This window comes from Microbulbifer sp. JSM ZJ756 (assembly GCF_044383805.1).
Taxonomy (GTDB): domain Bacteria; phylum Pseudomonadota; class Gammaproteobacteria; order Pseudomonadales; family Cellvibrionaceae; genus Microbulbifer; species Microbulbifer zhoushanensis.
In genome coordinates this window covers 173,015-230,685 of record NZ_JBISER010000005.1, presented here as the reverse complement: position 1 = coordinate 230,685, position 57,671 = coordinate 173,015, and the positions used below count along the sequence as shown (strand labels likewise).

General features: G+C 61.5%; 47 protein-coding genes and 2 tRNA genes (2 of these 49 running past the window's edge). 30 read left to right on the top strand and 19 right to left on the bottom strand.

Features of this window, described 5'->3' with window-relative positions; genetic code table 11:
• From ACH6CX_RS10430 to ACH6CX_RS10405, 6 genes are all read left to right on the top strand, one after another.
• Positions 1–333, top strand: partial view of a hypothetical protein gene (locus ACH6CX_RS10430; protein WP_237064037.1) — the 3' end only. It extends 390 nt beyond the left edge of the window; only the last 333 of its 723 coding nucleotides appear in the window; its start codon lies off the left edge, out of view; the stop codon is at positions 331–333.
• Positions 334–629: 296 nt separating this feature from the next.
• A complete protein-coding gene (locus tag ACH6CX_RS10425; protein ID WP_237064035.1) occupies positions 630–1,460 on the top strand; it encodes a phospholipase A in 831 nt (276 codons plus the stop codon).
• A gap of 213 nt (positions 1,461–1,673) precedes the next feature.
• Positions 1,674–2,861, top strand: a complete 1,188-nt coding sequence (locus tag ACH6CX_RS10420; protein ID WP_237064032.1) for a phospholipase A — start codon at positions 1,674–1,676, stop codon at positions 2,859–2,861.
• 99 nt (positions 2,862–2,960) lie between these two features.
• Positions 2,961–3,365 carry an NUDIX hydrolase gene (locus tag ACH6CX_RS10415; protein ID WP_233006027.1) on the top strand — a complete coding sequence of 135 codons (405 nt, stop codon included), beginning with the start codon at positions 2,961–2,963 and terminating at the stop codon, positions 3,363–3,365.
• 156 nt (positions 3,366–3,521) lie between these two features.
• Positions 3,522–5,495, top strand: coding sequence for an aminotransferase class I/II-fold pyridoxal phosphate-dependent enzyme (locus ACH6CX_RS10410; protein WP_237064030.1), 1,974 nt, complete (start codon positions 3,522–3,524; stop codon positions 5,493–5,495).
• 63 nt (positions 5,496–5,558) lie between these two features.
• Positions 5,559–6,302, top strand: coding sequence for an SDR family oxidoreductase (locus ACH6CX_RS10405; RefSeq protein WP_237064028.1), 744 nt, complete (start codon positions 5,559–5,561; stop codon positions 6,300–6,302).
• Between the two features lie 32 nt (positions 6,303–6,334).
• On the opposite strand, the gene ACH6CX_RS10400 is transcribed toward ACH6CX_RS10405, so the two are convergent.
• The 5 genes from ACH6CX_RS10400 to leuS form a co-directional block, all read right to left on the bottom strand.
• Positions 6,335–8,005, bottom strand: a complete 1,671-nt coding sequence (locus tag ACH6CX_RS10400) for an acyl-CoA dehydrogenase family protein (protein WP_233006024.1) — start codon at positions 8,003–8,005, stop codon at positions 6,335–6,337.
• A 182-nt stretch (positions 8,006–8,187) separates the two neighbouring features.
• A complete protein-coding gene (holA, locus tag ACH6CX_RS10395) occupies positions 8,188–9,189 on the bottom strand; it encodes a DNA polymerase III subunit delta (RefSeq protein WP_233006023.1) in 1,002 nt (333 codons plus the stop codon).
• A 17-nt stretch (positions 9,190–9,206) separates the two neighbouring features.
• Positions 9,207–9,734, bottom strand: coding sequence for an LPS assembly lipoprotein LptE (lptE, locus tag ACH6CX_RS10390; RefSeq protein WP_233006022.1), 528 nt, complete (start codon positions 9,732–9,734; stop codon positions 9,207–9,209).
• Positions 9,731–10,219, bottom strand: coding sequence for a hypothetical protein (locus ACH6CX_RS10385; protein WP_233006021.1), 489 nt, complete (start codon positions 10,217–10,219; stop codon positions 9,731–9,733). The genes lptE and ACH6CX_RS10385 overlap by 4 nt, the downstream gene beginning before the upstream one ends.
• A 91-nt stretch (positions 10,220–10,310) precedes the next feature.
• The gene (leuS, locus tag ACH6CX_RS10380; RefSeq protein ID WP_396675384.1) at positions 10,311–12,908 is read right to left on the bottom strand and encodes a leucine--tRNA ligase; all 2,598 of its coding nucleotides are present in this window, start codon (positions 12,906–12,908) and stop codon (positions 10,311–10,313) included.
• Between the two features lie 91 nt (positions 12,909–12,999).
• Between leuS and ACH6CX_RS10375 the strand changes: the two genes are divergently transcribed.
• The 3 genes from ACH6CX_RS10375 to ACH6CX_RS10365 all read left to right on the top strand — a co-directional run bounded on the left by ACH6CX_RS10375 (position 13,000) and on the right by ACH6CX_RS10365 (position 14,923).
• Entirely contained in the window at positions 13,000–13,449 is a 450-nt protein-coding gene (locus tag ACH6CX_RS10375) for a zinc ribbon-containing protein (RefSeq protein WP_233006019.1), read from the top strand.
• Positions 13,449–14,228 carry a YdcF family protein gene (locus ACH6CX_RS10370; protein ID WP_233006018.1) on the top strand — a complete coding sequence of 260 codons (780 nt, stop codon included), beginning with the start codon at positions 13,449–13,451 and terminating at the stop codon, positions 14,226–14,228. The genes ACH6CX_RS10375 and ACH6CX_RS10370 overlap by 1 nt, the downstream gene beginning before the upstream one ends.
• A 326-nt stretch (positions 14,229–14,554) precedes the next feature.
• Positions 14,555–14,923: a hypothetical protein gene (locus ACH6CX_RS10365; RefSeq protein WP_233006017.1), complete on the top strand. Its 369-nt coding sequence runs from the start codon at positions 14,555–14,557 to the stop codon at positions 14,921–14,923.
• Between the two features lie 52 nt (positions 14,924–14,975).
• On the opposite strand, the gene ACH6CX_RS10360 is transcribed toward ACH6CX_RS10365, so the two are convergent.
• The 6 genes from ACH6CX_RS10360 to miaB form a co-directional block, all read right to left on the bottom strand.
• Positions 14,976–15,890: a TIGR01777 family oxidoreductase gene (locus ACH6CX_RS10360; protein WP_233006016.1), complete on the bottom strand. Its 915-nt coding sequence runs from the start codon at positions 15,888–15,890 to the stop codon at positions 14,976–14,978.
• Positions 15,891–16,033: 143 nt separating this feature from the next.
• Entirely contained in the window at positions 16,034–17,593 is a 1,560-nt protein-coding gene (gene lnt, locus ACH6CX_RS10355) for an apolipoprotein N-acyltransferase (RefSeq protein WP_233006015.1), read from the bottom strand.
• Between the two features lie 31 nt (positions 17,594–17,624).
• The gene (locus tag ACH6CX_RS10350) at positions 17,625–18,521 is read right to left on the bottom strand and encodes an HlyC/CorC family transporter (RefSeq protein ID WP_370636787.1); all 897 of its coding nucleotides are present in this window, start codon (positions 18,519–18,521) and stop codon (positions 17,625–17,627) included.
• 88 nt (positions 18,522–18,609) lie between these two features.
• Positions 18,610–19,107, bottom strand: a complete 498-nt coding sequence (gene ybeY / locus ACH6CX_RS10345) for an rRNA maturation RNase YbeY (protein ID WP_334079084.1) — start codon at positions 19,105–19,107, stop codon at positions 18,610–18,612.
• A gap of 20 nt (positions 19,108–19,127) precedes the next feature.
• Positions 19,128–20,162: a PhoH family protein gene (locus ACH6CX_RS10340; protein WP_233006013.1), complete on the bottom strand. Its 1,035-nt coding sequence runs from the start codon at positions 20,160–20,162 to the stop codon at positions 19,128–19,130.
• A gap of 177 nt (positions 20,163–20,339) precedes the next feature.
• Complete coding sequence (gene miaB / locus ACH6CX_RS10335; RefSeq protein WP_237064022.1) at positions 20,340–21,719, bottom strand: tRNA (N6-isopentenyl adenosine(37)-C2)-methylthiotransferase MiaB; 1,380 nt, start codon at positions 21,717–21,719, stop codon at positions 20,340–20,342.
• Between the two features lie 315 nt (positions 21,720–22,034).
• Between miaB and ACH6CX_RS10330 the strand changes: the two genes are divergently transcribed.
• From ACH6CX_RS10330 to ACH6CX_RS10310, 5 genes are all read left to right on the top strand, one after another.
• Entirely contained in the window at positions 22,035–22,367 is a 333-nt protein-coding gene (locus ACH6CX_RS10330; protein ID WP_233006011.1) for a DUF1820 family protein, read from the top strand.
• Between the two features lie 274 nt (positions 22,368–22,641).
• Positions 22,642–24,015 (top strand): hypothetical protein, encoded by a 1,374-nt coding sequence (locus tag ACH6CX_RS10325; protein ID WP_233006010.1) that lies wholly within the window; start codon positions 22,642–22,644, stop codon positions 24,013–24,015.
• Entirely contained in the window at positions 24,015–24,800 is a 786-nt protein-coding gene (locus ACH6CX_RS10320) for a hypothetical protein (protein WP_233006009.1), read from the top strand. Before ACH6CX_RS10325 ends, ACH6CX_RS10320 begins: the two co-directional genes overlap by 1 nt.
• Positions 24,801–24,931: 131 nt before the next feature.
• Positions 24,932–25,723: a UDP-2,3-diacylglucosamine diphosphatase gene (locus ACH6CX_RS10315; protein WP_237064020.1), complete on the top strand. Its 792-nt coding sequence runs from the start codon at positions 24,932–24,934 to the stop codon at positions 25,721–25,723.
• On the top strand, positions 25,720–27,393 hold the full coding sequence (locus ACH6CX_RS10310) for a lysophospholipid acyltransferase family protein (RefSeq protein WP_233006007.1): 1,674 nt from the start codon (positions 25,720–25,722) through the stop codon (positions 27,391–27,393). The genes ACH6CX_RS10315 and ACH6CX_RS10310 overlap by 4 nt, the downstream gene beginning before the upstream one ends.
• Positions 27,394–27,503: 110 nt before the next feature.
• Here the strand turns inward: ACH6CX_RS10310 and ACH6CX_RS10305 are convergent, their stop codons facing one another.
• From ACH6CX_RS10305 to ACH6CX_RS10295, 3 genes are all read right to left on the bottom strand, one after another.
• Positions 27,504–28,778: an aminotransferase class I/II-fold pyridoxal phosphate-dependent enzyme gene (locus tag ACH6CX_RS10305; RefSeq protein ID WP_237064018.1), complete on the bottom strand. Its 1,275-nt coding sequence runs from the start codon at positions 28,776–28,778 to the stop codon at positions 27,504–27,506.
• Positions 28,779–28,879: 101 nt separating this feature from the next.
• On the bottom strand, positions 28,880–29,773 hold the full coding sequence (locus ACH6CX_RS10300; protein WP_237064016.1) for a DUF6279 family lipoprotein: 894 nt from the start codon (positions 29,771–29,773) through the stop codon (positions 28,880–28,882).
• A 207-nt stretch (positions 29,774–29,980) separates the two neighbouring features.
• Complete coding sequence (locus tag ACH6CX_RS10295) at positions 29,981–31,294, bottom strand: substrate-binding domain-containing protein (RefSeq protein WP_233006004.1); 1,314 nt, start codon at positions 31,292–31,294, stop codon at positions 29,981–29,983.
• A 345-nt stretch (positions 31,295–31,639) separates the two neighbouring features.
• Between ACH6CX_RS10295 and nagK the strand changes: the two genes are divergently transcribed.
• From nagK to ACH6CX_RS10275, 4 genes are read left to right on the top strand one after another with little or no spacing between them, the layout of a single operon-like run.
• Positions 31,640–32,584, top strand: coding sequence for an N-acetylglucosamine kinase (gene nagK / locus ACH6CX_RS10290; protein ID WP_233006003.1), 945 nt, complete (start codon positions 31,640–31,642; stop codon positions 32,582–32,584).
• A gap of 24 nt (positions 32,585–32,608) precedes the next feature.
• Positions 32,609–33,652, top strand: coding sequence for a glucosamine-6-phosphate deaminase NagB-II (gene nagB-II, locus ACH6CX_RS10285; RefSeq protein ID WP_233006002.1), 1,044 nt, complete (start codon positions 32,609–32,611; stop codon positions 33,650–33,652).
• A 34-nt stretch (positions 33,653–33,686) separates the two neighbouring features.
• On the top strand, positions 33,687–34,817 hold the full coding sequence (nagA, locus tag ACH6CX_RS10280) for an N-acetylglucosamine-6-phosphate deacetylase (protein WP_396675383.1): 1,131 nt from the start codon (positions 33,687–33,689) through the stop codon (positions 34,815–34,817).
• Positions 34,818–34,853: 36 nt separating this feature from the next.
• Complete coding sequence (locus ACH6CX_RS10275; RefSeq protein WP_396675382.1) at positions 34,854–36,170, top strand: sugar MFS transporter; 1,317 nt, start codon at positions 34,854–34,856, stop codon at positions 36,168–36,170.
• Between the two features lie 176 nt (positions 36,171–36,346).
• On the opposite strand, the gene ACH6CX_RS10270 is transcribed toward ACH6CX_RS10275, so the two are convergent.
• On the bottom strand, positions 36,347–37,396 hold the full coding sequence (locus tag ACH6CX_RS10270; RefSeq protein ID WP_233005999.1) for a LacI family DNA-binding transcriptional regulator: 1,050 nt from the start codon (positions 37,394–37,396) through the stop codon (positions 36,347–36,349).
• Positions 37,397–37,771: 375 nt separating this feature from the next.
• On the opposite strand from ACH6CX_RS10270, the gene pgi reads away from it, so the two are divergent.
• The 12 genes from pgi to ACH6CX_RS10210 all read left to right on the top strand — a co-directional run bounded on the left by pgi (position 37,772) and on the right by ACH6CX_RS10210 (position 54,859).
• Positions 37,772–39,436, top strand: coding sequence for a glucose-6-phosphate isomerase (pgi, locus tag ACH6CX_RS10265; protein ID WP_396675381.1), 1,665 nt, complete (start codon positions 37,772–37,774; stop codon positions 39,434–39,436).
• Between the two features lie 23 nt (positions 39,437–39,459).
• Complete coding sequence (gene edd / locus ACH6CX_RS10260) at positions 39,460–41,277, top strand: phosphogluconate dehydratase (protein ID WP_233005997.1); 1,818 nt, start codon at positions 39,460–39,462, stop codon at positions 41,275–41,277.
• Positions 41,278–41,349: 72 nt separating this feature from the next.
• Complete coding sequence (gene zwf / locus ACH6CX_RS10255) at positions 41,350–42,810, top strand: glucose-6-phosphate dehydrogenase (protein WP_233005996.1); 1,461 nt, start codon at positions 41,350–41,352, stop codon at positions 42,808–42,810.
• Positions 42,811–42,868: 58 nt separating this feature from the next.
• Entirely contained in the window at positions 42,869–43,582 is a 714-nt protein-coding gene (pgl, locus tag ACH6CX_RS10250) for a 6-phosphogluconolactonase (RefSeq protein ID WP_396675380.1), read from the top strand.
• A gap of 51 nt (positions 43,583–43,633) precedes the next feature.
• A complete protein-coding gene (locus ACH6CX_RS10245; protein ID WP_237064008.1) occupies positions 43,634–44,266 on the top strand; it encodes a bifunctional 4-hydroxy-2-oxoglutarate aldolase/2-dehydro-3-deoxy-phosphogluconate aldolase in 633 nt (210 codons plus the stop codon).
• Positions 44,267–44,336: 70 nt separating this feature from the next.
• Positions 44,337–45,371, top strand: coding sequence for a type I glyceraldehyde-3-phosphate dehydrogenase (gap, locus tag ACH6CX_RS10240; protein WP_233005994.1), 1,035 nt, complete (start codon positions 44,337–44,339; stop codon positions 45,369–45,371).
• Positions 45,372–45,436: 65 nt separating this feature from the next.
• Positions 45,437–46,873, top strand: coding sequence for a pyruvate kinase (gene pyk, locus ACH6CX_RS10235; RefSeq protein WP_396675379.1), 1,437 nt, complete (start codon positions 45,437–45,439; stop codon positions 46,871–46,873).
• Positions 46,874–47,266: 393 nt separating this feature from the next.
• Complete coding sequence (locus tag ACH6CX_RS10230; RefSeq protein ID WP_233005992.1) at positions 47,267–49,813, top strand: TonB-dependent receptor; 2,547 nt, start codon at positions 47,267–47,269, stop codon at positions 49,811–49,813.
• Between the two features lie 121 nt (positions 49,814–49,934).
• A complete protein-coding gene (locus ACH6CX_RS10225; RefSeq protein WP_233005991.1) occupies positions 49,935–50,651 on the top strand; it encodes a SapC family protein in 717 nt (238 codons plus the stop codon).
• Positions 50,652–50,708: 57 nt separating this feature from the next.
• Positions 50,709–52,238, top strand: coding sequence for a tryptophan halogenase family protein (locus ACH6CX_RS10220; protein ID WP_396675378.1), 1,530 nt, complete (start codon positions 50,709–50,711; stop codon positions 52,236–52,238).
• Positions 52,239–52,260: 22 nt separating this feature from the next.
• A complete protein-coding gene (locus tag ACH6CX_RS10215) occupies positions 52,261–53,787 on the top strand; it encodes a tryptophan halogenase family protein (protein ID WP_396675377.1) in 1,527 nt (508 codons plus the stop codon).
• Entirely contained in the window at positions 53,777–54,859 is a 1,083-nt protein-coding gene (locus ACH6CX_RS10210) for a sulfite exporter TauE/SafE family protein (protein ID WP_233005988.1), read from the top strand. The genes ACH6CX_RS10215 and ACH6CX_RS10210 overlap by 11 nt, the downstream gene beginning before the upstream one ends.
• Positions 54,860–55,289: 430 nt before the next feature.
• On the opposite strand, the gene ACH6CX_RS10205 is transcribed toward ACH6CX_RS10210, so the two are convergent.
• The 4 genes from ACH6CX_RS10205 to ychF all read right to left on the bottom strand — a co-directional run.
• Positions 55,290–55,364: transfer RNA gene (locus ACH6CX_RS10205), tRNA-Gln, on the bottom strand.
• Between the two features lie 37 nt (positions 55,365–55,401).
• Positions 55,402–55,478, bottom strand: a tRNA-Met gene (locus ACH6CX_RS10200).
• Between the two features lie 186 nt (positions 55,479–55,664).
• Positions 55,665–56,579: a DMT family transporter gene (locus ACH6CX_RS10195; protein ID WP_233005987.1), complete on the bottom strand. Its 915-nt coding sequence runs from the start codon at positions 56,577–56,579 to the stop codon at positions 55,665–55,667.
• 78 nt (positions 56,580–56,657) lie between these two features.
• Positions 56,658–57,671 carry the 3' portion of a redox-regulated ATPase YchF gene (ychF, locus tag ACH6CX_RS10190; RefSeq protein WP_237064002.1) on the bottom strand. It continues 78 nt past the right edge of the window, so only the last 1,014 of its 1,092 coding nucleotides appear in the window; its start codon lies off the right edge, out of view; the stop codon is at positions 56,658–56,660.

Below are 57,671 nucleotides of genomic sequence, written 5' to 3'. Positions count from 1 at the left end.
CTGCTCAAGCTGGAACAGTGCGAGCGGGGCCTGGAGGTGGTATCGCCGGACATTGTTGATCCCTCCCAGCGCGGTAAGCTGCTGGCACCGCGCGTTAGTCACAGGACGGCACGTGCGATGTCCAGTGTCGGCACCAACCAGGGCGCCCACGAGCTGGGGCCGGACGTAGTCGGCTATATCTACCAGGGTGATGAGGCGGAACGCGACGCCCACTGTTATGTCGATGAGCGCGGCCTGCTGGTGGGGTACGACTGGCCGTCGAGCACCGGGCGACTGTGGCAGGTCAGGTTGCGCGACCTGGAGTGGTCCGGGGCGCTGGGCGCATTGGTGTGACCAGTCCCGCAGCAGGGAGGGATCAAGCAGTTCGACCGTACCAGGTCTAGTCTTTGGGGGTGTTCGGGCTTTAACAGGGAGTCAAAGCCGTGTCGAATGCCCTCAGGGATTGGTGGGCTGCCCCAATCATCTTACTGCTTTGCTTGCAGCCCGGACAGGTTGCCGCAGAGAAGAGCCTGCCCGGGCCAGTGTCGCAAGATGCGCGCTGTGAGCCTTATCATGGCGGGGTGGGTGCCACTGCAGCGGAGATTCCGCCAAACGGGTCCAACTGTACCCCGGCAGAGATCGCCAGGGGCTTGGAAGTTCAGGATCTCCCTGAGCCCTCCACTGATGTTGCTGGACCGCCGGCACGCGCCCCCGCCAGCGATCGGGTGGAAGCTGTCCGGGAGGCCGCCCGCAACCGCTTCTCGCTGGCGTCGCACAAGGTCAATTACGTTCTCCCCGCTTCCTACAACGACGCCCTCAGTACTGAGCCGGGGCCTCGTGGGCAGGCCTACCGCGATCTGGAAATGCAATTCCAGCTCTCTGTCCAGGTGCCGCTCTGGAGCGGTTTCCTGGGCAAGTCGTCCTTCGTAAGTCTCGCCTACACCAACCGCAGTTTCTGGCAGGCATACAGCAGTTCGGCACCTTTCCGGGAGGTGAATCATGAGCCGGAGCTGATCATGACCTGGTTAAGTGATTGGGATTTCCTCGGGTTTCAGTGTGTGGCCAGCCAGCTGGGTGTCAGTCACCAGTCCAATGGGCGGGGGGATGAATTTTCCCGGGGATGGAATCGGGTATATACGAATTTCATGTTCGAGCGCGGCGACCTGTTCCTGAATTTCCAGCCCTGGTATCGCCTGCCCGAAGATGAAATTGGTGACGATAATCCCGATATCGAGTTTTATATCGGGAATTTCCAGTTGCACGGCGGATATCGTGCGGCCAGTCACAGTGCCTCGTTTGTGTTGCGTAACAACCTGCGTTCGGATAACCGCGGATCAGTCGAGTTACGCTGGAGCTTCCCGATCGGTGGGCGCGTGCACGGGTTCGTCCGTTATTTCAATGGCTACGGGGACACACTGCTGGATTACAATCGGGAGCAGGAGTCTCTCGGGCTGGGAATCGAGCTGGCGCGCGGGCTCTAGGCCTACGCATCAGTGGTCGCCAATACTTCCCCGGTAAAAGGATAGTTACCATGAATTTACTCACCCGGTGTATGGAATTCATTGGCCGAGAGGGTATCTCTCGGTAAGTATCAGTCGGATGCTGGCGCTTGGCGTTCCAGATCAGGGCAACCTGTGTATGATGCCGACTGGAACATATCCGGCGGTCGCCGGTTTTTGGTTGGGGAGGGAAATTTGTCGGAGCGTCAATTTTCGCTGGGCCTGCTAGTGCCCTTTTTGCTGGTTGGTGTTATGCCCGCTGCGGCGCAGCAGGCTGAAGCCACCGGTGCCGGCCCTTTGCCGGCAGGAGAAGCCACTGTTACCAATGTCTCTAGCGATGCCCCTGAGGGAGGGAACGCGGATGACGAAACCGTTTTTTCCCAAGAGCTGACCCTCGGGGAACGCGAGGAGGCCTGCTTGCGGGAGCAGCTGCTGGTGGCCCCTGCCAGCATCACACTCGAGGAAATGCGGCGCTTCTGCGCCCAGCGTGTGCGGGAAACGCCGGATGAGCGTGAGCCGCAGCCGGTGTTCGGTACGGTCACCGAGCCTCTGCCGGGCGAGACGGAGACCACCGTGGCGCCGGAGTCCAGCAAGGCTGCCCAGGCGATCCGCGACGCTGCCAACAACCCGTTCACGCTCGCGTCCCACAAGGTCAATTACCTGCTGCCGGTGGTTTACAACCCTTCACCGAATGAGGCCGGCCTGGAGGATTTCCAGGTCAATGGCGTAGATATCGACCTGGATGAAATCGAGGTACAGTTCCAGCTTTCGGTGCAGGTGCCCATCTGGCGGGGCTTCCTGGGCCAGGCCTCGTTTATGAGCCTGGCGTACACCAACAAGAGCTTCTGGCAGGCGTACAATTCGGACGATTCCTCGCCGTTTCGCGAGACCAACCACGAGCCGGAGCTGCTGATGACCTGGCTCAACGACTGGTCCCTGTTCGGTTTCCAGAATGTGGCCAACCAGTTGGCGATCAACCACCAGTCCAACGGTCGCAGTGAGCCATTGTCCCGCAGCTGGAACCGGGTCTATGCCAACTTCTTCTTCGAGCGCGAGAATATATTCATCAGTTTCAAGCCCTGGTATCGCATTCCGGAGGACCGCGATGACGATGATAACCCGGACATCGAGGCCTACCTGGGGCACTTTGAACTGGCGGGCACTTACAGTGGGGACAATGGCCACAGCGTGTCGCTGATGCTGCGTAACAACCTGCGCTCGGACAATCGCGGTGCGGTTGAGCTGCGCTGGGGCTTCCCGCTTGGTGGCCGCGTGCGGGGCTTCGTCAAGTACTTTGGTGGTTATGGGGAAAGCCTGATCGATTACGATGAGTCAGTGAATACTCTGGGTATCGGCTTTGAGCTGGCCCGCGGGGCGCAATAGGTGGTTGCCCTGATGGAGTAGCAACGCCCGGGCTTTTGGCGGATACTGGTCAGGGCCGCCTGGCCCGGCCTTCACAGGGCTCCAGTAGAAGGAGTGAGCATGGGATTTGAAGATACCTATCGCCTCAGTGCCCACGCCGTGATTACCAATGAACTGGGCGAGGTGCTGCAGCTCAGGGCCACCTATGCCGATCGCAACTGGGGCCTGCCGGGTGGGGCGCTGGATCCGGGCGAGACGATTCATGAAGCCCTGTTGCGCGAGTGCCGCGAGGAGCTGGGACGGGAAGTCCGGATCGATTACCTGAGCGGCGTGTATTACCACCGTGTTTACCGCTCGCATGTCTTTATCTTTCGCGCCCATTTTGCCGACCACGGCGCCATCTCCCTGTCCGACGAACATTCCGAGCTGGCATATTTTGCCCTGGACGACCTGTCGCCGGTGCAGCGACAGCGGGTGCTCGAATGCCTGGAGTTCGATGGCCGGGTGCGCAGCGACAAGTTTTGACCCGTTCCGGGGAAGCCTGTCGGCTGGCGTTTTTTTCTTTACGTTCCGGTTCGCTCCTGAACCCCTGAAAAATCAGTGAGTTAAGTTCCGGAGGGACACCCCGGCGCCACTGCAGCAGCTATGCTCAAGGGGTGAGTTACCCTTTGGGACCCAAGCATGCCTGACCTGGGCAATCTGACCGAACGCCGCCAGCCGCTGGAGTGCCGGGTTGTCCTGATCAGCTCGGACCCACAGCTGGCGGGCGACTGGGTCGAGGCGCTGAATATCACCGCAGCCCAGCATGAAAACCCTTTTGGCCTGCGTTTCGAGTCGGTGCCACTGCCGGGAGTCGACCGCCTGATGCGGGAGGAAACCCACCTGCAGGCGCTGATTGTCGATGCGGGTGCGGAGCCGGCCGGCCTCACCGCGGCGGAACAGCTGGTGGATCGGTTGCACGCGTTCCGGGCGCAGCTGGATATCTTCCTGGTGGCGCAGGATTGCTCGTTATCGGTTTCCGCACGCCAGCGTTTCGACGAACTGTTCGACCGGCGCGAAGGCAACTTCAACCAGATGTTCCGGCTGGTGCAGGCGTTTATCGCCCGTCGCGCTTCCACGCCCTTCGCCGATACCCTCAAGCAGTACGTATTCAGTGCCCGTGACGCCTGGCATACCCCGGGGCACTCTGGCGGTGACAGCCTGCGCAACAGTCCCTGGGTGAGTGATTTTTACCGCTTTATGGGCGAGCACATTTTCAATACCGACCTGTCGGTGTCGGTACAGGTGCTGGACAGCCTGCTGGAACCCCACTCGGTAATCCAGGAGGCGCAGGACCTGGCGGCGAAGACTTTTGGTGCCGAGCACACGTTTTTCCTCACCAACGGCACTTCCACCGCCAACAAGGTGGTAATCCAGCAGGTACTGGGCGGCGGGGGCAAGATCATCGTCGACCAGGCCTGTCACAAGTCAGTTCACCATGCGATTGTGATGAATCGCTGCGAACCGGTTTACCTCAAGTCCACGCTGCATCCGGAGTACGGGATTTACGGGCCGGTGCGCCGCGCGGACCTGGAGTGGGCGCTGGAGGAACATGGCGATGCCCGCCTGCTGGTGGTGACTTCCTGCACCTACGATGGGCTGCGCTATGACCTGCGGCCGATCATCGAACTCGCCCACCGCCAGGGCGTGAAGGTGCTGGTGGACGAGGCCTGGTATGCCCACGGCTACTTTCACCCGGAGTTGCGGCCCACCGCGCTGGAATGCGGTGCCGACTATGTCACCCAGAGCACCCACAAGATGCTGTCGGCATTCTCCCAGGCCAGCATGATCCATGTGCAAGACCCGGATTTCGACGAGTTCCGCTTTCGCGAAAACCTGAATATGCACGCTTCCACCAGTCCCCAGTACGCGATGATTGCGAGCCTCGACGTGGCGCGCAAGCAGATGGCGATGGAAGGTTACAGCTGCCTGCGGCGCTGCATGCTGATGGTGGAGAAACTGCGCCGGGCACTGGATGAAACCGGGGTTTTCCGGGCGCTGGAGCTGGAGGACCTGATTCCCGCCCCACTGGCCGGCGACAATATCCGGCTGGACCCCACCAAGGTGACCATCGATATTTCCGCCAGTGGCTACTCGGGCAAGGAGATGCAGATCCGGCTCTTTGACCAGTACGGTATCCAGGTGGAAAAGACCACTTACAACACCGTGAGTGTGCTGGTAACCCTGGGCAGCACCGAAAGCAAGCTGCTGCGCCTGATTCACGCATTCAAGCAACTGGCACAGCAATGTCGCCGTCGCCCCTATATCGGCAGCCCGAGACGGTTGCCGGAGTTCACGCGCCTCACCTGCCTGCCCGCGGACGCCTATTTCTCCGATGCGGAGGAGCTGCCGCTGATGGACAACGGCATCCAGGCCGAGCGACGCCTGGTGGGACGCACCAGCGCCGATGAGATAGTGCCTTACCCGCCGGGAATCCCGGTACTGGTGCCGGGCCAGGAAATCTCCGCGGAAATTGTCCAGTTCCTGCAGCAGTTATTGCAGGCCCAGACCGCAACCGAGATTCACGGGCTGATCTTCCGCTCCGATGAGCCGATGCTGCGGGTGGTACGTGAACGGCCCCCTGTTGAGGGTGACACCGACGGCACTGAACCATAGGCCGCGGAACCGCGTATTGCCGGCCACAGGCCCTGGTTGAATCAAACGGGAAGGGAGGAAGTCGTGGTCGATAAACCCCATGCCGAACCGGAATCCGTGTTGGTGGCCGGCGCCGGCGGCGGTATTGCCGATGCAATCCTGTCGGAGGTGGCAAGGCGCTGGCCGGACGCGCAATTGCTGACCATGAGTCGCGAGCGGGAGCTGGAAACCGATATTGCTCATGGACACTGCAGCCTGGAGCTTACAGAACCGGAGGCGGTAGAGACGGCACGGGAGTTTCTCCAGGAGCAGGGGGCGGCCCCGTCCTGGGTAGTGCACTGTTGTGGCATTCTCCACGACGACAACCACGGGCCGGAAAAATCCCTAGACCAGTGCCATGACGACTGGCTGCTGCAGTCCATGCGCATTAATGTCATCACGCACCTGCACCTGGCCCAGGCGCTGGCGCCGTTACTGAAAAAGCGCCGGCCATTGGTGTGGGCTTCCCTGTCGGCCAAGGTTGGCAGCATCGGGGATAATGGCCTTGGCGGGTGGTACAGCTATCGAATGAGCAAGGCCGCACTCAATATGCTGGTGCGCAACCTCTCGATTGAGTGGGGCCGCAAGGTGGATGATTGCTGTGTGGTCGCCATCCACCCGGGCACCACCGATACTGCGCTGTCCAGGCCGTTTCAGGAGAATATCAAAGACGATAGGCTCTACAGCCCCGCCACCAGTGCCGGGCGCATCATCGATGTGCTCGGGCAGCTCACCGGGGAGAAAAACGGCAAACTGCTGTTCTGGGACGGCGAGGTCCTGCCCTGGTAGCTGCCGGGTCGTGGCCGGGCAGCGGGCCAGTATCAGGAAACCAGTGGATTGCCCCGTTCGATGATTCTGCCGGTATCAAGCCCGGTGGGCAGGGTGCCGGTACTGTGGACGCCCTTGCTCGCCAGCCGGGAGGCGATAAACGCCTCGGCCACGGTACTGTCGCCGCCCTGTACCAGCAGGTGGGCCTGCATGGTGAGTGCCAGCTGGTCTACCAGGTGGCGCGCCCGGTATTCGAGCTGGTCCAGGTTGGCCATCTCGTTCTTGAGGCCGGTTACCGCCCGGTCCAGGTTGGCATCAGCCCCCGCGCTCCGCTCCAGTTCCTCGTACCAGGCCAGCAGTACCGCCGGGGTCTTGCCGATGGCGCGCAGTACGTCCAGCGCCTGGATATTGCCGGAGCCCTCCCAGATGGCGTTGATGGGGGCGTCGCGATACAGGCGCGCGGTGATAAAGTTTTCCACCACGCCATTGCCCCCCAGGCATTCCATGGCCTCGTAGGCGTGGTGGGGGGTGCGCTTGCAGATCCAGTATTTGCCCGCCGCCGTGCCCAGGCGCATCAGCAGTTGCTGTTGCTCATCGTCCAGGTGATCCAGTGCGCGAGCCATACGCATGGTGATGGCAATGGAACCCTCCACTTCCAGCTGCAGGTCTGCCAGGACATTCTGCATCAGGGGCTGGTCGAGCAGGGTTTTGCCAAAGGCCTTGCGGTGTGCGGCGTGATGGATGGCCTGCACCACCGCCTGCCGTTGTCCGGCTGACGAGCCGATCATGCAGTCGAAGCGGGTGGCGGAAACCATCTCGATTATGGCGTTCACTCCGCGCCCCTCTTCGCCAATCAGCCAGCCCAGCGCACCGCGCATTTCCACTTCGGAGGATGCGTTGGAAACATTGCCCGACTTGTCCTTCAGTCGCTGTACCTGCAGGGGGTTTTTGCTGCCGTCCGGACGCCAGCGTGGCACCAGGAAGCAGGACAGGCCACCGGGCGCCTGGGCCAGCATCAGGAAGGCGTCGCACATGGGGGCGGACATAAACCATTTGTGCCCCACCAGCTCGTAGGCGTTCAGGGTGTGGTCGCCGGTCAGCCGTGTGGCGCGGCTTGTATTGGCGCGCACGTCCGAGCCGCCCTGCTTCTCGGTCATGCCCATGCCAATGGTGAGCGCCGCTTTCTCGGTATAAGGCCGATTGCTGGAGTCATAGCTGCGGGCGGTGACCTTGGGCAGCCACTCGGCGGCCAGGTGCGGGTTGAGTTTCAGTGACGGCACGGAGGCGAAGGTCATGGTGATGGGACAGCCGTGACCCGACTCCAGCTGGCTGTGCAGGTAGTACTTGGCCGCGCGGGCTACGTGCGCGCCGGGTTTGGGATCAGTCCACGGCGCGCTGTGCAGGCCCTCGCTCAGTGCCAGCTGCATCAGCTGGTGGTAGGCCGGGTGATAGCGCACCAGGTCGATACGGTTGCCGGAGCGGTCGTGGCTCTCGAAGCGGGGCTTGTGCTCATTGGCGAGAAAACCGCGCTCGATCATCTCCGGCCGGCCACAGACTTCGCCATAGCGTTGCAGGTCGTCCTCGGCCCAGTGGCCACCATTGTGGTTGACGGCATCGCGCAATGCCGCGTCACCGGCAAACAGGTTGTGGCCTGCCAGCGGTGGGGCCTGGTTGGTGACTTCGTGGGTATATGCCGAGTCGGCACTGAATTCGGCTTCGCGCATGGCGGACCTCGCAGGGACTGGTTTTATTCTCCGCCGCCTGCGGTCAGGCAGCGTGGCAACCTACAATCTAGCCGTGGTGGAGTCCAAAGCAAACTGTAATTCCTGCCAACGCCGATGATCTTTCCGGTGCCTGATCGCGGGACAGGATTCGGTATGGCGCGTTGGAATGCAGGCGCGAAAGGTCAGAGGCTGCGCCGGCCGGACAGGTTGATGGTCAGCTCCAGCAGTCCGGCCCAGGGATCCTGGTCCCGGCCGCCCTTGATGGCGCCGTCCACTGCCCGTGCCCGCAACAGCAGGGCTTCCAGCTGGCGGGGATGCAGGCGCGACAGGGCGGATTGCACCAGTGGCTGGCGCTTCTGGATACGCACCAGGCGGCTGAGCGGCTGGCCCTGGTCGAGTTTTTCACCGATCTCCAGCAGGCTGCGGATTTCCCGCGCGATAGCCCAGAGTACCACCGGTGCCTCGACACCCTCGGCACGCAGCCCCTGCAGGGTGCGCACGGCATTCTCCGCGTCACCCGCCAGGGCCCGGTCGATCAGGCCGAAGACATCATAGCGCGCCGAGCTGGCGACAGCGTGGCGCATGGTGTCGGCAGTAATCAGGTTGTCGTCGCTTAACAGTTTGAGCTTGTCGATTTCCTGCCGTGCTGCCAGCAGGTTGCCCTCAACGCGCTCGGCGAGAATCTGTATTGCCTCGGGCTCCGCGTCCAGCCCCGCCGCGCGCAGGCGCTGGTGGATCCAGCGTGGCATTTCCTGTGTGTCCACCGGCCACACCTGCAGTATCACGCCGCGCTGGTCCAGCGCCTTGACCCACTTGCTGTTGAGCTGCGAGCGATCCAGTCGCGGCAACACCAGCAGCAGTAACAGGTCCTCACTGGCGAGCCGGGCGAACTCCTGCAGTGCCTTGCTGCCCTTGTCTCCGGGCTTGCCATTCGGCAGCCGCACCTCGATCACTTTTCGCTCGGCAAAAAGCGACATACTGCCCGCAGAGGCCAGCAGCTGGCCCCAGTCAAAATTGGCCTCGGCATGCAGCAGCTCCCGCTCACTGAATCCCTGCTGCCTGGCTGCGGCGCGAATGCTGTCGCAACATTCCTGCACCAGCAGCGGTTCGTCGCCGGATACCAGGTAAATGGGGGCCAGGCCCTGTTTCAGATTTTGCGGTAGCTGTCGGGGGTTGATGCGCATTACTGCTTTCCTGCCGATCAGTAAGAGCGGTCTGCGGGGCTGGCGTTCACATCGATCCGGCGCAGCCGGTCGATGATACGGCCGATCAGTTCGCGGCGCATTTCCTCGCGCAGCAGGAGTTCTTCCTCACCCTTGCTCACTACCTCGTTGTCATCCCACTCGAGAGTCCGGTAGACATCCGCCTGGGCGTTGTTGAGCAGCACCCGCCCGTTGGCGTCTCTCACGCTGTAAACCGCGCTGGTGATCAGTTCGTATTCCGATGCGCGTCCCTTGGCATCCACCGATACTGTGCGCTTGCGCTCAATCTCATCATGAATGACCAGCGTGTAGTCGGCGAGTTCGGGCGACTCCGCCATCGGCAGGCCGCTGCTCTGTAGCAGGCGCGTAAGCCGTGCGGCGATATCACTCTGGGTGTCCTGTGCAGTGATATAGAGCTGGCTGCCGGGAGGAAAATTCTTCGGGGCGCCGCGCAGGTGCCAGCCACAGCCGGTGGCGATGATGGCAATAAGGGCAATGGTCAGTGAACGTCGGAGAGTTTTTATCATTGTTTATGGGAGTAAAATTGCAGGTTGAGTTTTTGCGGGCGCGCGCCGCCGGTCACGGCGTGTAACGCCGGCGCATCACCAAAGACCAGGCGCCCGTCGACGATGGCGATAATCTGCTGGATCTGCTGGCCGGCCCCGGGCAGCTCCATCTGGCCGCTGCGCATTTCGGCAACATCGATATCGATTTCCCGCGCGGTTTTACCGCTGGCGAGAGCCAGCGGCTTGCCCAGGCGATAGCGCCCGGTGGAAACAATGTCCATGCTCATGGCGTTGGTGCAGCTGGCGTCCAGATAGAACCTGGAACGCGCCCGGTATCTGCCCGCATCGCTGAATTCGCTGGCGATCTGCACATACCTGCCGGACGTCTCCTTGCACTGGCTCAGCCATTTGCCCACCAGCTGCTGGTCGAGCGATTCCGTCCCGGTGTCTGCGTGTATGCCTGTGGCCAGCAGGGTTGCGGCCAGGGTAGCCAGGGTTCTGCTCATTGTCGTGTCCCCCTCGGGTAAGCGAGTCTGTAGATGGCGGCGGAACCGGGGCGCTGCCGCCGGACCGCCACGCGGGGCATCCGCAGGTCGCTTACTTGGCAACAACGTTGACCAGTTTACCCGGTACGACAATTACTTTGCGCACCATGGCATCGCCGATAAATTTCTGCACGTTGTCATTGGACAGCGCCAGCTTCTCCAGGGTTTCCTTATCGGCATCCGCGGGGACATCCAGCTTGGCCCGTACCTTGCCATTCACCTGTACTACCAGCGTAATGCTGGAGCGCACCAGGGCCTGCTCATCCACGGCGGGCCACTCGGCGTCCACCAGGGGGGTATCGTTACCCAGGGCCGCCCAGAGCTGGTGGCAGATGTGCGGGGTGACCGGGGCCAACAGCTGTACCGCGGCCTCCAGTGCCTCACGCTCCACTGCCAGGCCCTGGTCGCTGTCGCGCTGGGCGAGCTTGCCTACTTCGTTCAGCAACTCCATCACTGCGGCAACGGCCGTGTTAAAGGTCTGGCGGCGACCGTAATCGTCGCTGACCTTCTGGATGGTCTCATGGGTCTTGCGGCGCAACTGCTGTTGCTGGTCACCGAGGCTGCCGGGCTCGATGGCAACCTTGCTGCCGCCGGCGGCAATATGGCCATGCACAGTCTTCCACAGTTTGCGCAGGAAGCGGCTCGCGCCCTCCACGCCCGCATCGTGCCACTCCAGGGTCTGCTCGGGCGGGGCGGCGAACATGGTGAACAGGCGTACGGTATCGGCGCCATACTGCTCCACGGCCGCATGGGGGTCGATGCCGTTGTTCTTGGATTTGGACATCTTGACCACGCCGCCGGCAATCACTTCCTCGCCGGTGGCGCGCTCCACGGCTTTTACCGCCTTGCCCTTGTCATCCCGCTCGACGTCCACATCTGCCGGGTTGATCCAGGTCTTGTGGCCGTTCTCCTCCCGGTAAAAGGACTCGGCCAGTACCATGCCCTGGCACAGCAGCTGCTTGAATGGCTCGTCGCTGTTGACCAGGCCCTCGTCGCGCATCAGCTTGTGGAAGAAACGCGCATACAGCAGGTGCAGGATAGCGTGCTCGATACCGCCCACATACTGGTCTACAGGCAGCCAGTAGTTGGCGCGGTCCGGGTCCAGCATGCCCTCCTCGAAGTCGGGGCAGGTGTAGCGGGCGTAGTACCAGCTGGACTCCATAAAGGTGTCAAAGGTGTCGGTCTCGCGCTCGACGGGCTCGCCGTTGAGGTCGTCCACACGCCATTCCGGGTCGGCCTTGATGGGCGACTGGACCCCGTCCAGCTCCACGTCCTCAGGCAAGAGGATCGGCAGCTTTTCCGCCGGCACCGGGATCTCGCCCCCGTCGGGCAGGTTGAACATGGGTATGGGCGCGCCCCAGTAGCGCTGGCGGGATACACCCCAGTCACGCAGGCGGAAGTTGGTGGTGACGCGGCCCTTGCCCGCTGCCTTGAGAGCGTCGGCAATGGCATTGAAAGCGGCGTCGAAGTCGAGGCCATCGAAGCCGCCGGAATTTACCAGTACGCCCTTGTCGACAAATGCCTCCTGCTCCAGGTCGACAGTCTCTTCGCCGTTGGGCGCCACTACCTGTTTGATCGGCAGGCCGTACTTGCGCGCGAACTCCCAGTCGCGCTGGTCGTGGGCGGGCACCGCCATCACCGCACCGGAGCCATAATCCATCAGCACGTAGTTGGCCACCCAAACCGGGATTTCCTCGCCGGTGATTGGATGGATGGCCACCAGTCCGGTGTCCATGCCCTTCTTTTCCATGGTGGCCATGTCGGCCTCGGACAGGGACTGCTTCTTGCACTCGTCAATGAAGGCTTTGAGTTCGGCGTTGTCTTCCGCCAGCGCCAGCGAGATGGGGTGCTCCGCGGCCAGGGAGACATAGGTGACGCCCATCAGGGTGTCCGGGCGGGTGGTGTAGACATCGAAATGGTCCACGCCGGCAACGGTCCGGGGCAGGGCAAAGCTCAGCTCGACGCCCTTGCTCTTGCCAATCCAGTTGCGCTGCATGGTGCGGACCTGCTCCGGCCAGTGGGGCAGCTTGTCCAGGTCGTCCAGCAGCTCCTGGGCGTAGTCGGTAATCTTGATAAACCACTGGGCCAGCTCACGGCGCTCGACAGTGGTGCCGCAGCGCCAGCAGCAGCCGTCTTCCACCTGCTCATTGGCCAGTACGGTGGCGTCGTGGGGACACCAGTTGACTGCAGAGTTCTTTTTGTACACCAGCCCCTTTTCGTACAGGCGGGTGAAGAACCACTGTTCCCAGCGGTAGTAGGAAGGCTGGCAGGTGGCCAGCTCGCGGGACCAGTCGAAACCGAAGCCGAGCGCCTTCAGCTGGCCTTTCATGTAATCGATATTGGCGTAGGTCCACTTTGCAGGGGCAGTCTTGTTCTGGATCGCCGCATTCTCGGCCGGCAGGCCGAAGGCATCCCAGCCCATGGGGTGCAGGACATTCTTGCCCTGCATACGCTGGAAGCGCGAGATCACGTCGGTAATGGTGTAGTTGCGCACGTGGCCCATGTGCAGCTTGCCGCTGGGGTAGGGGAACATCGACAGGCAGTAGAATTTTTCCTTACTGGCGTCCTCCGTCACCTCAAAGCTTTTCTGCTCCTCCCAGTGTTGCTGGGCGGCGGCCTCGACTGCGGCGGGGTTGTACTGCTCTTCCATCGGCGGGAACCTATACTCTTGTGATTCATTTCTTGGTCAAATAGCCATCTACCGGATAGGCTGGCGAGCGCCGAATTATATGGGGGATGCCATGGCGAAGGAACCGAAGTTGCCACAGGAAGACGATCTGGCGGAAGAACTGCGCCGCGATCTGGAAAATCTGATCGAGGATGAGCTGGCGGTGGAAGACCTGACCGCCAACAAGGCCGCTTTCCTGCGCGCCTGGTTAAAAGATGACCTGCACCGTGCAGTCGACTACCTACGGGGGCTCGGCGGGGAGTTGCAGACCCTGGAGGAGCGCACCGGCGACTGGCTACTGGATGCCGCCGACCCCACGGAGACCGCCTGGCCCAACCTGATGCGTTGTATCCGCTCCGGTGAGCCCTGGGCGCTGGCCGGGGAGATTGTCGGTCCTGACGAGGAGCTGCAGTGCCTCGGTTGCGGCTATCGCGCCCTGCCGCCCCGCGGCAGCCAGATCACCCCCTGTCACCGCTGTGGCTACGGCTGCTTCCGCCAGATCAAGGGTGGTCTGCAGGAATAATGGAGTTGCAGGCAATACTGACCACACTGGTGCTGCCGCCGCTTGCACCATTATTGGGCATGGTGCTGGCTTTCGTATTCTGGTGTTTCCCGGAATCCTCCCCTGTCGCCAAACTGTCACTGCCACTGGCTATGCTCTCGTTTGCCGTGCTGTGGATTTGTGCGACACCGGCCTTCTCCGCCTGGCTGGGTGCGCGCCTGGTGGGAGAATCGATTGAGACCCAGAGCGTGCCCCAGGCCGTCGTGGTGCTTGGGGGTGGCCGTTACCGGGACGGGAATTCCGGTAACGAACGCCTGTCGGCCACCAGCCTGGAGCGGGTGAGTTGGGCTGCCCGGGAGGCGCCGGCACAGTTGCCAGTGCTGGTCTCAGGCGGACGTGTATACGAGGCGGAACGCGCCCCGGAAGCGGAGCTTATGGCGTCGGCGATGCAGGATTTGCTGCAGCGGCCGGTGACTTGGCGCGACAATTGCAGTCGCACTACCGCGGAAAATGCCGTTAACAGTGCGAGTATTCTGCATGATTCCGGGGTTGAGAGTGTGGTGCTGGTCACCCACTGGTGGCATATGCCGCGGGCAGCGCGGGTATTCGCCCGGGCCGGCCTGCAGGTAAAGCCGTTGCCGGTGGGCAGTGCCGCAGAACTGTTGCCCCGTGCCCAGGAAGGGCTGCTGCGCTGGATGCCCAGTGCCGGGGCCCTGTTGCGAACCCAGGTCTACTGGCGGGAAGTGCTGGCCTCTGCGTGGTACCACTGGCGACCCCTGCCACCGGAATATAACTGTTAAGCGGTGGCGTTCCGGCCCGTATCGGTCGCAGAAGTAGTGCCGGGGCAGTTAAATCGCTGGCCAGACGGGAACCCTGGCGTTGTGGCCGGTTCAAAGATCCGGTCACTCTTTGAGCTTGTCCAGTTTGGGGCCGCGCACTAAGATGTCCACCCCACCGCAGTGACAGCAGGCTGGCTCGGGCCGCCAATCATGCAAGCGCCAGATGCCAGCGGGCTTTTCCGGACACAAGGTATTGCCTGGTAGCCATTACCAGCGGATAAAAAAGAATTTTGCAGTCGGAGCGCCGCTGTGGTCAGTAAAGATAAAAATAACAGAGGTACCCAGAGATGACGGACCTGCCTTCATCCTTCTCCCCGATCCAGTTGCATAACCGGCTCAATCGCCCGGTATGGCTGGGCATCAGGCGCGTGCAGCGCGACGGCCGCGAGCTGGTGTTCCTGACCGCGAGTACCAGCGGCCTGGTCAGCAAGAACTTCGAAACCTTTGCCGGACAGGTAGTGCGTGAGTTTCACCTGGACCCGGCGCAGACCGATTTCATTGAAGTGCGTGGTGATGGTGAAGAGTGGCACTGGATTCGCTGGCATGCCCAGTGGGTGGGCTCCGCTCCGATGGAATGCCGCTCTGAAGAGGTGGTGGCGGTATCCAGTCGTCGTTACCTGGAGCAGGCGCTCGAGCAGCGTACTGAGGCCGCCTGACGGGCGGTCGGGGGCGTAATGAACCTGTAGGCAGCAAACGGGGGCAGGGATATCAGGCTCGTGCCTTGTTCGCGTGGCCATTCTCCAGCAGGTCCGCCAGGGCCTGCTCCAGGGTCGGGAAGCGAAAGCTGTAGCCGCTGTCCAGGGCGGTGCGCGGTTCCATCTTCTGGCTCGCCAGCAGCAATTCCTCGGCCATCTGGCCAAACATCAGCTTCAGCATCCACGCGGGCGTGCGCATCAGGCACGGCCGGTGTAGCTGCTTGGCCAGCAGGCGGGAGAAACTGTTGTTGGTAACTGCCTCGGGTGCGCAGGCATTGAATGGCTGGCACAGGTGGTGATCGATGGCGTGCAGCATCAGGCCGACGATGTCCTCCTCGTGAATCCAGCTCATCCAGTGCTCACCGGTACTCATCGGGCCGCCAAGACCAAGGCGAAATGCCGGCAGCATCTGCGGCAGGGCTCCACCACGGGTGGATAGCACAATGGAGGTGCGCATGGTGCCAACACAGATGCCGGCCTGCTGCAGGGGCAGGGTGGCCGCCTCCCAGTCACGGCAGAGCTGGGCCGCGAAGCCGCCACCGGGAGAGCTGCTCTCACGCAGGAGGTCGCCGCCGCGGTCGCCGTAGTAGCCCACCGCGGATCCCGACAGGACATAGGCCGGTCGCTGCGGTTGGGCCAGGGTCCACTCCACCAGTTTCTCGGTGGTCTCCACGCGGGAGCGGCGGATCTCGGCCTTGCGTTTGCTGGTCCAGCGGTGGCTGATGGGTTCCCCGGCCAGGTTGACGATGACGTCCACCGGGCCATTGACCTCGTGCAGCTCACGGCAGCCCTGCGCCGCCTCACCACACAGGTCGTGCACACGTTCCGGGCGCCGGCTCAACACGGTCAGAGAGTTTCCCCGGGCCAGCCAGTGCTGGCAGAACAGGCGGCCGATCAGCCCCGTGCCGCCAGTGATTAAACAGTGCATATTGCCAAGGGCGTCCTTGCCAGATCGTTTAAGTTGTTGATGTGACTGCATCATAGCAGGCCGCAAGGGCGGTGCAGGAGGTGGTACGAGGAAAGCTGCGTCTTGGCTCACCGGGGCGGGAGGACCGCCCCGCCAGCGGCTCGTCAGTCGGTTGCCTGGCCGGCGACAGCTGCCACTGCCGGCCCGCGACGGCGGATGCGCAGGGCGACGGCGGCGGCCAGCATCGGCAGCGCCAGTGCGAATACCAGGGAGATACCGGCCCACATAAACGGGGTGGAACCGCTCCTGCCGGTCACCTTCCCAATCATGTTGGCGCGCTGGAACTGCGGCAGCCGCTCCACGACCTGCCCCTGCGGGTCGACGATTGCGGTTACGCCGGTATTGGTGGCGCGCACCAGGTAGCGCCCGGTTTCCAGGGCGCGCATCTGCGCCATCTGCATATGCTGCAGCGGGCCGATGGAATCACCAAACCAGGCATCGTTGCTGATCGTGAGCAGGACCTGGGAGGTCTGTGCGGACCCGGCCACAAGTGTGGGATAGACAATCTCGTAGCAGATCAGCGGGGCCCAGGTGAGGCCGCCGGCAGCCAGGGGGGGCTGTTCGTCCGGTCCCGGGCGGATAAATGAAGTCGGCAGGTCAAAGAACTCGATAGTGCCCCGGATCCACTCCTCCAGCGGTACATATTCGCCGAAAGGCACCAGGTGGCGCTTGTGGTAGACGTGGGGGCTGCCGCCGAAGACCGCAGCAGAGTTGTGCACCACACGCAGCCCGTTATCGACCCGGTCGTAGAGCACGCCGGTGATCAGGTCGATCTTCGTTTCCTCGGCATTGCGTTGCAGCGTCGACATCAGGTTGGGGGCCTGGCTGTAGAGCAGTGGCAGGGCTGCCTCGGGCCATATGATCACCTCTGCACCGCTCTCGCCGAGTGCCCGGCTGCCGCTCTGGTAGCGATTGATGGTTTCAGCGCGAAACTCCGGCAGCCACTTCTTCTCCTGCGGGATATTAGCCTGCACCAGGCCCACGGTCACCGGTTCTCCGGTGGCGCGGGTCCACTCCACCTGCTCGAGCAGGGCACCGGCGGGCCATGGCAGCAGGGCCGCTACCAACAGGCCTACGCGTGTGCGCCGGGCCAGGGGCAGGGGGCGCCCCGCCACCAGCAGGGCCATGACAGCGGCGGTCAGCGCCAGCAGCAGGCCGATACCGAAGACGCTGAGCAGTGGTGCCCAGCCCGCCATCCAGGTACCGGTGTGCGCGTAGCCGGCATAGAGCCAGGGAAACCCGGTAAACAGCCAGCTGCGCAGCCATTCGCCGATAAACCACAGTGCGGGAAATGCCAGCGCAAATGGCAGGGCGCGGTCGGTAAAGCGACCGAGGAAATAGAAGGGCGCGGCCAGCATGGCCGCCAGGATCACCACAAAGCCGCCGGTCAGGAGCAGGCCCAGTGGCATGGAGGAGCCACCGAACTGGGTGATCGAGACATAAACCCAGGAACCGCCACTGCCGAATAGCCCCAGGCCGAACCAGAACGCCAGCCAGGCGCTGCTGCGCCCGCGCAGCTGCAGCCCCCCGCTGCGATGCAAAACCAGTCCGGCGAAGGCTGCCAGTGACAACAGGCCACACACCCAGAGATTGAACGGGGCGAAGGACAGTGTCATGAGCGCGCCCGCAGCGGCACTGGCAAGGGGGTAGATGAGTCTGCGCATGGGTTTTCGGTTCACTACAGGCGGCGCGGGGTTATTCCGCGTCGGTGGCCGGCGACTGCTGGCGGCTGAGCCGTAGCAGGTGCACCTGGCGGTTGTCCGCATAGAGTACCCGGAAGCGGAACTCGCCCAGCTGGGTGATCTCGTCGCGTCCTGGCAGGTGGCCGAAAGACTGCATCACCAGGCCGCCCACGGTATCGAACTCCTCGTCACTGAGCTCGCTGTCGAAGTACTCGTTGAAATCCTCGATCGGGGTAAGCGCCTTGACGATAAAGTCGTTGTCGCCCACCTTGCGGATAAAGCTGTCTTCCTCTTCCTCGTCGGTCTCGTCCTCGATCTCGCCGACGATTTCCTCGAGGATATCCTCAATGGTGACCACGCCGGATACACCGCCGTACTCATCGATCACCACAGCCATATGGTACCGGTTTTCGCGGAACTCACGCAGCAGGATATTCAGGCGCTTGCTCTCGGGAATGATATTGGCGGGGCGGATGATTTCCTCGAGGCTGAACTTCTCCAGCCCTTTGAGTACCAGCGGCAAGAGGTCCTTGGCCAGCAGGATGCCACGGATATCGTCCACGCTCTCGCCGATCACGGGGAAGCGTGAGTGCCCGGACTCAATGATCTTGGGCAGGAACTCCTCGGGGGAATCCTGCAGGCTGACCACAACCATCTGTGAGCGCGGAATCATGACCTCGCGCACCTGCTGGCTGGATACGTCCAGGGCGCCCTCGATAATCGATAGGGCCTCGGCGTCTACCAGCTTGTTTTCTGCTGCATCCTTGATGATATCCAGCAGTTCGTCGCGCGATTTTGGTTCGGCGGAAAACGCGCCAAACAGCTTTTCCAGCCAGTTTTTCTCCCCGGAACGGGGCTTGCTGGAGGATTGGCTACTTGGGGGTTCGTCAGTGGTCATGGATGTGGCCATGCTCCGTCTTTCTCTCTCTATATCTGTACATTAGTCGTACATCAGGGCCGCTACCGCAACTGCTGCGGGCGGCGTGAATGATCCGTCATCACTCCGGATGGCCCTGCGGGCGCCGGGTGTCCAGCCCCTGCGGGGGGCGGTACGGGTCCGGGAAACCCAGCTCCCCGAGCAGGCGGGTCTCCAGGGTCTCCATGATTTCTGCCTCGGCATCGTCAATATGATCGTAACCGAGCAGGTGCAGTGTGCCATGGACCACCATGTGTGCCCAGTGCGCAGGCAGGGCTTTGTGCTGCTGTTCCGCCTCCGCGGCAACCACCGGGGCACAGATTACCAGGTCCCCGAGCAGGGGCACGGCGATGTCTGCCGGCAGGTCCGCCGGGAATGAGAGTACGTTGGTGGGCTTGTCCTTGCCGCGGTATTGCCGGTTAAGCTCGCGGCTTTCCGCCTCATCGACGATGCGCACGCTCAGCTCTGCCTCATCGCGGTGGTCCCGCAGGGCGGTTGACGCCCACTCGGCGATCTGCTCATCAGAGGGGAGGTCGGTGCAGCGGCTGGGCCGCTGCACGTCCAGGTGGAGGTCAGTCATGGGGGTTGGGCATCACCGGGTCAGGCCGCGTTCTCGTCGGGTTTCCCCGCGAGGGCGTCACGCTCCGCCTCATGGGCGTCGTAAGCCTCCACAATACGCTGGACCAGCGGGTGGCGTACCACGTCCTTGGCTCCGAAATGGGTAAAGCTGATGCCGTTCACCTTGCCCAGGACCTCAATCGCATGGCGCAGGCCGGAGGCCTGTCCGCGGGGCAGGTCGATCTGGCTGGGGTCACCGGTAATCACGGCGGTGGAGCCGAAGCCGATCCGGGTCAGGAACATTTTCATCTGTTCGCGGGTGGTGTTCTGGCTCTCGTCCAGGATCACGAAGGCGTTGTTGAGGGTGCGGCCACGCATGTAGGCCAGCGGGGCCACCTCGATCACATTGCGCTCGATCAGCTTGCCCACGGTCTCGAAGCCCAGCATTTCAAACAGGGCGTCGTACAGCGGTCGCAGGTAGGGATCCACTTTCTGGCTCAGGTCGCCGGGCAGGAAGCCCAGCTTTTCGCCGGCCTCGACTGCCGGGCGCACCAGCAGGATCCGCTCCACCTCGTCCTTCAGCAGCGCTTCCACAGCGCAGGCGACGGCCAGGTAGGTCTTGCCGGTGCCAGCGGGGCCGATGCCGAAGTTGATATCGTTGGTCTGCACCGCGCGCACGTAGCGTCGCTGGTTCAGGCCCCGCGGGCGCACGGAGCATTTCTTGGTGCGGATCAGCACCACCGGCTCGGATTCCTCCGCGCTGCCTTCGCTGTCCCCTGTGCTCTTGTTCTGGAGCTCTTCCACGCCTGATTGCTGCAGGGCGAGGTGGATCTCCTCAGGCGTCAGGTGATCGTGGCTGCCGGTTTCGCGGTAGAGGAAGCTGAGCAGTTCCCCGGCGGCACGCGCCGACTCTGGTTCACCGTAAAACGCGAACTCGTTGCCGCGATTGCGGATCTCGATATCCAGTCGCTGTTCTATCTGGCGCAAGTGTTGGTCGAATTGGCCACAGAGGTTGGCCAGGCGGCGGGCGTCGTTGGGCTCAAGGGTGATGCTGTGAGCGAGGGTATGTGTTTCCAAATTGGTTTCCGTGCACCTATATCCGGGATTTCATTGCTAGGGTATACCCATTTTCCCTGTAGGGGAAAGGGCGGGCTGTGACGAATCGGTTCTAAGCTTATAAGGCCTTTATACCAGGCTGGTATTACAGAACCGGGACGCCGTCCTCTGCCTGCCGCCAGCCTGGATGGGGTGCCGCTAGAACAGCGGCCCCTCCAGTTCCGAGGTCACCAGCGTGCCGCGCAGCGAGTTTGGCAATGCTTCCTCGATCACCACATCGGCGAACTTGCCGATCAGGGCCATATCGTCGGCACGGAAATTGACTACGCGGTTGTTTTCGGTCCGGCCCTGCAGCTGGCCCGGGTCCTTCCTGGAGACGCCGGTTACCAGCACCCGCTCGGTGTTGCCCACCATGCGGCGGGCAATCTCCGCCGCCTGCTGGTTGATACGGTGCTGCAGCAGCTGCAGGCGCTGCTTTTTCACTGCTTCGGGGGTGTCGTCCGGCAGGTCGGCGGCCGGGGTGCCCGGGCGCGCCGAGTAAATAAAGCTGAAGGAAATGTCAAAACCCACGTCCTGGATCAGCTTCATGGTGGCCTCGAAATCCTGCTCGGTCTCCCCCGGGAAGCCGATAATAAAGTCGGAAGACAGGCAGATTTCCGGGCGGATCTTCTTCAGTCGACGGATCTTGGATTTGTACTCCAGCGCCGTATGGCCTCGCTTCATCGCCATCAGGATACGGTCGGAGCCGCTCTGGACCGGCAGGTGCAGGTGGTTTACCAGCTCCGGAACTTCGGCGTAGACATCGATCAGTGCGTCGGAAAACTCTACCGGGTGGGAGGTGGTGTAACGGATACGGTCGATCCCGTCGATGGCCGCCACGTAGGTGATCAGTTCGGCAAAATCCACCACCTGGCCGTCGTCACCGGTGGCCCGGTAAGCGTTCACATTCTGGCCCAGCAGGTTGACCTCGCGCACACCCTGGTCCGCCAGGTGCGCCACTTCCTCCAGCACGTCTGCCACCGGGCGGCTGACCTCCTCGCCACGGGTGTAAGGCACGACACAGAAGGTGCAGTACTTCGAGCAGCCCTCCATGATGGAGACAAAGGCGGTGGCGCCGTCGGCCTCAGGCTGGGGCAGGCGGTCGAACTTCTCGATTTCCGGGAAAGTGACATCCACCACTACAGCACCGTTTTTCTGTTCCCGGGTCTGCATCATGTCCGGCAGGCGGTGCAGGGTCTGCGGACCAAAAATCAGGTCCACGTAGGGTGCGCGTTTGGAGATGGCCTCGCCCTCCTGGCTCGCCACGCATCCGCCGACGCCGATGATCAGCTCGGGATTCTTTTCCTTCAGGTGCTTCCAGCGCCCCAGCTGGTGGAACAGTTTTTCCTGGGCCTTCTCGCGGATAGAACAGGTGTTCACCAGCAGGACATCCGCATCCTCCGGGTCATCCGTCGGCACCATGGCGTGCGACTCCCCGAGCAGGTCACGCATGCGCGCCGAGTCGTACTCGTTCATCTGGCAGCCGTGGGTCTTGATATAGAGCTTTTTCACTTTTGCCTGGGGCGTGGTTTCGGACATAACTGGCCTGGTTAAAAACTGTGCAATCCAAAGGGGCGGGCATTATAGCGACCCGCGCCGGCACTGCATAGATGGCGGGGCAGCTACTATATGTGGGACTGCGGTCCTGTGCTATTCTTGCGCGCTTTTTCCGGGATGGTCCAGGCGCAGGGGAAGCAATGCTTCGCGCTGGGGCCATCCACCAGCCATGGATGGCTGGGCCCGAGACTGGCCGAATGTCCGCTAGTCGCGCCAGGGACGGTGAGTGAGCACTGCGGGGAGATCCCCGTACCAAAAGCAGAATCCGCGAGGGACAACCTCCATCCTGGGAACTCTATGGCGAATCCGATCTACAAAGTCATCTTTCACAACCAGAACCAGGTGTATGAACTCTACGCCCGGGCCATCTACCAGAGCGATATGTACGGCTTTATCGAGGTAGAGGAATTTGTTTTCGGCGAAAAGTCGCAGTTGGTAGTGGATCCCAGTGAGGAGAAGCTCAAGACCGAGTTCGCCTCGGTGACCCGTTCCTACATCCCCATGCACAGCATCGTGCGCATCGACGAGGTGGAGAAAGAGGGCACCGGCAAGATTGTCGAGGTCAAGGGTGACAAGGTCGCCAAGTTCCCCTTCCCGAGTCCCATGCAGCCGCCGCAAGACGGCGAGTGAACTCCGGCGGCACCGGTGTGCCGCCCCGCAGCTTCCCGTTTCCCCCATACCCCGTTTCCATTCAGGCCTTATACCGCTCTCCCCGTCAGCGATGGGCAACCGGTCGTCGCGCCCCGGCGGCCGAATCGACCCGGCGCCGCGAATCAGCACTATTCTTGAAGAATAAGGGATGCGTGTGTCGCTACCCTCCGGGTGCCGTTGCCAGTACCGGCACCGCAGTGGTCGGGCGCAGCGCGGATACCTAAATGTAAGGGATGTCTTTTAGGTGACGGATATGGCCTCAATACCTGCGACCAAGGCTGCCATCTCAACCCTCAAGATCGAGCAGCGCGTCGAGCGGGATGTCAAAGCCGGCATACCCGAATCGGACCGGAACAGTCACACCGAGAGCGAAGAAAGCCTGCGCTCCTATGTCACCAGTGAGATCATCGGCCGTGTCCACCGGGAGCGGCAGGCGGCACTGGACGAACAGGCCGAACGTCGCGGTGAGGCCAAAATCCGCCAGCACTACCAGGAACTGCGAAATACCGGCCGCACTATCCACCAGCGGCTGGCGAACCGCTTTGCCCTGCTGAGCCGGGAAATGGAAGGTGCCGCCGCGACGGTATCTTCGACACGCATGGACCTGGAGATATTCCGGCTCCGCAACGGACTGACCCGGGACGCGGAGTACCGCGAGTCGAGGATCCTGCATTTTTCCGTGATTTTCTTCGTGGTGATCCTCGAGACCGCCCTCAATTCCTTTTTCCTTTCGAAAGGCAGCGAGCTGGGACTGGTGGGGGGCTTCTTCCAGGCCTTTATCATTTCCCTGGTGAACCTGGGCCTTGCGGCGTTCCTGGCCTTCACGCTGCGCAACCTGTTTCACGTCAGTATCCTGAGGAAGAGCCTGTTCCTCTGCCTGTTCCTGGGCGCGGCAGCGCTGACCACCCTGTTTGTACTGGGCGTGGGCCACTACCGGGAGGCTCTCGAGGCCGACCCGTTTGCGGCCTCGGGCTTGGCAGTCGCCAGCCTGTCGGGCCAGCCGCTGGGCATCCGCGATTTCAATTCCTGGATCATGGTGATTGTCAGCGGTATGGCGGTAATGCTGCTGGCGGCCAAGTTCTTCCTGGTTGACGATCGGTATCCGGGCTATACGGCGGTGACCCGCCGGCACCGGGAGGCCCGCCGGCTCTGGCTGCAGCGCTGTGCCGATGCTTTCCGCGAGGTTGGCAGGGAGGCCGAGGAGACCCGGCGGGAAGTGTCCGGGAGAGAGCAGGAAATACGCTCGGAGTTTATCGATTTCAAGGCAAGTATCGAGCGCAGCGAGCATATCCGCCGGCAGTACGAGGAAGATATCGTCAAGGCCCAGGGGCTGCTCGACGAGCTGATCCGCCACTACCAGTCCCATGCCGAGCGCATCACCAACCGGCGCGCCGCCTATTTTGGCAAGCTGCTGCAGGTGGAGCTGGAAAAACTGCCAAAGCTGAATACCGCCGGGCTGGACCAGCACCGGGAGGACCTGTCCTGTTTCGAACGGGTCATTGCAGGCCTCGATGAGGAATATGCCGCGGCCATGGAAGCGATCAGCGAGAAACTCGAGAGCATCAATGGGCAGATCAATGCCGCCATCGAGCGGATAGAGCAGGACAAGGGACTGAGTGGGGTTTAATGAGGGAGATATTCAGTCGCCTGTCCGGCGATGACAGGAAAGGCCTGATGGTGGCGGCGCTCGGTGTCGTGATCCTGGCCGCACTTGCGGTAACCGTCGTGCGGGTGATCAATGCACCGGAGAATGACTACGACCGTAAAACGCTGTGTAATACGAGCCTGCCGCGCCCCCTGCACCATGTTTTTATCATTGATGTTTCTGACGCCCTGTCGGATTACCAGAAACACTTCCTCCGCACGCATATATCCGGTGTGCTGGAGCAGGCCGCGGTAAACGACCGCTTTACCCTCTTTGTCCTGGATGAGAAGTACCATGGACTCTCCGAGTCTGTAGTGGATATCTGCAAGCCCGAAACCGCCGACGCCGTCAGTGCACTGACCGCAAACCGCGCCTTTGTCGAGCGACTCTACCTGGAGCGCTTCGAGCAGCCACTGGACCGGGCTATCGCGGAGGTGGTTGCCGCCGGTGACCAGGAAGTGTCGCCGATTTACGAGGCGCTGTCGGATGTGGTGGCGCTGGATCGCCTGGATGGCCGGGCACAGGAGGTACACCTGACGATTGTCAGCGACATGATCCAGAACTCCAGGGCGGGGTCCGTGTTCAGCAGTGGCTCGGCTGCCATCGACAACCTGCCCCTGATCAACCTGAGGAGGGCGCGGACGACGGTGCTCTGGCTGGATCGGGAGAAATATCGCCAATACCAGACTACCGAACTCCAGCGCAGCTGGCAGGATTACCTGGCCAGTGTTTCCCGTTTTGAGCAGATAGAGCGGGTGCGCAACTAGGCCCTTGCCAGGCACAGGCGAGGCTGGCGCGAGCCCGCAGCTGTTACGCGCAACATAACCGTCAACAAATCGCCCCTGTAATGTAAAAAATATCCTGCAAGTTAGTGCAAACCGCTACTTGGGGCCTTGCAATGAGTAACCGCTACCGCGCACTGTGGATTTCCGATGTTCACCTGGGCAGCCGGGACAGTGAACCCCAGCGCCTGGCCGACTTCCTCGCCCAGCACCGCGCCGATACCGTCTACCTGGTGGGCGATATCTTCGATATGAAAGCACTTTCCCAGGGTAAGGGCAGCTGGTGCAAGGCTTCCACCCTGTTGCTGGAGATACTATCTGAAATCAGCAGCAGTACGCCCGAGGTAATCTATGTGCCGGGCAACCACGACGCCCCCATGCGGAGCTGGGCCGGCAAGCGCCTGGGTAATATCCGCATCGAGCGGGAGTGGGTGCACGAGGCCGCCAGTGGCAAGCGTTACTGGGTAACCCATGGCGACCAGTTCGAGCACCATATCAGCATCAATCCTGTCAGTTACCATATCGGTGACCAGAGTTATTACCTGATGTTGCGCTTCAATCGCTGGATCAATTACTGGCGCAGCCGTTTCGACCTGCCCTGGTGGTCGCTGGCCAATCACGTCAAGAACCGCGTAAACGCGGCGCGGCGAATGATGAACCGGTTTGAACAGGTGGCTGTCCGCGAGACCGCCAGCCGCGGCTACGATGGTGTGATCTGCGGCCATATCCATCGTGGGGCGGTTCGCGATGACCGGGTTGGGGATAACGTAGTCACCTACGCGAATTGCGGTGACTGGGTCGACTCCATGAGTGCAGTCGTGGAGCAGCGTGATGGCAGTCTCGAATTGCTGCACTGGCGGCGCGCCCCGAAAATCGCCCATATCATGACCGAAGTGGTGGCGGCATGATCCAGCTGGACAGCCTGCTGGCCCGCAACCCATGGTTCAGTGCCGCGCCGCAAAAGCCCGCCCGACGGCTGGCTTCAGCCACGCTGAAGATAATATGCTGCGAACAGAAACTGCAGGAGTTTGGGCGCCTCTACCCCCACCTGGGCGGCCTGGACTTTATCCGGCAGGTGTTCGCCCACTTCAATTTCCACTATGACCTGTATCCCGGCGAGCTGGAGCGGATCCCCAGGGACGGCCCCCTGGTGATTGTATCCAACCACCCGCTGGGGAGCCTCGATGGCCTGGCCCTGATCGACATGGTGGCGCGAGTGCGTGGCGATGTGCGGGCGGTGGCCAGCCAGTTGCTGTGGAACATCGAGCCCTTGCGCCCATACCTGTTGCCGGTCGACAATTTCAACGGGCGCACCCGGCGGGCAGACGTGGAGGGGATTCACCGGCATCTTCACCGGGGTGGTGCGGTTATTGTTTTTCCCGCCGGCGAAGTCTCGCGCCTGACCCCGAAGGGCGTGCGTGACGGTCGCTGGAATCCGGGGTTTGTCCGCTTTGCCGCCAGGGCCGGGGCGCCGATCCTGCCGGTGCAGGTGCGTGGCCGCAACTCCCTGTGGTTCTACGGCCTGTCGATGGTCAACAAACCACTATCGACCCTGTGGCTGATCCGCGAAATGTTCAAACAGGCCAGCCGCAGTATCGACATCCGTATCGGCAGCCCGGTGGAGGCGGATTATTTTCGCCAGTGGCCGCTCACGCCCCCTACCCAGGCGCGCCTGTGGCGAAAGCATGTCTACCAGCTGAGTCATTCCCCGCGCCCTCTGGGGCCCGAGCCGGTTGCCGCACCGGAAGCAGCTGGAAAAGTGGCCGCGGTCATCCGCCAGTGTGAAGCGCTGGTGGAGCAGGGCGGCTTTACGGTCCGGTTGTACCGCCAGCAGCCAGACTGCCCGGTAATGCGGGAGCTGTCTCGCTGCCGCGAGGTGTCATTCCGGGCTGTGGGGGAGGGCACTGGCCTGAGCCGCGACTGGGATGCCTTTGACGCGCACTACGATCACCTGCTGCTGTGGGATGAAGACGCCCGGCAGATTGCCGGCGCCTACCGGCTTGCCAGCACCGACAGCTTGCAGCCGGAGCAGGTTTACAGCAGCACCCTGTTCAATTATCCGCGCCCGCCGCAGGAGTGCCTGCCCGGCTCGGCGGAGCTGGGCCGCAGTTTCCTGTTGCCGGACTACTGGCGTGGCCGCGGCCTGGACCTGCTCTGGTGCGGTATTGGCCAGTGGATTGCCAGGAATGATGTGCGTTACCTGTTTGGCCCGGTATCAATGCCGGGCACATTCACGGTGCGGGCCAAGTCCGCGATCGTGCGTTATTTCCTGCACCACTTCTCCACCGACAACCCGCTCGGCGATGCGCGCCTGCCGTTCGAGGAGGTCCGGCAGGACCTGCCACCCCTGGTGGGCAGTGCCGGAGAGGATATGCTGCAGCTCAAGCAGGTCCTGAAGCAGGAGGGTGTTTTGCTGCCGCCGTTGTTCAAGAAATACACTGCGGTGACCACTCCCGGGGGGACCAGTTTCCACGCCTTCAATGTGGATCCGGATTTCTGTGATTCGGTGGACGGGCTGGTGGTGGTGGACCTGCAGAAAATGGACCCGAAATTTTCCCGCAGGTACCTGGCCGGCTGACAGCGGCTTCATTGCCCGGGTCACCGATATCCGGCAGAACCAGCAAAACAAAAAGGGGCGCCGCTGCGCCCCTTCTTGATTGGCCGGGTGTCGTTCCGGTGGCGGAAGGGTCAGGCCTGCTGCAACTGCACCCGTACGCTGGCCAGCTTGATGCACAGCACCAGTACCGACATGGCGGTATCCAGTTCCTCCAGTGGCGGGAAGCTCGGGGCGATACGGATATTGCGGTTCTGCGGGTCCTTGCCATAGGGGAAGGTGGCACCGGCCGGGGTGAGCTTTACCCCGGCCTCGGCGGCCAGCTTCACTACCTCAGTGGCACAGCCGGGACGCGTGTCGAAGGAAACAAAGTAACCGCCGTGGGGTGTTTCCCACTCGCCCAGGTCGGAGTCGCCAAAGGCGTCCTGCAGGTGCTTCAGCACACACTCGAACTTGGGTTTGAGGATATTGGCATGCTGCTGCATATGCTCTTTTAGCAGGGTGAACTCAGGAAAGAGACGTGAGTGGCGCAGCTGGTTTACCTTGTCCGGGCCGATCGTCATGGCCTGCATCTGCTGCTTGAGCGAATCCAGGTTCGCCGGGCTGGCGCTGACAAAGGCGACGCCGGCGCCGGCGTGGGTGACCTTGGAGGTTGAGGCAAACTGGAGCACGGAGTCGGCGGTGTCATTTTCGATCGTCGCCGAGCGGATGCTGGGGAGGTTGATATGCTGGTCCAGGTCGTGGATGGCATAGGCGTTATCCCAGAATATCCGGAATCCCGGATTGGCTACCTGCCCGAGTTGGGCCAGGCGGTTGACCGTATCCTGGTCGTAGGTGACGCCGGTGGGATTGGAGAACTTGGGCACGCACCAGATACCGATAATGTCCTGGTCCTCGCGCACCAGTTTTTCCGCCGCATCCATATCCGGGCCGGTCGCTGTCATCGGCACGTTCACCATGCCGATGCCCAGCTGCTCACAGATGGTGAAGTGGCGGTCATAGCCGGGGACCGGGCAGAGGAACTTGGGTGCCTGCAGTTCGCGCCAGGGCGTGGTGCCGGCAAAACCGAACAGGTAGCCGGTAAGCACTGCGTGGTACATGAGGGTTAGCGAGCTGTTGCCCCCGGCGAGAACTTCTTCAGTGGGCACCTGGAGGATGTCTGCCCCCAGGGCGCGGGTGCAGGGCAATCCCTCCAGGCCACCGTAATTGCGGGTATCGATGCCGTCCGGCGAGCGGTAATCGCCATTCAGGATACCGTCCAGCTTGTCGGAGAGGTGCAGCTGATCCGCGGATGGCTTGCCCCGGGTCAGGTCCAGGTTGAGTTCGTGTTGGCAGATACGCCGGTACTGCGCCTCCAGTTCCTGTTCCCATTCCAGTAACTGGTCGCGTCTGGCGGAGTCGATACGCACGTTCATCCCTCGTATAGCTGATAACTGAGGTGGCGAGCTTAGCAGGCCGGCGCCGTCGCCGTCAGCAACTATTGATGGCGCGGCGTTCGTTACAGTAGTAATTATTGCGCGCTGAGCGTGCGAAAGTCCCGGGCGTATTCCCGCAATGTGCGGGTCAGGTGATTGCGCTGCCGGTCAGTGATGGTGGCGAAGATCTTTTCTCCCAGTTGCCGCGCCCGGCGCTGGCGTTCCTCCTGCAGCTGGCGGTACTCCGCGGACCAGAGTTGCTGGGGGTTGTCGATCAGGTCCCGCAGTTTCTCCTGGTAACCTTCGGGGCGACGCCATAGGAGGTCGAGAAAGGCTGCCTGCCACTTCTGTCGCTGCTGGTCCCGGAGCAGGGGGTTATAGGCCACCTGGTGCACCCAGGCAGAGATCAGTTGTTCCTGTTCATCATTCAGGGAGCCCAGCCAGCGCTCACTCTGCTTGCGAATGCGTTTCCTGCGCTTCTGTTCGATTTTTTCCGGGGACTTCTGCCACTTCTCCAGGCTCTCCTCACGTTTCTCGCGCATTTCCTGCGCCAGTTCGCGCACCTGGTCCCGGGTGAGAGTGGCGCTGAGCGGCAGGAGCAGGTCGTAGAGCTGGGCGCTGGAGGTCTCCCAGAATTCCTCGAGTTGTGCCTCTACCGCTGGCAGGTCTTCGGGGCCGAAGTCGCGTGAATCGACTCGTGCTGCCAGTTCTTCCAGGGAATCTGCATAGCGGGGGAGCTGGGTGCGCCGGTGCCAGATGTGAAACTGGTCCAGTGACTGTCGCAGCATCAGCTCCTGCCGGTCATTGAAATCCACATAGTCGTCAATCTGCCAGCGCATCCAGCGGTCGAGCTGGTTGTACGCAAACTGGATGCTGGAACAGCTGGCCAGCAGCAACAGGCAGCTAATCAGTAGTGTCCGGCGCCATCGCCGGCCACCACCGGTACCTCGTCCTGCCTGGAAAAGTCGGTAGTCATCGACACCGTACATTGTTCACGCCTTCTGCTGTTATCCCCGGTGAGCCATTGCCCGCGCACGCATAGGTCCCACTGGTAAGTCTACTCAATCCAGGACAAGACGGACGCTGGCAGACCTGCTGCCTGCGTATGCTGGATAGCATTGGACAGAAACGCGGCCCATCGATTCACATACGTGCGGTAAAGTGGCGTGGATTGGCAGGTAATCGAGGCCGGGCCGCTACCGGATCCAGACCTCGACGCGGCTGTTCTTGAATGGCGCCTGGCCGGCATTGGCTGCGAGGGGGGCGAAGGCACCCAGTGCCATTACATTGATATTGCTGATGCTGTGCTCCCGCAACAGCGCCCCGCGGACTTTCAGTGCGCGGAAGCGGGAGATGAGGTCGGTAATATTGCTGTTGGAACCATGGTCAGAGAACCCCACCAGGGTCAGTTCCAGCTCCCGCTCGGCCTGTTGCAGGTAGTCTTCCAGTCGTCGCAGGTCCTTGAGGGCGCGGTTGTCCAGTTCGGCACTGCCGTCGGCAAACCGGAACGAGATACTGAGGCGCTGTGCTTCACGCATCAGTGCCTGGTAGTCGCCGGGTGCGTTCGGGTAAGGCGTTATTTCCAGGGCGACCGGTGACAGGTTGATGAAGCCGGTGTCCGCGACCAGTGCCTGGCCGGCGGCCGACTCAACATAACGCAGGAAATCCTCCACTTGCGGGTGGTACTGGGCCGGATTGCGGTACAGGTAGAGGCGTCGGGTCAGGGGAAAGTCTTCTGTGGCGACAATGCCCCGGTCTGGCACTACCGCAGCCAGTTGTCCCGCCTTGATGGCAACCTTCTTGACGCCTGTGGCATCCGCGAATGGTAGATAGCCAATCGCACCGGGCCTGGACATCACCAGTTCACGGGTCTCGGCATTGCCGGAGACCTCGTAGACATGGGGCTCTGCCTGTCGGCTGCCGCCAAAGATTTCACTGTCGAAAGTGGCGCGGGTACCGGATTCGATATCCCGGTGCAGCGGGTATACAGGCTGGTCTGCGCCGCCTAGTTCGCGCCAGTTGCGGATCTCGCCGCGATAGATGCGCTGCAACTGCTCGATGGTGAGCTGCTGTACCGGGTTCATCGGGTGCACGGAAACCACCAGGGCGTCGAGGCCAATGACATGTTCCGCCGCAACCCCGGTCATATCGCCAAAACGTGCCAGCCGGTTAATTTCCGCCGGCTTTATTCTCCGCGAGGCCATACCGATGTCTGCGCTTCCCGTGTCGAGGGCCTTGAAGCCGGTGCTGGATCCCCGCGCGATGATCGGTACTTGCACACGGCGGCCCGAGAGCTCGGCGGTTATCCAGTGTTGCTCGCCGGCACTGCGCTGGTCGATGCGCCTGCCACCCAGGCTTTCCAGGTAACCGCGGACCAGGGCGGGGCCCAGTTCGGCACCGATGGTATTGGAACCGGTAAGCCTGAACAGGGTCTGTGTCTCCAGGGCGGTGACGGGCAGTGCCACCAGAACCATTAGCAACGCTACACCCAGCTGCGTGAAAGCCCCCATTGATAAATCCCCTCTATCCTGCTTTATGCTTCAAGGCGCCTCCCTGTCCGACCGCCTGCCAGCGGGGAAAGCGGACGCTGTTATCGCAGAAAAGTGTGACAGGGTCGTTGCGGGAAGGAGGCGGTTTGTCACGTGCGTGGCACAGGGAGGTTACGCGGGGTGAAGTTTGCCGCCCGAGAGCGGAATTTTTCCCAAAAAGGGGATGACAACGCTGTCATGCGTCCTGTAGTATGGTTTTTATCGTATGGCACCGGCGCCCCGTGCGCCGCTCCTGCCTCCCGGGGGATTTGGGAACGGGTAGGGGAAGAGATACATAACAAAAGAAATTCTTAGAGGCCGATTGAGATGGTTGCTTCGAGAGATAGGGAACTCCTTTATATAGGTATCGATGGCGGTGGCAGCAAATGCCGCGCTTCAGTCGTCGACAGCGATAACCGTGTACTGGGTACAGGAGTCGCAGGTCCCGCCAATCCCCTGCATGGTTACGCACAGACGATAGATTCTGTGGTGCGGTCCGCCTCCCTCGCCCTGGCAGATGCCGGCCTGTCCGCAGACCTGTTGGGTGAGCTGGTGGCCGGTGTAGGGCTCGCCGGGGTCAATATGCCCAGCCTCTACAACAAAATGGCCTCCTGGTCACACCCCTTCCGCAAAATGTACCTCACCACCGACCAGCATTCGGCATGCCTGGGTGCCCATCGTGGCGGCGAGGGCGCAGTGATTATTGCCGGTACCGGATCCTGTGGTTATGCCTGGGTCGGCGGGCGCGCGGAAGTCCTGGGTGGTCACGGTTTCCCCCACGGAGACAAGGGCAGTGGTGCCTGGATGGGCATGGAAGCGGTGAAGTACCTGTTCCTCGCCCTCGATGGCCTGGCGGAGGACTCGCAGCTGAAAGACGAGCTGCTGCGCGTCCTGGAGAGCAGTGACGCCAACGACGTGTTCGAAAAAATTGGAGGCAAGTCCTCCAGTCACTACGCTCGTCTGGCAGTGCAGGTGGTTGAGTGTGCGGAAGCCGGTGATCCGGTAGCCTCCGCGATCATGCGTGATGGTGCGTCCTATATCAGTGACCTTGCAGACAAGTTGCTGGAATTCAATGCGCCGCGCCTGTCGATTATTGGCGGCCTGGCGCCGCGCCTGCGGCCCTGGCTGGCGCCACACGTGGTCGAGCGACTGGCGGATCCGCTGGACCCGCCGGAAATCGGATGCGTGCACTTCGCGCAGCAGTCGATGGCAACGGAAATCAGTGCCGGGGAGACGGCCACAGAAGCTGAGGGCAAGGCCCTGTTCGGTTAACAAGCAGAGAAGCTCGAGAATATTATGACTGCAGGAAATCCCGCCGAGGCAACACAGGTAGGTAGCACCATGGTCAAGACGGTTATGGAGATGGAGGCCCGCGAGGCGCCGGACAGGATCGCCGAACAGCTACAGGCCAACGCCGGCGTCATGGCAGAGCTCGGTGAGCGGCTGCGGCGCCAGCCACCGCGCTTCGTAATGATCGTCGGGCGCGGCTCATCGGATCACGCCGGGGTGTTCGCCAAGTACCTGATAGAAATCGAGACCGGTGTTCCCACCTTTGCCGCGGCCCCGTCTGTTTCCAGTGTGTACGGCCGCAAGCTGAAGCTCGAGGACGCGCTGGTGCTGGTAATTTCCCAGTCCGGCCGCAGCCCGGACATCCTGGCGCAGGCGCGCATGGCGAAGGAGGCAGGTGCCTACACCGTGGCACTGGTAAATGATGAATCGGCCCCGATCAAGGATATCGCCGACCTGACAGTACCGCTCAAGGCTGGCCCGGAAAAGGCGGTGGCCGCCACCAAGAGTTACCTGGCGACGCTCTCGGCGGTGCTGCAGCTGGTGGCCAACTGGACCGAGAGCGACGACTTGCTGGCCGGGGTGGACGCACTGCCGCAGGTCCTGCGCGACGCTGTCGACGCGGAGACCCAGCTGCGCCCGGAGGACCTGGCCGCGGTGAAAAACCTGGTGGTGCTGGGGCGCGGCCCCGGTTACGGCATTACCCGTGAACTTGCTCTGAAGTTGAAGGAGGTCTGCAACATTCACGCGGAATCCTTCTCCAGTGCGGAGTTCCTGCACGGGCCGGTCACCCTGGTGGAGCAGAAGCTCACCGTGATCAACGTACCGATCGAGGACGAGTCCTTCCAGGCACACAGCGAACAGATTGCCGATATCATCCGCCGTGGTGGCACCCTGATCAACCTGCATGTGCCCAGCCAGGGCGTACACCCGCGCGTCGCGCCCCTGGCCCTGCTGCAGCGTTTCTATATCGATGTGGCTCATGTGGCGGTCAGTCGCGGGATCAACCCGGACGAACCTGCCGGCCTCAAGAAAGTCACCCAGACGGTCTGATGACAGGGCGCTGTAAGCGGATTTGGAGATACTCGTGAGCCAGGTGTTGGTAGCCGAACAGTTATTCGACGGCGAGCAGTTACATCGGGATGTAGCCCTGCAGGTTGATGGCGAAGGCCGGATTTCCAGTGTGGGAGGCCCTGCGCCGGAGGGGGCACAGCGGCTGCGGGGCCTGCTGGCCCCGGGCCTGGTTGATGTCCAGGTCAACGGTGGCGGCGGTGCACTGTTTAACAATGAGCCTACCGTGGAATCACTGGTCAGAATGAGTCGCGCCCATGCGCGTTATGGCACCACCGGTTTTATGCCCACGCTGATCACGGATGAAATCGAGGTGATGCAGCGGGCGGCGGACGCCGTAAGTGCTGCACTGCGAGAGGGCGTGCCGGGCGTGCTGGGTGTGCATTTCGAGGGGCCCCACCTGAGTGCGCCCAAGAAGGGTACCCATGAAGAGCGTTTCATCCGGCCGCTGACCGACGGGGAGCTGGCCATCTACGCCCGTGACGACCTGGGGATCAAGATGGTCACCCTGGCCCCTGAAAATGTTGTGCCGGAAGATATCCGTAAGCTGGTGGACCTTGGAGTGAGAGTCTGCCTTGGCCACTCGAACGCCGATGGCGCTACCGCCGCTGCGGCACTGGAGGCCGGGGCCACCGGCTTTACCCACCTGTATAACGCCATGTCGCCGCTGCACTCGCGCGAGCCGGGCATGGTGGGTACGGCCCTGATCAGCGACGACGCCTGGTGTGGCCTGATTGCGGATGGCCACCACGTGAGCCCTGAAGCCATGATCCTGGCGCTGAAGGCCAAGCCGCGGGGCAAGGTCATGCTGGTCACCGATGCCATGTCCCTGGTGGGCAGCGAGGAGACGAGCTTCCCGCTGTTCGATCGCACGGTGGTGCGGCAGGGCGACCGCCTGACCTCCACCACAGGAGAGCTGGCGGGATCACACCTGGATATGATCAGCGCGGTGCGCAACATTCGCGACTGGTGCGGTGTCGAGTTGATTGAGGCGCTGAGGATGGCCTCGCTGTACCCGTCACAGTTTCTCGGTTTTGCGGGCGGGAAGATTGCGGCAGGTGTGCGTGCAGACCTGATTTTGTTGAATGGCGATCAGCGGGTCACGAAAACCTGGATTGCCGGACAGGAAGTCTTTTCCGCCCAGTAAACAGACTTGTAATTATAACGATAAAAGGTGCTCCCTATGGAAACTGCAGTTCTGAGCCAGAACGAATCCCGCAGCAGCCTGTTGCCCATGGCAATCATTGGCATGCTGTTTTTTATTTTTGGTTTTGTGACCTGGCTGAATGGTTCACTGATCCCGTTTCTCAAGGTGTTGTGCGACCTGAATGAGTTCCAGGCGCTGTTCGTTACCTTCGCCTTTTATATTGCCTACACCGTCATGGCCCTGCCGATGTCCTATATCCTGCGCCGGACGGGCTATCGCGACGGCATGGCTATCGGCCTCGCGATCATGGGCGTGGCCGCACTGGTTTTTATCCCCGCGGCGCAGACGGGTAGCTATCCGGTATTCCTGCTGGCCCTGTTCGGCCTGGGTGCAGGCCTGACCATCCTGCAGACCGCCTCCAATCCCTATGTGGTCAAGGTGGGTCCGGCGGAGAGCGCTGCCACGCGCATCGCGGTAATGGGCATCATCAATAAGAGCGCCGGTGTCCTGGCGCCGATCGTGTTCACGGCGCTGGTGCTCTCGGGTCTCGCCGATTTCAATACCGAGGCGATCTCCAGGCTCGGTGAAGCGGAGCGCGCGGCACGGCTGGAAGAGGTTTCCAACCGCCTCATCATGCCTTATGTCTATATGGCGGCATTGCTGTTCATGCTGGTGGCACTGGTGAAGCTGTCCGGACTGCCTGATATCGAGGAAGAGGAGAGCGAGGACAGCGAGACGAAATCCGGCATCCTGCAGTTTCCCCAGGTAGTGCTCGGGGCGCTGGCGCTGTTCACCTACGTGGGGGTGGAAGTAATTGCCGGCGACACCATTGGCCTTTACGGCGAGCGCCTGGGCCTGGCCAATTATGCCTCGCTGACTTCCTACACCATGGTATTTATGGTGATCGGCTACCTGGTTGGGGTGGTCGGTATCCCGCGCTATATCAGCCAGCAACAGGCGCTGCTGGGCTCGGCCGTTGCCGGTAGCCTGTGTGTTATGGGGGTACTGTTCGGTTCATCCGAGAGCACGGCGATTGCCAGTATCCTGTGGGGCTGGTCGGGTATCCCGGTGGTGCCGGACACCGTGACCTTTGTCGCCCTGATGGGTCTGGCGCATGCCCTCTGCTGGCCCGCAATCTGGCCGCTGGCGCTGGAAGGCCTGGGCCGCTTTACCGCCCAGGGCTCAGCGTTGCTGATCATGGGTATCGCCGGTGGTGCGATTATCCCGCTGGTGTTCGGCAAGATGGCGCACTTTGCAGACAATACCCAGGTGGGCTACTGGGTGGCACTACCCTGTTACCTGTTTATCCTTTTCTATGCCCTCAAGGGGCACAAGATGCGCAGCTGGAGCTGACCCGCGTCAATCAGTTTTGTTTTCTCATCGTTGTAACCTTTGGTTCTCGTGACTTCGCCCTCCACTGGAGGGCTTTTTTATGCGTGGGGAATCGCCTCGATGCGCCTGTGGGGCCGGGGCCGTGAAAGCGGGATATGCCCGGGCGCCCGCTGGTGCGGGGCCCGGGGATGGCGAGATTATTCCGCCGGTGCGGGGCCGCTGGAATCGCGCACCACCAGCTCCGGAGTGAACTCCCGCTTGATGCCCGCCTCCTTGCTGGCCGAGCCGCTCTCGGCAGCGGTATGGCCCCTCGCCTTGCTCAGCACCAGGGCGGCAGCGCACTTGGCAATTTCATTGTTGGGCTGGTGGGCGGTGGTGAGTTTGGGCCAGGTCTGCCTTGAGAAGGGGCTGTCCTCAAAGCCGACAATGGAGAGCTGCCCCGGAATATCGATATTCATCAGCCGTGCGGCAAACAGGGCGCCGGCCGCCATTTCGTCGTTACTGGCAAAGATGGCGGTGGGCGGGTTGTCCTGGCCCAGCAGTTTTTTTGCTCCCTGCACGCCGGAGTCGAACGAGTACTCCCCTTTCAGGACCAGGTCATCCTCGACCGGGATCCCGGCCTGCTCCAGGGCCTGGCGGTAACCTTCCAGGCGGCCGTAGGTCGAGACGTGCTCTTCGCCACCGCAGAGGAAGCCAATGCGTTTATGGCCCAGCTGCAAGAGATGCTGGGTCAGGTCGAATGCAGCTGCGGTATCGTCCACCTGGATACAGTCCTCGCTGTCCTCGAGGTCGGCCGTCTTGGAGACAATACGGACATAGTCCACATTGAGCTTCTTGAGAGTGTCGATGACAGAGGGAGTTTCCGAGAACGGCGGGGTGAGGACCAGGCCGGCCACTTTCGAGTGCAGCACCAGGTCTTCCAGCTCCTGGTATACGGATTCCGACCGGGAGTTGCTGGGGTGGATCAGCAGTTCGTACCCCCGTGCCTTGCAGGCATCCAGGATACCGTTCTGCATGTTGATGACGTAGTAGGCGTTGGGGTTGTCGTAGATCAGGGCAATGGTATAGGCCCGTGATCCGGCCAGGTTGCGTGCCGCCAGGTTGGGCTGGTAGTGGAGCGCGTCCACCGCATCCTGCACCTTCTTCCTCGTGGCGGGGCGGACCGAGGGCTCATTATTGATAACGCGCGAAACCGTTTTTATGGATACGCCGGCGCGAGCGGCGACATCGTTGATGGTAACTTTCATTGGCGGCGGTCTTGTCCTTGGTCCCGGTTGCCGGGACTTCCATTCCGGGGCCTTCCCTCTCAGGCGGCGTATCGTCCCAGTCTACCAGCAATTCCCGGGTGCTTCGCGTGCACGGTTTTGAAGGGTTGTGTGCCCACGGCGAGGACCGGGAGCAGTGTCGGCGATGGGCCTGCCGGCTTTGTGAAGTATTACTACAAAAAACGCGCCGACCGCCTGTCGCGGATGTTCTGTTTCGGTTAGTATGACAGCGTTGTCATCCGATTTTGACCGTTTGGCGCCCCGGTTATGCCGGCGTGTCGACCAGGGTGGCAGCCAGGAAATAAGAATTGCCGTCCCGGCCTGGGCGCCGGCGATAACAGAAAATAGGGGGCAGCCATGGATATCACCACATTGCCGGTCTGGCACAAACTGCAGGTGCTCGCGGGGGAAATGAAGCAGCGGAAACTGGCGCAGATGTTTGCCCGGGATCCGTCGCGTGCCGACCGTTACTCGCTGGAAACACCGCACTTCCTGCTTGATTACTCCAAGAACTTCATCGATGAGCAGGTGCTACAGGCGCTGCTGGAGCTCGCGCGCGAGACCGGCCTGGAAGACTGGCGGGAAGCAATGTTTGCCGGCGAGCCGATCAATCGCACCGAGGGACGCCCGGTACTGCACACGGCCCTGCGGGGTTCTGCAGGGCCGTCTGTCACAGTTGATGGTCAAAATGTGAGCAGCCAGGTCGAGGCGGAGCTGGCACGCTTGAAAGAGTTTGTAAATTTACTACATAATGGCGACATTCGCGGATGCGGCGGCTCTCCTGTTACCGATGTGGTGAATCTTGGGGTTGGGGGGTCGCACCTGGGGCCACAGATGGCGGTGGAAGCGCTCAGGCCATACTGGCAGGGCAAGATCCGGGTTCATTTCGTCTCCAACGTAGACGGCGCCCAGCTGGAAAACACGCTGGAGGGGTTGCGACCGGAGACCACACTGTTCCTGGTGTCATCAAAAACTTTCACCACCGTCGAGACACTGACCAATGCGCGCAGTGCACTGGCCTGGCTCGGCGAGCTGGCACCCGAGGCGGAGCTGTTGCGGCGCCACTTTGTGGCGGTGACAGCGAGCCCGGACAGGGCACGGGAATTCGGTATCCCTGACAGGTTTACCTTCCGGTTCTGGGACTGGGTTGGTGGGCGCTTCTCGCTCTGGTCCGCCATCGGCCTGCCGCTGGCGATTGCGGTCGGCTTTGGTGGGTTCCGTGCAGTGCTGGATGGTGCGGCAAGTATGGACCGGCACTTCCGGCAGGCGCCGCTGGCAGAGAATGCGCCGGTGCTGATGGCGCTGGTGAGTTTGTGGAACTGCACTTTTATGGGCTGGCCCGCCCAGACGGTATTGCCCTACGAGCAGGCGCTGCACATGTTGCCGGCGTACCTGCAGCAGGCGGAGATGGAAAGTAACGGTAAATCTACTACCAGAACGGGGGAGGAGGCGGCTTACACCACCGGCCCCCTAATATGGGGACAGCTCGGCATCAACGGCCAGCACGCTTTTTACCAGTACCTGCATCAGAGCCCGGAAGTGGTTCCCGCTGACTTTATTGGGAGCACACGGCCCGGGCACAGTCTCGGGGCGCACCACGAAATCCTGCTGGCCAATATGTTTGCGCAGAGCCAGGCCCTGATGACCGGTGTGAATCGCGAGCAGGTGGCTGCCGAGCTGGGTGAAAAGGGGCTTCCGGCCCAACAGGTGGAAGAACTGGTGCCCTTTAAAGAGCACCGCGGGAATCGGCCGAGCAACACCGTGCTGCTGCGCGGGCTGGATCCGCAGTCTCTGGGGGCTCTGGTTGCACTTTACGAGCACAAGGTTTTTGCCCAGGGTGTTGTGCTGCAAATTTATTCTTTCGACCAGTGGGGCGTGGAACTGGGTAAAGGCCTGGCATCGGCACTACAACCGAAGTTACGGAGTGGTGACCTGGCCGGTGAGGACAGTTCCACCGCGCGCCTGATCAAGTACTACCGGCGGGCGAACCCGGGGAGTGAAGCCCGGGAGTTTGCCGGGTAAATACACAATAGAGCAGAAAGTTTATGGTACACAGCAAGGTTCAAGCGGTTACCGAGCGAATCATCGAGCGGAGCGAACAGACCCGCGCGGAATATCTGGCGCAGGTCGAAAAGTCGCATATCCAGGGGCGGGCGGCCAGCCACCTTTCCTGCGGTAACCTGGCGCACGCGATCGCGGCTTCCAGCCAGGAAGAAAAGAACCTGATTGCCTCTGGCCGCGGTCCCAACCTGGCAATCGTCAACGCCTACAATGACATGCTTTCGGCACACCAACCCTATGGTGCCTATCCCGACCTGCTGAAACAGGCCGCGGCGCGCAACGGTGCTACCGCGCAGGTGGCGGGTGGTGTGCCCGCCATGTGTGACGGTGTGACCCAGGGACGCACCGGGATGGAGCTGAGCCTGTTTTCCCGGGATGTCATCGCCATGGCCACGGCCATTGCGCTGTCGCATGATGTCTTTGAAGGCAGCATGTACCTGGGCATCTGCGACAAGATTGTCCCCGGGCTGGTGATCGGTGCATTGGCCTTTGGCCACCTGCCGGCGATATTTGTCCCGGCGGGTCCCATGCCTTCCGGGCTCCCCAATCCGGAGAAGGCCCGGGTGCGGCAGTTGTACGCCGAGGGCAAGGTGGGCCGCGAGGAACTGCTGGAGGCCGAGAGTGCCTCCTACCACAGTCCCGGTACCTGCACCTTCTATGGGACCGCCAACAGCAACCAGATGCTGGTGGAGATCATGGGGCTGCAGCTGCCGGGCAGCTCATTTGTCAATCCGGGCACGGAGCTGCGCAACGCACTGAACGATGCGGCAGTGAAGCAGCTGGTAAACATCACCGAGCCGAGCCAGCATACCCCGATTGCGAAAATCCTCAGCGAGAAGACGTTCGTCAACGGTATCGTCGGGCTGCTTGCCACCGGTGGCTCCACCAACCATACCTTGCACCTGGTGGCGATGGCGCGCGCTGCCGGTATCCAGATCACCTGGCAGGATATGGCCGAGCTGTCCGACGTGGTGCCACTCATGTGCCACGTCTACCCGAATGGTGTGGCGGACATCAACCACTTCGCCGCTGCCGGTGGTATGCAGTTCCTGATCCGCGAATTACTCAGCGCCGGCCTGCTGCACAATGATGTACACACAGTACTGGGCAACTCCGGGCTGAAGCCTTACTGCCACGACCCCTTCCTTAACGATGACAAGACCGATGTGGTCTGGCGCCCGACGGTCGAGGAAACCGGTAATCCGGACATCATCCGCCCGGTCAGCGACCCGTTCTCCCATCACGGCGGCCTGCAGCTGCTTGAAGGCAATATCGGCCGCAGTGTCATCAAGGTGTCCGCCCTAAAGAACGACCAGCTGAAAGTAAAGGCGCCGGCTATCGTCATGAACAGCCAGGACGAATTGCTGGAACGTTTCAAGGCCGGTGAGCTGGAAAGGGATTTTGTCGCGGTGGTCCGCTTCCAGGGCCCCCAGGCCAATGGTATGCCGGAACTGCACAAGCTGACCCCGACCCTGGGTGTATTGCAGGATCGCGGTTTCAAGGTGGCGCTGGTGACTGACGGCCGTATGTCCGGCGCATCGGGCAAGGTACCTGCGGCGATCCACATGTCTCCTGAAGCTGCCGATGGCGGCTGGATTGCGAGGATCCAGGACGGCGACATCATTGAGCTGGATTCCGAGGCCGGTGTGCTGCAGGTGCATGTAGACGACGCCGAGCTGGCCGCGCGGGAGCCGGCAGAGCACGACCTGAGTGCAAATGGCCGGGGTATGGGGCGCGAACTCTTTAACAACCTGCGGGCCCTCGCCAGCGGCGCGGAAAGCGGCGCGAGCGTTCTCTACTAACCGGCGCCAAGAAGTCACGGAGCTTTTTAACGTGGGGCTCAAAAACTCTTACAGGATGGCAGAGCAAGAGACATGAATAATCCTTTTGACTTGGTGTTGTTTGGCGGTGTGGGCGACCTGGCCCTGCGCAAGCTGATTCCGGCCCTTTACCGTGCACACCTGGAAGGGGGCCTGGCCGAGGGCAGCCGCATCCTGCCGGTCTGCCGTCGCCAGGAGGATGTAGACAATTACCTGGACCTGGCCCGTGAGGCCCTGAAGACCCACCTGCGCAACGGGGAGTACAGCGAGTCGGTATGGAAGTCGTTCAGCAACCTGTTGCGTGCAGTGGCGCTGGATATTTCTGAGCCGGACGACAAGTGGGATCAACTCGGTGACATCCTGGGCGCCGGCGAGGAGCGGGTACGTCTGTTTTACCTGGCGATCCCGCCTGCTGTTTTTGGGCCCTGCTGCGAGAACCTCTCCCTGAAGGGGCTGATCCACGAGCAATCGCGTGTAGTGGTGGAAAAACCTCTGGGATATAACGCCCAGACTTCTGCAGAGATCAACGGCAAGATCGGCGAATACTTCCCGGAAAACCATATTTTCCGCATCGACCATTACCTCGGGAAGGAAACGGTCCAGAACCTGCTGGCACTGCGCTTCAGTAACGTGCTGTTCGAACACCTGTGGGATGCCAGCGTTATTGACCACATCCAGATCAGTATTGCCGAGACCGTGGGCCTGGAGGGACGTGCCGGTTTTTACGATGAGACCGGCGCGATGCGGGATATGGTGCAGAACCACCTGTTGCAGCTGCTGTGCCTGATTGCGATGGAATCCCCCAACAGCATGTCCTCGAAAAATATCCGCACTGAAAAAATCAAGGTGCTGGAAGCGCTGCGTCCGCTGGTTGGCGAAGCGGTGGAAGAAAATATCGTGCGTGGCCAGTATGTGGCCGGTGGCCTGGGCACCCAGCTGGTGCCCGGTTATCTCGAGGAGCTGGATGCAGCCTCCAGCAATACAGAAACATTTGTCGCCATCCGTGCCCATATCGATAACTGGCGCTGGGCGGGCGTGCCCTTTTACCTCCGTACCGGCAAGCGGATGGAGAAGCGCTGCGCTGAGATTGTGATCCAGTATAAGGATGTCTCGCACCGGGTGTATGGCGAGAGCGCTGGCAAGGTCATCCCGAACCGGCTGGTGATCCGACTGCAGCCCGAGGAGAGCATCAAGCTGGTGCTCATGTCCAAGAAAATGGACAGCCTGGAAATGGAACTGCAGCCTGCTGAACTCAACCTTTCACTGTCCGAAACCTACGACAGCTTCAAGAGTGACGCCTACAAGCGCCTGATGCTCGATGCGGCGGCAAACAACGCTGCACTGTTTATCCACCGGGAGGAAGTGGCGGCGGCCTGGGCCTGGGTCGACCCGATCATCGATCACTGGCGGGAAACCGATAGTCAGCCGGACCTGTACCGGGCGGGCAGTTGGGGGCCACAGGCTGCCAACGAGCTGCTCGAGGAGGACGGGCGGCACTGGTTTAACGCCCAGTAGCCACTTGCCGATAGAAATCAGAAATCAATTGAATTAACACCGATCGGGGCCCCAAGCCATGATGGTAGAAGAAAAGTTTTATCCGGATCGCGAACGCCTGGTGATGGCGCTGGCAAATGACTGTGCCAGCGCCCTGCAGCGGGGTATCAAGGAGCAGGGCCAGGCCACCTTCCTGGTCTCCGGTGGCAGTTCACCGGAGCCGGTTTATCAGGCGCTGTCAAAGCGGCCGCTGCCCTGGAGCCAGATCAATGTGGCCCTGGTAGATGAACGCTGGGTAGAGCCCGGGCAAAGCGGCAGTAACCACTCTTTTATCGAAAAGAGCCTGTTGCAAAACAACGCTGCCGAAGCGCCGTTCCTGGGCATGAAGAACGCTCACACAAGCGCGGCAGAAGGGCAGGCCGATTGTGAGCGCGCCTACGCTGAACTACCGCGTCCTTTTGACGTGTGCCTGCTGGGAATGGGAAGTGATGGCCACACCGCCTCACTCTTCCCGCATGCGGCGGGACTGGAGCAGGCCCTCGATGCGGATGCGGCTGAACTCTGCCGTGCCATTACCGCGCGGCAGAGTGAGGTGACTGGCAGCCACACCGAGCGCATGACCCTGAGCCTGGCCGCCATCCTGCAGGCGCGGGATATCAAGCTGCTGATTACCGGTGACGAGAAACTGAAAGTTTACCGCGAGGCACTGCTGGGTACGGACGAGCTGGAGATGCCGATTCGCAGCGTGCTGCGCCAGGGGCGGAAACCGGTCACGGTTTACTGGGCACCCTGATTGGCCGGGTCATCTGGTGGATTTGATAGATACAGAAATTGGGATTGATCAATGCAGAACAAATTAGGAGAAGTGCTGGCGCAGGCGGGTGTCGTGCCGGTACTGGTCATCGACGACGCCAAAGAGGCACTGCCCCTGGCCCAGGCCCTGGTTGAGGGTGGCCTGAATGTGCTCGAGGTAACCCTGCGCACCAAAGCTGCCCTTGCGGCGGTAGAGGAAATCGCCAAACACCTGCCGGATGCCCATGTGGGCACAGGCACCGTGATGAGTGCGGAGGACATTCGCCGTTCGGTGGATGCCGGGGCAACTTTCATGGTGAGCCCGGGGACGACCGAAAAGCTGCTGGATGCCGCCGCGGAATGCCCGGTACCGCTGCTGCCGGGAGCGGCCAGCCCATCCGAGGTCATGCGCCTGTACGAGCGTGGCTATCGGTACCAGAAGTTTTTCCCGGCGCAGGCCGCCGGCGGTGTGCCAATGCTGAAATCCATCGGCGGGCCACTGCCCCAGGTGCAGTTCTGCCCCACCGGTGGCATCGGTCCCGGCAATGCGACGGATTACCTGGGGCTGGCCAACGTGGTGTGTGTGGGCGGTTCCTGGATGGCGTCACCGGCCCTGGTGAAGGAGAAGAACTGGGACGAGGTTACGCGGCTGGCGCGTGAGGCTGCGGCACTGGGCAACGGATAGAAATTAACGGCGGGGTGCAGCCCCGCTGCGAGACGCGGTAGTAATAAGTTCAATAATTGAGGCTTGGGATATGAAAATCAGAATTGCGATCAATGGCTATGGCCGCATCGGGCGCAATGTCACCCGTGCAATTTACGAATCCGGCTACAGCGACAAAGTGCAGCTGGTGGCCATCAATGATCTCGCGCCGGTGGAGTCCAATGCGCACCTGACGCGGTTTGACACTATTCACGGCCGGTTCAATACGCCGGTGAGTGTCGAGGGGGACGCGCTTCTGATTGGCGGCGACCGTATCCAGGTATGCCAGGAGCGGGACCCGGCGCAGCTGCCGTGGAAGAAACTGGGCGTCGATCTTGTGCTGGAATGCACTGGCCGCTTTACGGGCAAAGAGGCCGCCTCTGCGCACATTACTGCGGGTGCCAAGGCTGTCTTGATTTCGGCCCCGTCCAAGGATGCGGACCTGACCGTGGTTTACGGCGTTAATGACGACAAGCTCACCGCCGAGCACAAGGTGGTTTCCAATGCGTCCTGTACCACCAACTGCCTGGCACCGGTAGCCAAGGCACTGCACCGCGAGCTGGGTATCGAGCGCGGCTTCATGACCACAGTGCATGCCTACACCAACGACCAGAATACCCAGGATGCGGTACACGCCGACATCTACCGTGCCCGTGCTGCGGCGGACAACATGATCCCGACCAAGACCGGTGCTGCGGCTGCAGTGGGCCTGGTATTGCCAGAATTGAAAGGGCGCCTGGACGGTATGGCCGTGCGGGTCCCGGTAAGCAATGTATCCCTGGTGGACTGCCAGTTTATCGCCGGCCGCGACACCACCGCCGAGGAAGTAAACCAGGTTATGCAGCAGGCGGCAGAGGCCAGCGGTGGGGTACTGACATACTGCGACCAGCCCCTGGTTTCGGTGGATTTCAATCACACCACCGCATCCAGCCACTTTGACGCCAACCATACCCGGGTCAACGGCAACCTGGTGAAGGTGATGGCCTGGTACGACAACGAGTGGGGCTTCTCGCACCGCATGCTGGATACCAGCCTGGCCATGGCCGAGGCGCTGAAACTCGAACGGGTTGCCGCAGAAACTGCCTGAGCAGGCGGCAACTCCAAAATATCCGCGCAGCGGAAACAACAGTCTCCAGAGAACGACAGCCATTTATGATCCGACACACTAAAATCGTCGCCACTCTCGGCCCGGGCACCGACAAGCCACACGTTATCGAGGAAATGATCCGTGCCGGGGTCAACGTGGTGCGCCTCAACTTTTCCCACGGCAGTGCCGACGACCATCGTCGCCGTGTCGAGGAAGTGCGCGCTGCCGCGGCCGCGCAGAACCGCCTGGTGGCAGTGCTGGGTGACCTGCAGGGGCCCAAAATCCGTATCGCGCGCTTTGCCAGCGGCAGTGTCTGGCTGGACAACGACGCCGAATTCACCCTGGATGCGGACTGTCCACCTGAAGGCGGCGACGAGCACCGCGTGGGTGTCGACTTCCCGTCGCTGATCGAGGACTGCGAGACCGGCAACATCCTGCTGCTGGACGATGGCAAGATCCGCCTGGAAGTGACCGGTGCCACGCCTACCAAGCTGTTCTGCCGCGTGTTGCAGGGGGGCAAGCTCTCCAACAACAAGGGCATCAACCTGCTCGGCGGTGGACTGTCCGCGCCGGCACTGACGGAGAAGGATTACCGCGATATCAAGCTGGCGGCTGAGCTGGACGTGGATTTCCTGGCAGTGAGCTTCCCGCGCTGTGCGGAAGACCTGGAAACCGCCCGCCGCGCAATGGAAGAGGCCGGTAGCCAGGCGGCAATCGTGGCCAAGGTGGAACGCGCTGAAGCAGTTGCGGATGACGACACCATGGACAGCCTGATCCTGGCCGCCGACGTGATCATGGTGGCTCGTGGTGACCTGGGTGTGGAGATTGGCGACCCGGCACTGATCGGCGTGCAGAAGAAACTGATCAACCGTGCCAATGCCCTGAACCGTGGTGTGATCACCGCGACGCAGATGATGGAATCCATGATTACCAGCCCCACGCCCACGCGGGCCGAGGTCATGGACGTGGCCAATGCGGTGCTGGATGGCACTGACGCGGTGATGCTCTCGGGAGAGACTGCTGCGGGTGATTTCCCGATAGCCGCAGTGGAGTCCATGGCCGAGGTGATCGTGGGTGCGGAGCAATACCTGGGCAGCGTGCCGCGCCCGGCGGTAGAGCGGGGGGCGTCCGAGCGTATTGATACCGTGATTGCCCAGGCCGCCATCGACGCGGCGGCGCGGGTTGAGAACCTGTGTGCGATCGCCGCGCTGACGGAATCCGGCCGCACGCCGCGTCTCATGTCGCGGGCCACCACGCGCCTGCCGATCTACGCCCTGACCCGTCACCCGCGCGTCGCGCGCCAGTTGGTGCTGTTGCGCGGGGTAGAGCCGGCGGAATTCGATCCGGCTCCGGTACCTCTCGGCCACCTGACCGAGTCGATTATCGAAGTCCTGAGTTCCCGGGTCGACCTGCAGAAGGGCCAGCGAATCCTGATTACCCAGGGTGAGCGGCTTAATGTCGGTGGTCACACCAGCTCGATGCGGATTAAAGAGATTGAGTGATATTTAGCCAACAACGCTGGCCGGGCGGAACAGGAGTTGCGCCCGGCTTTCCCGGTATTGCGGCTCTCTGCCCGGAAGTTGATCATCCTCCGCCCCACAGGCCAATCCCTCCCCAGATTTTCCCCAGACATCTTTGCTTGCGTAAGTGACTGAAGCGAAAACAATTTTCAGAAAGTTGTGTATTTTTTAGTCGCTTTTCGCGCATCTCCTGTCCGTAATTGACGGTTGTTTTGCCCGCGGGGCAGTAGCTTTTTATTTTTTTTGTGTGTATCTTCGAGCGTGTAGATGACAGCGCTATCATAAAACGGAATGACAGCGCTATCATTTAGGCGGTACAAGGTGAAAAAAATTATTAACCAACCTTCATATCAATAAAAAGGAAGGGGAAACTCGATGCTAAAGCGCAATCAACTCGCACTTTCCATTAGTGCGGCCGTGCTCAGTGGCGGCCTGATGGCTCCGCTGGCCGTTGCCCAAACTGACCAATCCCTTGAAGAGATTACCGTGACCGGTATTCGCGGTTCTCTGCAGGATGCCCTCAGCACCAAGCGCGATTCCAATGCGATTGTAGATGCGATCTCTGCTGAAGATATCGGCAAGTTCCCGGACAAGAACGTTGCCGAGTCCCTGCAGCGCGTCCCGGGCGTGACGATCCAGCGCCAGTTCGGTGAAGGTGCGGCAGTGTCTATCCGCGGTGCCGGTAACGACCTGACCCTGACCACCCTGAATGGCCAGAACGTGGCATCCACCGGCTGGTTCGTGCTGGAGCCGGCCAAGCGCAGCTTCAACTATGAGCTGCTGCCGTCTGAGCTGGTAGGCGATATCGAAGTCTACAAGAGCTCCCAGGCAGACCTGGCCGAGGGTGGTGTTGGTGGTACCGTGGTGATTAATACCCGCAAGCCGCTGGACCTCGATGCAATGACCCTGCACGGCGCTGTTGAAGCGTCTTCCCAATCCGATTCCGATTCCACCGACCCGCAGTTCTCAGGCCTGGCCAGCTGGAAAAACGATTCTGAAACCTTTGGTGTGCTGGTATCCGCCGTATCCCAGGAGCGCCAGCTGCAGCGCCAGGGCAACGAGGCATTCTGGGAGTGGGGCGCAGGCCCGGTGGCATTCGAGCAGGAGCGTAACCGCTCTGCGATCAACGCCACTTTCCAGTACCAGCCGACCGAGCGCCTGGACATCGTGTTCAATGCCATCGACATGCAGATGGAAGCGGACAATACCAACTACGCACTGTGGCTGACCCAGGGCAACTGTGGCTGGTGTGGCGTAGAGGTTGACCCGGCTGACCAGCTGAATGGCACTACCGCCCGCGGCCCCCTGAACGTCGCCTTCCTGCAGGCCCGTCCCCGCGAAGCGACCATGAATTCCGATGTATTCGATCTGTCCACTACCTACTCCGGTGACTCATACGAGCTGAGCTTCCAGGTTGGCCGCACCACCTCCAGCGGTGGCACCGACTTCGAGATGGTGCTGGATGATGGTTCCGGTGGCACCCCGATTCCGGGCGGTACCTACGATTTCTTTGGCGGCGGCCAGAGCTGGGACCTGAATGGTTTCGACCTGGCTTCCTACGACCCGGGCTCCGTAGCCATGGGTACCGGTGCCAACTTCAATGCGACCCCGAAAACCGACGAAGAGTCTTACTTCCAGGCAGACCTCGAGTTCGATGTCGAGCTGGGCCTGATCAACAGCATCAAGACCGGCATCAAGACCGCTGACCACAACGCGACCAGCCGTCGTTACGAGTTCCTGCAGGACCCGGATTTCGAAACTTCCATCGCCACGGCTGACGTGCTCGACGGCACCATCGAGGCGGGTGCCGGTGGTTATGTAATTCCGAAGCTGGACGCCGATGCCCTCAAGGCCTGGGCTCGTTCCTCCATCGTTGGCAAGGTTGAGGATCTCGGTTCCTACAGCGAGATCGACGAGACCAACGATGCTCTATATGTAATGGCAAATTATGCCGGTGACCGGGTTCGGGGTAACTTCGGCCTGCGCTATATCGCGACCGATGCCACCTCCACTTATTACCTGGACGGGCAGCGTACCGAGAGCGGTGCGGACTACTCGGAAATCCTGCCGAGCTTCAACCTGGCCTATGACCTCACCGACGAGGTGATCCTGCGTACCTCTGCGGCCAAGGTCATTGCGCGCCCGCAATACGTTGACATGTACGTAAACCCGAATGTGCTGGGTGCGGACGACGAAATCGACAACAACCAGATCTGGGTAGTGGGTAATGTTGGCCTCGAGCCCTATACCGCCAACCAGTTTGACCTGGGTGTGGAATGGTACTTCGCCGAGGGCTCCCTGCTGTCCGGTGCAGTGTTCTACAAGGATGTGTCCAATTTCGTGACCATCAGCGAGTACGCTGCCGACGCCAGCGAGATTCCCTTTGACCTGCCAGCCAGTGAAGAGGCATTCGGCTGGACGGTACAGGAGCTGGATAACGGCGAAAGTGCTGACATTACCGGTATCGAGCTGGGCTACCAGCAGGATTTCGGCAATGGCTTCGGCACCATCGTGAACTACACCTGGACCGACACCTCAACTGCCGAGGATACCTTCACCGACGGTAACCCGTTCCTGAGCGACAGCTCCGAGAACGTCTACAACCTGACCGGTTACTACGAGAATGCCATGTTCTCGGCGCGTATCGCCTACAACTGGCGCAGTGAGTACATGATTCGGGAGTCCGGTTCCTACGGTAACCGCCTGCACGATGACTTCGGCAGCCTCGACCTGAGTGGCGTCTGGCACGCGACTGACAATGTCGATGTAAAGCTGGATGTCAACAACCTGCTGGCCGAGGAGTCTGTACAGCTGGGTAACAATGCCGAGCAGACGCCGGGCAGCGGCTTTACGCCGGGCTTCCCGCTGTACGAGTACGAGACTGCTCGCCGGGTAAACCTGGGCGTTTCTGCCAAGTTCTGATCGGGAATCTGGTAGTATAAGCGGTAGCGAAGAAAGGGAAGTTTAGGCTTCCCTTTTTTCGTATAAAAAATATACTAGCTGATCATCTGACAGAATAACTACGTTACATTGATGGTGTTGTATGACTAATAAACAGTCTCCCAAAATCGTACCCCTGCAGAGCGACGTTCATGGCAAGCTGAAAGTGCGTGAACTCGGTGGCTTTGACCACGTAGAGGGTAGCCACATGGTGCCGGTCACCGCCCATGAATTCACCCGCCTGGGAGCCGAATACCCGATCGTTTTTGTAAAGAACTCCGAAACCGGGCAGTTCCAGTCTGTGGCCCTGCTGGGTCTGAAAGTGGGCGAGAACCTGTTCCTGAAGGAAGGCAAGTGGCAGGGCGTTTTCCTGCCGGCCAGCATTCGCAACCATCCGTTTGTGCTCGCTCCCAGCGGCCAGAACCAGGACCAACTGGTCGTGGGCCTGGTTGAGAACAGCCACCTGGTCAGCGAGGAAGAGGGCAACGACCTGTTCGAGGAGGGCGGTGCAGAGAGCGAGTACCTCAAGGCCAAGAAGGAGTCCCTGGTAAGCTACCTGGAAAGTGACCAGGTGACCCGGGCATTCGTGAAGGTCCTGACCGACAAGGAGCTGCTGACCCAGCAGTCCGTTTCGGTCAATGCCGGCGAGGAGAAGATCAACCTGTCTGGTCTCTACATTGTCGACGAGAAGAAACTCAACGAGCTGAGCGAGGAAGACTTTGCCGACTTCCGCAAGCGCGGCTTCCTGCCGGCGCTGTATGCACAACTGGGTTCCCTGCACCAGCTGTCAAAGCTGGCGAAACTGCAGGCCGGTGCCTGATAGACTGGCCTGTATCAGCTCATGGATAAAAGCCACGAACCGGGTGAAATAAGACATGTGCTGGTAGTTGGAGGGGGCACGGCCGGCTGGTTGTCGGCGTGCCACCTCGCTCGCAGGCTTTCCCCGGATAATCCCGATGGTGTCCGGGTCACGTTAATCGAGTCCGAAGATATCCCCACCATTGGTGTCGGTGAGGGCACCGTGCCTGCCATCAGGCAGAGCCTGAATTACCTCGGTATCAGTGAAAGCGAGTTTATTCGCGAGTGTGATGCCACCTTCAAGCAGAGCATCAAGTTTGTCGACTGGGTGCGATCCCCGGGCCAGTCTGGCCGCCGCTACTATCACCATGTGTTTGATTACCCCGACAGTCGCGCTGGCGACCTGACGCCATACTGGCTGGCACAGGATGGGGCTGTTCCTTATGTGGATGCCGTTTCGGTACAGGGCAGGGTCTGTGACCGGGGCCTGGCGCCCAAGGATATTACGCAGCCCGAATACCAGGGATATACCAGTTACGCGTATCACCTGGACGCAGCCAAATTTGCCCGCCTGCTGACCCGGCACGCAGTGGAGAAGCTGGGGGTACGGCACCTGACCGGCAATGTACTGCGGGCCAGGCAGGCTGAAAATGGCGATATCGCAGCGGTAGAAACCGATAAACACGGTGAGATTTCCGCAGATCTCTTTGTCGACTGCACCGGGTTTTCCTCCCTGTTGCTCGGGCAGGCGATGCGGGTCCCCTTCAAGGATAAGTCTGGACAACTGTTTGCCGACTTCGCTCTTGCGGCCCAGGTGCCCTATGGCGAGGAGCGTGCACCCATACCCAGCCACACCATCGCCACAGCGCAGGAGTCCGGCTGGATATGGGATATCGGCCTGCCGCACCGCAGGGGGACTGGATATGTCTACTCCAGTGCCCATACGGAGCACCAGAGGGCGGAGGACGTATTTCGCCAGTACCTGGGTAGTGCTGGTGAAACGGCGCAGGTACGCCGTATTCCCATGATGGTAGGTTACCGGGAGCGCTTCTGGCAGGGTAACTGTGTAGCCATCGGGCTCTCCCAGGGCTTTGTTGAGCCGTTGGAGGCGACGGGGATCCTGGTCTACGACGCGACGGCGCGGATGCTGGCGGATACCTTCCCGGCCAACCGGCACGTCATGGGTATTGCTGCAGACCAGTTCAACCGGCACACGCGCTACGCCTGGGACCGGGTTATCGAGTTTATCAAGCTCCACTACTGTATTTCCCGGAGGAACGACAGCGAGTTCTGGAGGGATAATCGCGATCCTGCATCCATCCCCGACAGTTTGCTCGAGAAGCTGGAGCTCTGGCGGTTCCAGCCGCCCACCGAGTATGACTTTCCCAGCAAGCTGGAAATCTTCAACCTGCCCAACTACCTGTATGTGCTTTACGGCATGGAGTACGGCACCTCCCTGGATGCTGTCCATGGCCGGTACGGCGCGGGGGGGCACGCAAACGCCCGTTTTGCCGAAATCGCACAACTCGGGCAACAGTTGTGTGAACACCTGCCGCAGCACCGCGAGCTGATCGAGAAAATCTCCCGCTTTGGCCTGCAGGCTGTCTAGTCAAATTATGTCCGTGAGTCCCATGAAAGTGATCAACATTGTCGGCGGGGGATCTGCCGGCTGGATGACGGCCATCTACCTGAACCGTTACTTCAACCAGGCCCGGAAGAATTTCTCGATCAATGTCATCGAGAGCCCGGATATCGGGGCAATAGGTGTCGGTGAAGCCACGGTCCACAGTATTCGCTTCTTTTTCGCCGCCATGGGGCTGGATGAAAAGGAGCTGATGGCCGAAACCAATGCCACGGTCAAAACCGGCATTATGTTCCGCAACTGGAAAAAACCGGTCGGGGCCAGGGTCCATGAGTACTTCCACCCCTTTGACCAGCAGCAGCCGGGGGGATCGATCGATATTTCCTCTGCCTGGCTGCTCAGTGATCGCGCCGGTAGTGAACGCTACGATGAAGCTGTCAGTATCAATTCCCACCTGATTACCGATGGACTATGCCCCAAGGCCCCCAGGTCGCCCGATTTTGGTGGCGTCACGCCCTACGGATATCACCTCGACGCCACCCTTATGGGGCGCTTCCTCCGGCGCAAGGCGGTCGAGGCGGGGGTCAACCATATTGAGGCGACGGTTTCCGATGTCGTGGTTGGCGATGGGCAGATCCGGAGCGTTGTGACTGACTCCGGATCAATTTCCGGGGATCTGTTTGTCGACTGCACGGGTTTTCGGGGACTCCTGATTGACCGCCTGAAGGCCGACAACTGGGAGTCCTTCGCAGATGCGCTGCCCTGTGACAAGGCCGTTGCGATCCAGAGAGCCCTGCCCGGGGACGGGCGGCCACGCCCCTATACCGTGGCCACCGCCCTCGATCACGGCTGGGCCTGGCAGATTGACCTGACCAGCCGCCAGGGCTGCGGTTATGTCTACGACAGCAAACGACTCACTCCATCCCAGGCTGAAGCGGAGTTGCGTGACTTCCTGGGGCGGGATTCAGAGTTCCTCAGCTGCAACCACCTGGACATGCGTGTTGGCCGGAGACAGGACTTCTGGGTCGGCAATTGTGTCGCAGTGGGGCTCGCCGGAGGTTTTATCGAGCCGCTGGAATCCACCGGGCTGCATATGATTCACCTGGGGGTTGGCCTGCTGGCAACGCACCTCGCCGGGGGAATGGGTGTGCCCCCGCTGCGGGAGGCCTACAACGCCAAGATGCGCGGTTTCTACGAGGACCTGAAGCAGTTTATTGTGCTGCACTACGCGCTGACTGACAGGGACGATACGGCGTTCTGGCGTGCGGCAGCGTCAACATTGTCCCGTTGCCCGTGGCTGGAGCAACAGCTGCGGGTCTGGGAGCACAAGATCTGCGAGCACCAGGACTTTGCCGGCAGTTTTGCCAGTATCTTTACCGACATGAATTATCGCTATGTTCTCTATGGTATGAACCGCTACCCCCGCCTGACGATGTCGCTCGATGAGCGTGATTCGACGGGGATATTCTCCCGCTTTTCCGCCCAGGTGGGCCAGGTATTGCCGGCGTGCCAGACCCATGAGCATTTTCTCGAGACGGTGCGCCAGGACATGGCCGGAGGTGACGGTGTTCAGTAAGCGCCGCTCCGGCTCCTTCCTCTGGGTCTGGTATACCGGGCTGGCCCTGTTCTATGCCGTATGGGCGCTTATTGTTTTTGGCCAGGGAAAGCTGGACGTTGCGCTCGAGCACTGGCCCATGGCGCTGGCCATGGCCTTCGGCAGCTATGCAGCGGGTTCAACCCCCATGGGAGGTGGAACCGTGGGGTTCCCGGTACTGGTGCTGCTGTTTGATATGCCCGCCAGCCTGGGGCGGGACTTCAGTTTTGCGGTCCAGTCGATCGGGATGGTGAGTGCCAGCCTGTATATCCTCGCCCGGCGGCAGCCCCTTGCCTGGGCGATGCTGCGAGGCGCATTGATGGGGGCGCTGGTGGCGACGCCGGCCGGTATCCTGTTGTTTGCCCCGCTGGTGCCGGATCTCTGGGTCAAGCTGGCTTTCGCGATCCTGTGGGGGAGTTTCGGTATCCTGCACCTGTATCGTCTGCGGGAAATTACCGCCCACGACCACACCGGTGACCCGGATTGCCCGCTCGACTTCCGGGTGGGCCTGCTGTTGGGCGGGCTCGCGGGTTTCAGTGCGGTGGCGGTGACCGGGGTGGGGATCGATATGGTGATCTATGCCGCACTGGTGCTCCTGAGCCGGGTAGATCTCAAGGTGGCCATTCCCACGTCGGTGGTGATCATGGCGTTCTCCTCTGTGGTTGGTGTTGCAGTGAAATCGCTGGCTGGCGACTGGCAGCCCGACGTCTTCGGTAACTGGCTGGCGGCGGCACCGGTGGTCGCCCTGGGGGCACCGCTGGGTGTGCTGGTGGTGAGCCTGATCGGAAGGCGGCCGACCCTGCTGGTGGTCGCCTTGCTGTGTGTGGGACAGTTTGCCTGGACCTGCCTCGCGGAGCGGGAGACATTGGGTGTAACAGGCACACTGGCTGCGATAGTGGCACTCCTGCTGTGCCTGGCTGGCTTCGAGTGGTTGCGGGTGCTGGGCCTGCGTCGCGAGGCGCGGCGCCACTCCCGTGCCCGGCGCGCCGGCGGGCCGCATTCGGAATCCCCGGCAGGGTTGCCTGTGGCGGGGCTGGCGATGGAGAGTCGCTGACCACAGGCGCTCCGATAACTGAAAGCGGCTCGAAAGGCCGCTTTTTTTATGGGCGTTTTTCCCGGGGGGCGTCATGCGGTAAAAAAGGTGAGACAAGTGCGCTGCACCGGCATCGCGACGGGCGAAAACTGGTGCACGAACCTGCGCTTTATCCTGGCTGATCACAAGAACCACCCCTACAGGACGCTTGCGTAGGGGCGCACCTTGTGTGCGCCCGGCCGGGGCTCGGGGAAACCCGGGATACAGGAAACCATAGCGCCTGGTGTTTATACCGATGCGGTGAAACTGGAGATTGGAGAGAGGGGAAAAGTGGCTGGGGCGGTAGGATGAGCTTCGCCTGTCGGCTCGCTGGTCCCCGGCGCCCCGCCGCCTCCGGCTCGAACCTGTCGAGCTCCGGAGCTTCGATCCGCTGGGTGCGAATCGGGAAAAATGGCTGGGGCGGTAGGATTCGAACCTACGCATGACGGGATCAAAACCCGCTGCCTTACCGCTTGGCTACGCCCCAGTGAAGGGATGCGAGATCTGCTCTCGCGAATTGAAAATGGTAGCAAGGGGGAGACTTGAACTCCCGACCTCAGCATTATGAGTGCTGCGCTCTAACCGGCTGAGCTACCTTGCCACTGACTTTTCAATTTGTGTCTCGGCTTAACCGAGGGCGCGCATTATCGTGCGCCTGAGGGGGGCTGTCAACCCCTGATTTTCGTTTCTTTTCAGTAAGTTAGCGAATCGAGCGATTTCTGTGCGGTCACCCTCACGGGTCCTGTTGGGCCGGCCTGTGAGGTCCAAAAGCGCCGCCCGGTTTTTGTCAGCGGCCGCGGCCGATTGCCGCAAACAGCGAGCCGCAGACCACCACTCCGGCGCCGACCCAGCTCACCCAGTTGAGGGGCTCTACTTCAATATAGTCCGGCCAGACGGCCCCGATGGCGCTGCCGATCAGCAGGGTCATCAGTGGCACCAGGGCGAGGGTGGCGCTCACCCGCGAGGCCTCCCAGTTACCCAGGGCCCTGGTGAAGGCGCCGTAGGCCACCAGGGTGTTGACCGTGAGGAACAGCAGCAGTCCCCACTCGATCCAGTCGAGCCCCCGGACGCTCAGGGGATCGGCGCCGGGCAGGAAGCACAGGGTGCCGGCGATGTAGATCAGCACCAGCAGGTCCTGGGCCCGGGCGCGGGACAGGATCTTCTTCTGGAAGAAACCGTAGACGGCCCAGCCCACTGCCGCCAGTACAAACAGTGCCAGGCCCAGCAGGTATTCGGTGTCCTGGCCTCGCAGCAGTTCCGGCAGCCTCTGGTTGAAGAACAGCGGCAGGCCCACCAGTACCATCAGGACCCCGAGCCACTGGCGTGGTGAGAACTGCTCCCCCAGCCAGATAACGCTGGAGACCAGCAGTAACAGCGGCGCCAGCTGGATGACGATCTGGGCCGCGCCCGGTGTGATAAAGCGCAGGCCGGAGGCGTAGGACAGGTAATTGGTCAGCAGGCCCGCCACTGCCAGCAGTGTCAGCGGCAGCAGCGAGCGCTGGAACAGCTGGCGCAGGTTCAGGCTGCGGTTCCACGTCAGGTAGCCTCCCGCCAGTACGGCTGCGCCGGCAAAGCGGAACCAGGTGGCGGTGGTGGCTGAAATCTCGTCCAGCAGGCCTTTCAGGGCAATGGGTAACAGTGCCCACATAAACGCGGTAATCAGGGCCATGGGCAGGCCGATGCGCCAGTTGGATTCGATCATGGGCGGCCACCGGGTCGGTTGTTGCCGGCTGTTGCCGGCAGGGGAGGGGCCCGCCACAGGCGGCGGGCAGGGCGGGTATCAGACGTTGAAGCGGAAATGGATAACGTCGCCATCCGCGACGACATAGTCCTTGCCTTCGAGGCGCCATTTGCCCGCCTCTTTTGCGCCGGCCTCGCCGTTATGGCTGACGAAGTCGTCGTAGCTGACCACTTCGGCGCGGATAAAGCCCTTCTCGAAATCGGTGTGGATCTTGCCCGCTGCCTGCGGCGCGGTGGCCCCCAGCGGGATGGTCCAGGCGCGTACTTCCTTGACGCCGGCGGTGAAGTAGGTGTGCAGGCCCAGCAGGTCGTAACCGGCGCGGATCACCCGGTTCAGGCCCGGCTCCTCCATGCCCAGCTCCTCCAGGAACTCCTGTTTTTCTTCATCGTCCAGCTCGGCGATTTCGGCTTCCAGCTTGTTGCAGATCGGCACCAGTACGGCGTTCTCTTCCGCGGCGATGGCGGCCACGGCGTCCAGGTGCGGGTTGTTCTCGAAGCCGTCCTCGTCCACGTTGGCGATGTACATGGTGGGCTTGATGGTCAGCAGGCTGAGTTCGCGCAGGCCCGCCAGTTCGTCGTCACTGAGCCCGAAGGAGCGCAGGGGCTTGGCCTCGTCCAGGTGCGGCTGGATCTTTTCCAGCAGTGCCTTCATCTTGATGGCGTGCTTGTCCTGGCCTTTGGCGGCGCGGGTATAGCGTTGCAGGGCTTTTTCCACGGTGTCCAGGTCGGCCAGTGCCAGCTCGGTATTGATGACCTCAATGTCAGCCACCGGGTGCACCTGGTTGGACACGTGAATTACGTTGTCGTCCTCGAAACAGCGGACTACATGGGCGATGGCGTCGGTCTCGCGGATATTGGCCAGGAACTTGTTGCCCAGGCCCTCACCCTTGGAGGCGCCAGCCACAAGGCCGGCAATGTCGGTGAACTCCATGGTGGTGGGGATCACTTTCTGCGGCTTGACGATCTCTGCCAGTTTGTCGAGGCGCGGGTCGGGTACCGGCACCACGCCGGCATTTGGCTCAATGGTGCAGAAAGGAAAGTTCTCGGCGTCGAT

Excerpts from the sequence above, each read along its gene's own strand:
- ACH6CX_RS10230 (WP_233005992.1), top strand. The coding sequence starts at position 47,267 with ATGCTAAAGCGCAATCAACTCGCACTTTCCATTAGTGCGGCCGTGCTC.
- ACH6CX_RS10275 (WP_396675382.1), top strand. The coding sequence starts at position 34,854 with ATGGAAACTGCAGTTCTGAGCCAGAACGAATCCCGCAGCAGCCTGTTG.
- ACH6CX_RS10330 (WP_233006011.1), top strand. The coding sequence starts at position 22,035 with ATGGCGAATCCGATCTACAAAGTCATCTTTCACAACCAGAACCAGGTG.
- lnt (WP_233006015.1), bottom strand. The coding sequence starts at position 17,593 with ATGCGCAGACTCATCTACCCCCTTGCCAGTGCCGCTGCGGGCGCGCTC.
- ybeY (WP_334079084.1), bottom strand. The coding sequence starts at position 19,107 with ATGACTGACCTCCACCTGGACGTGCAGCGGCCCAGCCGCTGCACCGAC.
- ACH6CX_RS10310 (WP_233006007.1), top strand. The coding sequence starts at position 25,720 with ATGATCCAGCTGGACAGCCTGCTGGCCCGCAACCCATGGTTCAGTGCC.
- ACH6CX_RS10410 (WP_237064030.1), top strand. The coding sequence starts at position 3,522 with ATGCCTGACCTGGGCAATCTGACCGAACGCCGCCAGCCGCTGGAGTGC.
- nagK (WP_233006003.1), top strand. The coding sequence starts at position 31,640 with ATGGTTGCTTCGAGAGATAGGGAACTCCTTTATATAGGTATCGATGGC.
- ACH6CX_RS10385 (WP_233006021.1), bottom strand. The coding sequence starts at position 10,219 with ATGAGCAGAACCCTGGCTACCCTGGCCGCAACCCTGCTGGCCACAGGC.
- ACH6CX_RS10365 (WP_233006017.1), top strand. The coding sequence starts at position 14,555 with ATGACGGACCTGCCTTCATCCTTCTCCCCGATCCAGTTGCATAACCGG.
- edd (WP_233005997.1), top strand. The coding sequence starts at position 39,460 with ATGGTACACAGCAAGGTTCAAGCGGTTACCGAGCGAATCATCGAGCGG.
- pyk (WP_396675379.1), top strand. The coding sequence starts at position 45,437 with ATGATCCGACACACTAAAATCGTCGCCACTCTCGGCCCGGGCACCGAC.
- nagB-II (WP_233006002.1), top strand. The coding sequence starts at position 32,609 with ATGACTGCAGGAAATCCCGCCGAGGCAACACAGGTAGGTAGCACCATG.
- ACH6CX_RS10320 (WP_233006009.1), top strand. The coding sequence starts at position 24,015 with ATGAGGGAGATATTCAGTCGCCTGTCCGGCGATGACAGGAAAGGCCTG.
- ACH6CX_RS10300 (WP_237064016.1), bottom strand. The coding sequence starts at position 29,773 with ATGTACGGTGTCGATGACTACCGACTTTTCCAGGCAGGACGAGGTACC.
- ACH6CX_RS10350 (WP_370636787.1), bottom strand. The coding sequence starts at position 18,521 with ATGGCCACATCCATGACCACTGACGAACCCCCAAGTAGCCAATCCTCC.
- ACH6CX_RS10315 (WP_237064020.1), top strand. The coding sequence starts at position 24,932 with ATGAGTAACCGCTACCGCGCACTGTGGATTTCCGATGTTCACCTGGGC.
- ACH6CX_RS10295 (WP_233006004.1), bottom strand. The coding sequence starts at position 31,294 with ATGGGGGCTTTCACGCAGCTGGGTGTAGCGTTGCTAATGGTTCTGGTG.
- ACH6CX_RS10245 (WP_237064008.1), top strand. The coding sequence starts at position 43,634 with ATGCAGAACAAATTAGGAGAAGTGCTGGCGCAGGCGGGTGTCGTGCCG.
- pgi (WP_396675381.1), top strand. The coding sequence starts at position 37,772 with ATGGATATCACCACATTGCCGGTCTGGCACAAACTGCAGGTGCTCGCG.
- gap (WP_233005994.1), top strand. The coding sequence starts at position 44,337 with ATGAAAATCAGAATTGCGATCAATGGCTATGGCCGCATCGGGCGCAAT.
- lptE (WP_233006022.1), bottom strand. The coding sequence starts at position 9,734 with ATGATAAAAACTCTCCGACGTTCACTGACCATTGCCCTTATTGCCATC.
- ACH6CX_RS10215 (WP_396675377.1), top strand. The coding sequence starts at position 52,261 with ATGAAAGTGATCAACATTGTCGGCGGGGGATCTGCCGGCTGGATGACG.
- ACH6CX_RS10360 (WP_233006016.1), bottom strand. The coding sequence starts at position 15,890 with ATGCACTGTTTAATCACTGGCGGCACGGGGCTGATCGGCCGCCTGTTC.
- leuS (WP_396675384.1), bottom strand. The coding sequence starts at position 12,908 with ATGGAAGAGCAGTACAACCCCGCCGCAGTCGAGGCCGCCGCCCAGCAA.
- holA (WP_233006023.1), bottom strand. The coding sequence starts at position 9,189 with ATGCGCATCAACCCCCGACAGCTACCGCAAAATCTGAAACAGGGCCTG.
- miaB (WP_237064022.1), bottom strand. The coding sequence starts at position 21,719 with ATGTCCGAAACCACGCCCCAGGCAAAAGTGAAAAAGCTCTATATCAAG.
- ACH6CX_RS10270 (WP_233005999.1), bottom strand. The coding sequence starts at position 37,396 with ATGAAAGTTACCATCAACGATGTCGCCGCTCGCGCCGGCGTATCCATA.
- ACH6CX_RS10375 (WP_233006019.1), top strand. The coding sequence starts at position 13,000 with ATGGCGAAGGAACCGAAGTTGCCACAGGAAGACGATCTGGCGGAAGAA.
- pgl (WP_396675380.1), top strand. The coding sequence starts at position 42,869 with ATGATGGTAGAAGAAAAGTTTTATCCGGATCGCGAACGCCTGGTGATG.
- ACH6CX_RS10415 (WP_233006027.1), top strand. The coding sequence starts at position 2,961 with ATGGGATTTGAAGATACCTATCGCCTCAGTGCCCACGCCGTGATTACC.
- ACH6CX_RS10225 (WP_233005991.1), top strand. The coding sequence starts at position 49,935 with ATGACTAATAAACAGTCTCCCAAAATCGTACCCCTGCAGAGCGACGTT.
- ACH6CX_RS10195 (WP_233005987.1), bottom strand. The coding sequence starts at position 56,579 with ATGATCGAATCCAACTGGCGCATCGGCCTGCCCATGGCCCTGATTACC.
- ACH6CX_RS10370 (WP_233006018.1), top strand. The coding sequence starts at position 13,449 with ATGGAGTTGCAGGCAATACTGACCACACTGGTGCTGCCGCCGCTTGCA.
- zwf (WP_233005996.1), top strand. The coding sequence starts at position 41,350 with ATGAATAATCCTTTTGACTTGGTGTTGTTTGGCGGTGTGGGCGACCTG.
- ACH6CX_RS10325 (WP_233006010.1), top strand. The coding sequence starts at position 22,642 with ATGGCCTCAATACCTGCGACCAAGGCTGCCATCTCAACCCTCAAGATC.
- ACH6CX_RS10400 (WP_233006024.1), bottom strand. The coding sequence starts at position 8,005 with ATGCGCGAAGCCGAATTCAGTGCCGACTCGGCATATACCCACGAAGTC.